We start from the raw sequence: 57,671 nt of genomic DNA on the forward strand, positions 1-57,671 counted from the left end.
GGTATGGAACGCACCCTCGCCAAAGCCGCCGCGTGCTTGGGCATTACACGGCCAAAACTCATCAAGCAGATGCGCATAAAAGGCCTGCTTAATGACCGCAACTTGCCTGCTTTCCCGGTCCGGGACCGTGAGTACTTGCGGGTCAAGGATAGCCACTGGTTCCACGCCGAACTCGGCATGCAATACAGCCAATCAACCCGGGTACGCCAACCCGGCCTTGTGTGGCTGGCCGAACAGTTAGGGCTGGCACTGCCCCCAATCCCGGCTGACCACCGTGACGTGGCCTAGGGAATACGCGCGGCAGATCGTGGCCATGCCCACACGCGAAGAGCGCAATGCTGCGCTACTTGAAGTGCCCGAGCATTTACGCGAACTGACCAAGCGCCATTGCCTGAATGCGTGGAATCACCCCAAACGTCAGCAATCACAACAGAGCAGGCCTACAAATGAGTGAAGCCCATCAAAACCCGCTACGGCTAATGCCAGCACCGGACGCGGCCACCGTCGAGTTGCTGTACCGCAACTTCGGCGACGTGCTGATCCCCCTCGCCAAGCTGCGGGAGCAGTACTTCCGCTACCTCAATGAGCAAACCTTTGTCGCAGAGATCATCAGCGGCCGGATTCAGCTGCCCATCACCACACTGGACAACAGCCGTAAAGCGACCAAATTCGCCCACATCCGCCACGTCGCTGCACTGATCGACATTCGCGCGTACAAGGCGGACGAGGAACTGGCCCGACCCAACAGCGAAGCGACCGACAACGACAACTAACCCAGCGCTGCCACCACCAGCGCTGCACCAGGAGCACACCACATGACTGCAATCCAGATCTGCGCATTGATCAGCATCATCACCTCAACCGCCCTGCTCTATTGGATCGGCTACCGAGGAGGCTTAATCGATGGCCGTATCGAAGGCACAGACATCGAACATGCCATCAGTGCAAAGACCATCCGCGAACTAGAGGCGTCATTGAGCCTCATCCGTGCCGATCACAAACAGTTAGCCCAACACTTCAAGCAGCTACTGGACAGCCAAAAACTGGGCCCAGATAACTATCAAAACCTGATGACCATTGCCGAAAAGCTCAAACTGGCTGCCGAGACTTTCCGCGCCAAAAACTCCCCCACTCAGGCCACACAGGCACTTGCCCTGCGCAACAACGCCTTGAGCATGGCAGACCGACTGGAACCCATCGTGCTGGGGGATGCAGCATGAGCAACTTTGACCAGCACTCAGCCGCTGCCGAAGCACCTACACCCCACGTTAAGCCGCGTCAGGCAGAAACACTTGAAGCTACTCTAACCGCTAAAAACCACCCCTCAGCGCAGCCTGATGTTGGGTATAAGCACCTGACGCTGGATTTTAAAACCCAGTACGGTCTTGGCTTGAGCAGACAAGATAACGAAATTATTGTCGACTACTTTTGTGGAGGTGGGGGCGCCGGTACAGGGCTGGAAATAGGCCTTGGTCGCGCAGTAACAGTCGCCAAAAATCACAGCCCAGCCGCGATCAGCATGCACTCGATCAACCACCCGCATGCTAAACACTTCACCACCGACGTCTTCGAAGGCGACCCAGACACTGAGTGCAATGGCCGCGCTGTGGGCTGGTTTCATATGTCACCGGACTGTACACACCACAGTCAGGCAGCCGGTGGTCAGCCGCGCAAGCGAGAGATTCGTAATTTGTCGTGGATCGGCCTCAAGTGGGCAGGCAAGAAGCAACCCCGGGTGATAAGTCTCGAAAACGTAAAACAGATCCTGCAATGGGGCCCGCTAGTGGCTAAACGCTGCAAGTCAACTGGGCGCGTCGTCAAACTGGACGGCGAAGTTGCAGAGCGGGGTGAAGTTATTCCGGTCGGCGAGCAGTTCCTCATACCCAACTCAAAACGTCGCGGTCAGACTTGGAAGGTCTTTGTAGCTGAGTTGCAGCGCCTGGGCTATGTCGTCGAATGGCGCGTGATCAAAGCTTGCGACTTCGGTGCTCCAACCAGCCGGGAGCGGCTGTTTATGATTGCTCGTTGCGATGGTCAGCCCATCGTGTGGCCCGAGCCAACCCACGTAAAGAAGCCTGCTAAAGGGCAACAGAAGTGGCGTACCGCCGCCGAGTGCATTGACTGGTCGCTCCCTAGCAATAGCATCTTTGGTCGCAAAAAAAGCCTGGCCCCGGCCACCCTGCGCCGAGTGGCCAAGGGCATACATAAGTTTGTACTCAATACCGCGAGCCCTTTTATCGTGCCAATTGCGAACTGGTCAGGCGAAAGCGTTCAGTCTGCTGATGAGCCGCTGCGCACCGTGACCTCTTGGCCTCGCGGAGGCTCGTTTGCAATGGCCTGCCCGCAGATTGCGCCCGTTAATGGTGGTGAGCACTCCAAACTCCCTGCCGGTACTGCGCACGCCATCGGCATTTCTTCTGTGCTCATGGAAAAGATGAATGGAGAATTCAACCTTCAACTGTCACCTGAGGTTGAAGCCGGTGCGTTGCGAGTAGCGGCATTCCTGATCAGTTACTACGGCAGCAGTGATGCGGGCGACCTTGCAGCACCTGCACCGACCATCACCACCCGTGACCGCTTGGCCCTGGTAACAGTGACCATCAAGGGCTTGCCTTACGTAATTGTCGACATCTGCCTGCGAATGCTGCAACCGGCCGAACTGTACAAGGCTCAAGGCTTCCCGCCCGACTACAACATCAGCCAAGGATCTGACGGCAAAACCTTCACCAAAACCCAGCAGGTACACATGTGTGGAAACAGCGTGAGCCCACCACCGATGGCGGCGCTGGCTCGGGCAAATGATCCATGGCGAACAATCGAAAGTCTGGCAGATGCCGCATAACCTACTCTAAACCTAACGCCTTAGAGCGGTATGGAGACAAGCATGCCCCCCACAGTACGCAAAGAACTCATCAAAATAAGCGAATACCAACGTCACCGCTGGGGCGAAAACGGGACACCACTCTGCTCACAAGCCATCCGCAATTACATCCGCAACGGAAAGCTACCGGGTGAGCAGATAGGCTCGCTCTGGTATGTAGACTGGAACGCACTGAACATAGCTGACGGCAACGACCTGGTCGCTATGGTGTTGAAAGGAGTTGCCTGATGGCTCCACGGCCGCGCAATAGTACGAACAAGCACCTGCCGCAGAACCTGTACTTTGATCCACGACGCTCGACCTACCGTTACCGTCGCCCCAGCGACGGTAAGTGGTTTCAATTCGGCACCGATCGAATTAGGGCAATAGATGCCGCAAAACAGCTCAATCTGGCCTTTATGCAAGGTGCCGATCTGGTCCGCTCAGTCATGGGCAATGCATCAGGCTCATTTGCAGGTTTTCTGGACAAATACGAAGCCGAGATATTGCCTCCCCGCGAGCTGGCCAAGGGTACGCTCGGACTGTACGCCGTGCACTTCAGACGCTTCCGAAGGCATTTTGAAGGCAAAGCCGTCGATCAAATAACCATTCGCATGGTTGCCGAGTTACTGGACACACTGACCCCAAGGAGCGCCAATCAAAGTCGCGCTCTGCTGGTGGACATTTTCAATCATGCCGCGTCCAAGGGCTTATGCCCGGACAACCCGGCATCGAGCACCATCAACCGTATCGAGAAGAAGCAACGCAAACGCCATACCGTGGAAGGCCTAAAGGCGATCAGGGAGGTGGCACCGCCCTGGCTGCGCAATGCCATCGACTTGGCGCTGATTACCGCTCAACGCCGCTCCGATATTCTGGACATGCGCTTTGATGGCGTTCGGGATGGGTTCCTGTACCTGGTACAAAAGAAGACGGCCAAGGCCAGCGATACAGCATGGATTCGTTTCAAAGTAACTGACGAATTACAGGCCGTCATAACCCGGTGCAGAGACAACGTCGCCTCACCCTTCCTGATTCATCGCAAGCCGCAACGACTGCTGCAGAAGCAGGCGCAGACCAAAGAGCACTGGACCAAGGTTGAAGAACGCTTTCTAACGCGCTCTTTTAAAGAGGCGCGGGAACTTGCTGGCTGTTATGCGGATTGGAAAGAAGAGGAAATGCCGGGCTTCCACGAAGTGCGAGCGCTGTCGCTGCACCTGTACAAAAGAGCCGGTAAAGATGGCCAAACCATTGCGGGCCATGCCAGCGAGACCATGACCAAAAACTACCAGAAAGACCACGCCGATGTGATCTGGTCGGATGCGATACCAGACCTGAATATCAGCGAAATTACCGGTTAGTTTTGCGCGCATTTTGCGCCAGTTTTGCGCAAGGCAAAAACGAGAAAGGGAATCAAAGGCCTAAACCCTTGATTCCCTTACAGAATATGGTCGGGACGGAGTGATTCGAACACTCGACCCCTAGCACCCCATAAAGGTAACTTATAATCCAGCAACGTCCGGCAAGATCCAAGCCCCCCCATAACACCCTGAAAATATTGATTTTACCCGCTACCACTGTCCATTAGCATCCGCTAACATCCCCCTAAAGCTCATCTCAATTCACTACCAATTAACTACCAAGAGCAAGCGCATGGCCAACATTACAGATAAGGCAATGAAGGCCAAGCCTGGCCAAACTCATAAATGGATGAGTGAAGTCGCGATTTGGGGCCATGGATCACTTCTGGCCCGCATCACGCCATCGGGTGACCGCCTTTTCTACTTCCAATACACCAATGAGACAGGCAAGAGATACGCTCTCCCAATCGGAACTTATGGTGCCGGGGATGATTCCGCCACAATGACTCTTTCGGATGCACGACAGAGAGCAATGGAATTGGCCAGCCTTCATAAAACAGGCATCAAAAACATCCGTGAGCACCTTGAGTCCGAAGAGGCTGCACGTATCGCTGCCCGCAATGCCGAGCTAGCACGGTTACACGCGGAGAGAGCCACTGCAGAAACCGAGCTAGCCCGCCAGGCCTCCCGCAAGAGCGTTGTCGAACTGTTTGAACACTGGGCCAAGGTCGATTTGATCAATCGAAAGGATGGCGGCGCAGAAGTTCGTCGAATGTTTGAAAAAGACGTATTGCCCTTTCTAGGCCAATACGCTGTAGCGGACGTGAAAAAAGGCCACATAACAGAAGTGACCGATACCATGCTTGCCAGAGGCGTCAACCGCGCTGCAAAAATAGCCTTCTCCTTGATGCGCCAGATGTTCAGATTCGCAGTGGACCGTGACCTCATAGAGCACGATCCCAGTGCCAGTATCCGAAAAGCAAAAATTGGCGGTAAAGACGTCGAACGCGACCGCGTATTGACTGATGATGAAATTCGTAGCCTCGCGAAGAAAGCCCCAGAGGCAGGGCTTCTGATGACGACAGAAGCTGCAATCTGGATTGCACTTTCTACCTGCTGCCGCATCGGTGAACTACTAAATAGTCGTTGGGAGCATGTAGATCTCAAGCAGCGCACTTGGCTAATTCCTGCTGAGCACAGCAAGAATGGAAAACCGCATATGGTTTTCCTGTCAAACTTTGCTGTAAGTCAGTTCGAACGGGTTCAGAACATCAATAGCAGCTCGGTTTGGTGCTACCCAAATACCGATAACAGCGGTCCAGTCTGCTCCAAGACCGTTACCAAACAGCTGGGCGACCGTCAACGCCAACCTGAGCAAGGAACAATGAGCCGACGTAGTGCTAAAGCTCAAAACCTGCTGCTTCCTGGTGGCAAATGGACCCCTCATGACCTTCGTCGCACAGGTGCAACGCTAATGACCGCACTGGGAGTGATACCTGAAGTGGCTGAGCGCTGCCTGAATCACACTGAAGACAATAAAGTGAAGCGGATCTACCAGCGCCACAGCTATACAGCCGAAATGACTACCGCATGGCGCCTACTAGGCGAATACCTTGAGACACTTACTAATCCAAGGGTTACAGACTAAATCCACCAACTGCTTAATTGAAAAGGTTTCAGTCATCACTGCAATGAGCATCCCATCATCGATGACCAAACCATCTCACTGCAGTGTCGAGGGCATGAACTCATCACCCTGCTCCTCACTAGACCCTTTTCCGTTAAACATGGCGATGCGTGCGAACCCTGCGGGTGACTGAATGCGGTGATCCTCGACGATCACGGTGGTCAGCATCGTCTTCCGCACCACCAGCTTCTACAGCATCCGAGCATTCCACCGAAAGCCCGGAACAATGCCCAACACTCAAATCAACCCACCATTGACGAAGAAGTTATCGTCGGCGACTACTGATACTTAAACCTAAATTATTATTGTGTTCCATCATATGCTCAATAATAGATTTCGGCTTTAATTTAATTTTATCCAAAAGCAACCCAGGATTCCGCAGCAAAGCCTGCCTAACTCCGTAATCGCCGCCTTCCATCAGAACCTCCTGAATTTCTTTTGTCAAACCAGGGTTGTTGGCCAGATTAATTCTTACACTCTGCTCCGGATCGTTGGCGAGCCTCACCTGCACCTCCTTCGAAAGTTTTTGATGTACGGTAAGGATTATTTTCAACGCCGTATCAGCATTTTCCAAAAGCAGTAACTGCTCGCTCTCTGTCAACTCTGGACGCCTGGCGAATGCCTGCTTGATGCTGCTTGCGCCATTCTCAAGGATTTGAGATTTTACACTGCTTGCAAGCGAGGGGTTTGAGATCAGAGCGGCACCAACCGAAACCTCTTTATCCAAGACCAGTTTGAGCAGCAGGGTTTCACTCAGTATCGGGTTGCCAGCCAGCGCGGCTCTTACTTCGGCGTGCTTATCCTCTACCAACTGCTCAGCGGCACCGTCGGATAGTGTTCTGTTGTTTGCCAGGTTCTGTCGCACAACCACATCACTGTCGTTAGCGAGTGTCGTTTGGAGCGCTTCGTTCAAATCCTTCCTTATGGAAAGAGTTCGACGGACCGCTGCCTCGCTATCCGTTGCCAGCTTCTGCTGCAGCGTCACGCCTTTCGCCTGAGTTGCAAGCTTGGTGCGTAGCTTCGAGTCAATGGTGCCATCATCAATCTGGCGAACTAGCAAATCTTCTGGCGCGTTCCCATTCAGGCAGGCCAATTCGAGCAGTTCGAGATCGTACTGAGGGCTGTCCTTGGGTACGTTGATACGAATGGACAGTAGGCGTTCCGGGCAGCGCGGGTTTTCGTAAACCGCTTTGATGACGCTACGCTGGGGATCCATGGCGAGCTTTTCCAATTGATCGTCCGGGCAATCAGGATTGCTCGCGACCTCCTCACGCTTCACATGGTTAGGGTCGGCAGCCAACTTGATCATCTGTGCCACACTGAGTCCCTGATACTCAGAAGCCGGACGCAACTTGAGTTTTTCGAATAACTCTTCGTACTTGCCGACCTGATCGCGCAGGGTTTCGCGCAGTGGGATGGTGGACTGGATCGCGTCTTCCAGCAGTTTCTGAGTCAATGCGCTGCCGTTAATGAAGGCATTAGCCAAGGCTTCATTGACCGCATTCTCGATGTCAGCACCGCAGTAATCACGACACAGCTTTACGAGCTTCAACATCTCCAGTTCAGCAACCGTCTGGCGCGACTTGCCCAGGTGAATACTCAGGATTTTTTCCCGCTCCACGGCGTTGGGAAAGCCAACATAGAAGATTTCGTCGAAACGACCCTTGCGCAGCAGCTCCGGCGGCAGTGCGCTGATGTCGTTGGCGGTGGCTATGACAAAAACCGCACCGGTCTTTTCCTGCATCCAGGTCAGGAAATAGCCCAGCAGGCGCGCGGTCACTTCCGAGGCATTACCACCACCCATGCCGACAAAAGCCTTTTCCAGCTCATCCACCCAGAGAATGCAGGGGCTAACGGTCTCAGCCATGCTCAGTGCGCGGCGCATGTTGTGCTCGCTTTCGCCAACATACTTGCCAAGTAGCGAGCCGATATCCAGACGTAACAGGGGAAGCTGAAACAGACTCGCGGCGACCTTGGCTGTCAGTGATTTCCCGCAGCCAGGCATACCGGCGATCAGCACACCCTTGGGCGCCTTAACGCCCTGTTGGGTCGCCTCATCCAGTCGACGGATAATGGTAGAGCGCTGTTCCAGCCAATGTTTCAGGTTCTCCAGGCCACCAATATCGCTCAACTCTACGTCGACGCTGACCATCTCCAGCACACCACTCTTGGCAATGATTTGCTCCTTCTCGTGGAGAATGGTTTGCAACGTCTTTTTATCCAACGTTCTAGTCTGCCGGCCCACCATCCTCAGCAACTGCCCGATTTCGCTAGCGGTCAAGCCACTCAATCCAGAAATTGCCAGATCGTTCAAATTGTCGGGCACGGTCAATTGCCCATTGTTCTCTGTCTGAACCAACATGGCCTTGATTTCCTTGCGGTCGGGCAGCGGCAAGGAAAGCAAGGTAACCTGGGCTTCGATCGAGGCGGGGATACACACCGCCTCAGAAACCAGAATGACCGAGCACTCGCCAGCGTGATGACGTTCGATCAGGTTCAGCAACTGCTTGAGGCGGGCGATGGCGAGCGTGTTGTGTTCCAAGGCGAGCCGAGCGCCCTTGATCAAGATCAGTGACTGTTCCAGATCCGCGTCCAACAGTGCTAACAGCGCATGTTCCAGCTCGGTTTTGCCGGACTCGAGGTTGCTCAATGGTTGTTTGTTATCGAAGTCGACCCAGCCATGCCCAAGGTTCCACTCATGGATACGCTTGAGTCCGAGTTTATCCTGAAGTCGGACCAGCAACTGATCGACACGGGTCTCTTCTGCGGACTGGATATAGATGGCGGGAGCTCCAGCCAGGAAATGCTCTTCCAGCTTTACTTCGAAATTCTTTTTGCTTTTCATTGCGAGCTCTCAGCTAAACAGACCACTAACGAAACTTTTGAAGCCATCCACTACAGCGACGGTGGCCTCTTTTATGCTCTCAGTCACTTTGCGGACCACCTTGCTGGCAACCTCGACAATCTTCCTGCCCCCCTTTTCGATGAGCGTGCCCACCGCCTTTCCTGCTAGACGACCCGCAAAGCCGCCAACAAGGCCACCAACAGCCGTACCTCCAGGCCCAAAAACTGAACCTAACGCAGCTCCCCATCTGGCGCCAAGCTGGGTACCTTTCTGTTCTACTGCTTGCGCCAGCGAGCGAGCGGCCACCATGGTTGTCTGCTCGATGGCATTGATTGCGGTGTCGGCAAGGATGTCGCCCTGCCCCAGTTTATACAGCGCCTTGGCACGCTCCAGGCCGGTATAGGTAGTAGTCGCGATCACCTCGGCTGGCGTATCGCGGAAACAGCTTAGCCAACCGCTTTTGGCTGCAACCACCACGCCACCGGAAACGGCAACCTGCGCACCGATATGCTGGGCCGACTTTAGCGAACTGTTGAAAAATTCCTGTAGGGCCACACTGGTCGGTGCGTTTTCATGACCACGCATCCAGTTCCAAGTGCGCTGCCCAAGGATGCGGGCTCCGTGGCAGGAAGCATTCAAGGCCGCATTGAGTAACGCCTGGTTGTTGATATCCTTGGCAATGGCCAGACGGGAGTTTTCGTCCCAGATAGTCGGTTGTTTTTCCGTAGCGCCTGTCATACCGCCAATGGCGACATCGGTAGGTACCGTAGTGTGGCGCATATCCGGCTTGAGTGTCTGCGTCAGCGATATGTTGGCCGACTCCAGCATGCCCTGTACTTGTCCGGCGTACTTGTCCAAATTCAGATCGGGATTGTCCTGAGCGTCCTGCTCCAGCTCCTTGGCTAGCCAGTTAGCCGTACTTTTCCCCTTATCGAGGTGTCGTTGCAACGACTCTTTATGCCGATTGGTACGCGTGATCGAGTCGATGAGCGTGCGCGCGACACTTTTGACTTCGGCGTTGTTTTCCCACAAATGAGGATACTTGTTGAATTCATGCGTGAGCCACTGATCCAGTGGCATCTCATGGCGATGCTGGTCGTAGGAACGAATGAAGTTCCAGATGACCTCGACAGCCTTGGGCGCACTACCCGAGTCAGCGAATGCGACTTGACTCAACAGATCTGCTTGACGCTCGTGCTCGTTTTCGTTGTTAAGCAGTGGCTCGGAGAGGTTCGACATAGAAAATCCGTTTGATTGGCTCATGGCAGAGTGTCCTTGGGGGGTCAGCAAGGGTGACAAAAAGAAAGGAATGATACCCGGCAAAGTGCCTATGGTCTCGCGCCAAAATGGCCTTCTGCCATAGTGCGAACTCACCCAGACTTCACTGGAAAATGCACTTAGCGATGCAGAAGCAACTCTGCCAACGTCCGCTCAACCCACCCTGCATCGCGCATCTTCAACGACTCGTTCCCGCACTTCGAGCACTGCTTGAACCACTCCCCCGGTCCCAGCGCATCACTCCGGGGTGCCACCGTTTTCTTCCAACCACATTCACCACACATAAGCGTAAATGGCTTGGGCTTTTAGGCATCGCAGCTCTCCTGAAAATTTATCCTTAGTCGTCTCCAACCGGCCGACATCTCGTGCCAGACAGCGTATAGCACTCAGATCAGGGCTGGCGACGATACAGGCCAAGAACTTCGCCCGGCTGACGGCCACATTTAAGCGATTTTTCGAATACAGGAAGCCAATTGTTGGCGCCTACGCCGAATTGACCCAGTTGCCGAAATATCACTGACCCAGCCTGACTCCTCGCGAACCATTACCTTTGCTGGATTTGTGCCGATTTGGAGGCGGGTCAGTCTTGCGTCAGCACGTAGGTCAATTCGGCATAGGCGTCTACACTCCCAAGATACGGTAGCCCGACTTAAGTGAATACTGGCAGTTTACTGCCAGTCGTGCCCGTTCAATTTTGGTAGAAGCCAGGGGCGATTCAATACATGGAAGAATCATCTAAGCAAAGTACCCTGCAATTCCATTCCGGTGTTCCCGATCTGACCTTCTCGAAAAACGACGCGCCCTGATGTGTGACTGGTCGAACTTCGCGAACACGAAACAGACTGAGAGTATTAAAAACTACCCAGCATTCTGCCCACAGGCCTAGGCGTAGCCACCACATATTACGCACAGTTATTCTTAGGCGGTTTAATTAGCCGCTTAAATTTCATAACATCCCACTTCTCTACAAAAGAAAGCTTTGCAAAAAGCGCCGTCCTCTTTTCCTTAAAAAGCTCCTCAATCTCTTGTTGCTGCGGCTCCACTGGCTCAGCGCCGAGTTTTTTCATTTGATCTAGCTGGATGGTACATTTACTTAATTCCGCAAGGGTCGCACCCAAGAGCGTGCCTAAAGTTACAGCCGCCAGATGACTAAAGTCTGACCCCCTCATTAACTGTTCGCTATCAATGATTTTTTCAGGCTGAATTTTAGTTTTTTTCTGAAGATTCTTTTTTTTAAAAATTAACCTTTCCAACGCCTCAGTTACACTTAAGGACTGCTCCTTAGCCAACTCATCAAGTTTCTTCTTTGCAGACGCTGCCAGTACAAAGTTGTAGGCTTTTTTTTCATCAAGATTATCCCTATAACTTTTCTGACGCCACGCTCCTCTCATCTTATTAATGAACTCACGATAGTCACTGGTATCTGGTTGCACCGCGGCCCATGAGATCAAATCGTCGTATAACCCCGCGACCCTATAAAAAGTTTTTTCCCTTCCGCGAAGGTAACGCACCGCCCACTCGTGCTGCTTCGTGTCGGTGCGCTCCATCCATTCAAATCCATTCTTTAGCTTTGGCATCATAAATCCCCATGTGCGGCTTAGCTCACGATGATACCTCATCATCACTGCGTACCGTTACGGAGTGATGTGACGGAGTGATTGACGCAAAATTTAAAATCTATTAACAGGGTGTTTTTCTGCGATATAATCACCCTTTAGACCAGGATCAACCGGAGCTTTTGTTGCTATGCATCGCACTCTACTGAGCTTTGATTTGCACTCAATCAGCGCTGAAACTAAGTTTTTCCTCATTAGGTTTGTGCAGTTGTATGGGGTAATTCAGCCTATGCGAATGGGCGTCAAGGAGCTTGCAAAAGCGACAGGTGCTACCGATCGAGTGGTGTCCCGATCACTAGATGATCTGGTGGAGCTGGAGCTGCTGGATCGCAGGAGGATTGATAATGGTGCGAGAGGTCGCAACAAAAGGGAGCATCAATGTTCATCACGACTGATCAAGCTACTTGAGGACATGAGAAAGAATACCTCCTTGACGCATGAACATAGGATTGACCATGTGCTAAATGGCGCGAGTCAGCCAGAAGGATCTGAGTTGAATATCACCAATCGATTGTTACTTGTCGTGCTGCTTAGCCAAGCAGATCAGTTCGGGATAGTAAGAAGCCTGGGGTTATCTGATTTATCGAAGCGAACGGGTCTTAACCGAGAAAGAGTGAAAGCACAGCTTCACAAACTACATTCATTAGGGGTCATCCGAACATCAGTAGCGGGGATGTCGAGCGCCGAGATATTTAGACCTGCAAAATCTATCTACTTCCTAAATCTTCATGCCTGCACATTAAAGCTAGGCGACCAGACAGCAATAATTTTAGTGCTCCCATCTGACACAGGACACTACTTGAACGACATGAATGAAGCCATGAGAATCGTTCACCTGGCGAGCATTGGCCGTGGGCGCGAATTCCCATCAATGACGGGCATTCTTCGACTTCTGCCAGACAACACTCACTTCAAAACGCTCGCAGCTTTATTCTATCCAAAAATTAAAGGCTTGCAGCTAATTCCTTTCCTACAGGCAAAACTGGATGAGTACGCATCTTTTCTAATATCTAAATATCGACATACGATTTTTTTCGACAGCCCTTTCTTGGATCATGAGCTTTTAGAGATTATAAGGGCCGATTTCAAACCTCCAACTAGCGAAGGAGCGCGACGCTTGTCAAGCGCTGCACAGGATTATGAAAATCCTATTTTAGTTGATTTTTTATATAAAGTTTCTTTTAGATTAGCTTCCGAGCTCAAGGAGGTATTTTCTATTGAAAAGATGCCATTCGAAAAAATTGACTTTCAGATCCTGCCGAACTCAGATACAGCATATCGACTGGGCAAGCATTCTAGACCTAGGACTTTACTAGCCATCCCACACAATGCAACAAGTAAGGGGGCATGTTACGTTTTGAAAAAAATCGAAGGAGGGGCTTTGGGCTATATACGCTTTGAGAATGAAGAGAATATCCAACGTGAAGATAGATACAAGTATGGTCTGCTCACAAAAACAAATGCGCCAAAACGCTATGGCCTTCGAAGCTGAACTCAAGCCTAAACACCGCCAATAAAACCACGAAAAAGTTTTTAGTTATCGGTCTCCCCAATCCTGTGAACAGATATGAGGAGCCAATAATGAAATCCATTCGAATAATTCGCATAGAAAGTTTATACAACGCAACTGGCTTGGGTCGATCAACAATCTACAAGTATATTGCCGAAGGTCATTTCCCAAAATCAGTCTCGCTGGGTGGTAGAGCTGTTGGCTGGATCGAAAGCGAAGTTCAGGACTGGATCATGGCTAGAATAAAGGAGCGCGACGAGCATTGAATGCCAGACTGCTGACGCTCAGAGGATCGGGTTTGGTTTAACCAGTACACTCAACCCACACAACGACAATGATAGCCAAAAAACCACCTCTGATGCTTTTTCTCCAGAGTTACAATCAAACCAGAATAATGCCTGTAAAAAACCCATACATCACGACGAACAAATGATCGTTCTCGGTAGTCGCACCGCCTTTTAGTAACAAGTTCTCGAAGCCTACAAGGCTTCCAGCGCTAGCTCAATCAGACACCTGCCCGTCATTGCGCACCTATATTTCCAGCCAACAACCCATCAACCAAACTCGGTATTAGTATTATATACAACCAGCACACTAACACCTCCAACACAAAAACAGCATCAACACAAGATAACCAACAGAAAACGCAGTAAACAAGTACGTACCAGGCCAAGTGTATGAGAAACACTCATACACGGAATAGCCAAATGAATACCACCATCAAAGCACAACGCCTTCAAACCAACACCAACCTCAGCTTACACTTCGAAAACCACTATCAGGGCTTACCTGTCATGGTACAAAAAGGCCCGTTGATTCGCGAGTACCTAGAGATGCTCTACCACACAACCCAACGTGCTCTGGAGGAGCACGCAAGGGTCTTTGCGGTTCGATTCGACTTAAGGCTACCGGATGGAAAGCCACTGCCTCAGGACGCTTTTACTAACCGAGTAATCCAACGCTTCATTGACTCATTAAAGGCGAAAATCAAGCATGCTCGCGAGAGATCCAGGCAGGTTCATGGATCAGCTCACAGCACCAGCATCCACTATGCTTGGGCTAGGGAGATTGGCCAGACCGGCAAGCCACATCATCACTTTGTGTTGCTACTCAACAAAGATGCTTACTGCACCTTAGGGAGTTTCAATCTTTCTTCTGACAACATGTACAGCCGCCTACACGGAGCTTGGGCTAGCGCTTTGGGTTTATCTTTGGTGGAGTCTTACGGGCTGGTCCATATCCCTCCGAACCCCCAATACAGGTTAGATAGAGTAAATGCAGCTGAATTCGCCAAGTTCTTTGAGCGGGCAAGCTATCTTTGCAAGGCGGCAACAAAAGTATTCCGTGATGGCAATCATGCTTTTGGTTGTAGTAGAGGGTAAGTACTGAGCACATGACTCATGGGGGATGAACAGGCAGTGCGTGCAACCAACGGTCCATTCACTGCTTCGGTTTGACGCTGGTAAAATTGCGGTCGCGGTTGTTGACCGCTTTAAGTTTGCTACCGTCGATCGCGACTAGGTTCTCTCCGAATAATCCACCTGCTGACACGGCACAACAAATTGGCGGCAGGCGCCTCGGATGGCCTTACTTTTGCCTATTCGGAAATTGGCGACGAGTCTCGAAATCCAGCATCGAACGTCCGGTCAGCCGCATCCGCTTGTCGTTGCATTGGGCTTCTCGTTCCATTCGCCGGCAACCGACAGAATACGGCCCCAAATAGGACATCTGCGGTTGAATACACAACCAAGAGCAACCGCTCGGGGCCATCTACCTAATCAGGGGCGATTCAGCCTGTAGATCAGTTCCAGCAGAATGATCGACCTGCTTTGAGGCGCTGATTGCCTTCCAACCCCATTGGCTGCGCTTTTTGTTGAAATTCAGTATTGCCACTCCAGATACCCAATCACCGTCCGAAATTGCAGCAGCCTTCATCAGATTTGGCGGAATGAAGATATCGTCCGGCGTAAAGCCCATTTCGCGCTCCGCCCGCACGTTGCAGGCAAAACCTTTCCTCACAGAGGAGCTAGGCACCTCGCCGGTGCTTTCTGCCACAAGAACTCGATACCGTGCCCCATCCCTGGTTTGGTATCTGGCTATTTTTACAGCCACCACATCACCCATACGCAATGTGGAGGAAAACTCGGAGAGCTGGATCAGGCCATCTACACCGCGTTCAACAATGAAATGGGCAACCTGCTTGGCTTCATTAACATGATCAACAACACCAATTTTAGTCGGAGCGATATCCCATGTCGCACCCGCTGAACGCTGCTCAATTAGGTACAGCTGAAACCTGTTGTCAGCATGAAACTCACCCTTGAGCCTGATCGGATCACCGGGAGACGCCCCACTAAGCGGAAACTCTGATTCCCGGATATTGACCTCTTTGGGCATTGTCCCAGCTTCAATAAACAACCTGCGTCTTTTCTTTGGCTTGCCATCTTGGCCGGTGACAGTGAACCGCTCACCGACCGAGGCCGAAATCCAGGGCATATTGCTGAACAGCAATGCCTCGGTGCCCACGGCATTGACCTGATAGTAATCCAGATTCGAGCTTGCAGCCTCGACATCCGCATACCATTGCTGTGCGACGATCTGCGCCGCAGCCTCAGGTATTTTTTGCTCTGCCTTAACCTTAAAAGCAACAACGCGCTCGACCTCGAATTTAGCTCTAGAAAAGTCACCTGCCGCGATAAGAATGTTGGCAAGTTTGAGGCGGAGCTTGCCAATGAAGGCGTCATCTCTGGAACACATCAAGCCCTTGCAGTAGCAGCTCCGAGTAGCCTCTTGATCAGAGGCCTCGCAGATATCTCCCAGCAGGTCCCAGGCCCAGTATTCTCCTGGCTTGGCTTTGGCAACATCCACGCCAAACAGCATGGCCTCTTCATAGCGGCCAACTGCCACAAACACCTTAGCTTTGGAGTGTTTAATCCAGATGTTATCCGGGTAGCGCTGAATGGCTCCGTCAAGGTAAGGCAGGATAAAGGCCAAGTCGGTGGCATTTTGGGATGCGATGACATCTTTGCACGCCTGCCGAATAACTTTCTCTGCCAGTGCGGGATAGGTTTTCCCGTCCTCACCCTGAAAGCGCTCAAAATCTTCCGGGCGCAAAAACTCGAGATTCCAAAGTCTGGAAAAGCCGAGCATGTTCAAACTGCCTTGCCCTCCCAGCTTGGCCGCCTGCTGTAGAAAACAGCTATGCAGGATTGAGGGCTTGTCAACGCTCAACTTCAAGTACTCGTTGAGATTGCGCTTGATCAGACCGACATTGACACTCTCGTGTTCCAGCAACAACTTGCCGTACCTGTAAAGTTCCCATGCCAGAGAGGCTTGAAGTCCGGGATCGGCCGGCTGTGCAGCTAGAGCCTCTCGGTAAACTGCTGCGGCCTGCGCATGCTCCCCTCGCATACTCAAGGCTTTCCCTTCCTCTCTGAGTCGCCCATCCGGCCTGCATAACGACAGCGCGTAATCTCGCTGTTTAGCAAAAACCTCATCGACGGCTGACACCACAACATCGTCGAGCTGCAATCGGTAGTATTCAATGTGCTGTGAATTTCCGGCTCTTGAATCCCGCTTGATCAGATCAATCAGGCACCAGCCTAAGGCCTTGTGATCCCACTCTCCGGCACCGGGAGCGTTCATCAGCTGCAAAGCCAGTTGATAGGCGTCATCAAGCTGACCCTGCTTGCGCTTGGCGAATACATCGCTGCTACTGGTCATTGGCTCATACCATCAGTGATCAAAATACCCACTTCAGCCACTAAAGTCCCCGGGGTGCAGGCGCTGACGACTGGCTGACATTTTTTGAACTGATCTTTGCCGTTGTACCAGATGTCATAAACCGCCAATTCTCCATCCCTGACGAACTTGTACCGCTGGCACCAATTCATCGCCTCAACATGCTGAATGCCTATCCCCAACCCATCTGAAAGACCAACAAGACGCTGGTGAAATTCGTTCAGAAAGGGCTTGTCGAACTGAACCTCCTCAGTGGATGGCGGCTGATTGATGACAACGGGCTGACTCTTCAGCGGTGCCAGTACATGCATTAGCCACGCACTGAATTCGGTCAGCGACTGTGCGCTCAAAGCTGTCACTTTCCCTTTGCTGCCATATCCGATATTGATCCGGGCAAACTCATTGTCACGCTTGATGAAATACGCTTCTTGATACTGGTTGTGGTGAATTTGATCTATTTCTACAACACTGCCAGCCAGCAATGCCCGAACCTTGCTCAACACCGCCAACAAAAAAAGTTCGCTAGGCGGTATGCCGAACGTTTCCGAATCCGGCTCCACGACTTGCCTAATCGGACTCGCTGTTGCGCTACCACCCTCCGGCTGCGTTAGGTGGAGAATGCCCGGTCCATTGACAATTTTGATACCTGCACCCAGTTTCAGAGCCGGCGGGTCTAGCAAATACAGCATGGAGGCAGTTCGAGTGATAGCGGTGTAGAACCAGCGGAAGTATTCAGCACACAACTGACTCTGATGCGCTTTGCATTTGACGAACACATGATTCCACTCACTGCCCTGAGCCTTGTGACAGGTAATTGCATAACCGAACTTCAGGCGCAACGCATTGAAATAGGGGTCAGCCATCAGAGTCAACTTGAACTCGAGAGTCCCTCGCGGAAGGCGCGGATGGCGGAGGCAGAAGTCCAGATACAGCGCCTTGCTCTCGTCGGAGCTCAACGTGGGGTCCTCGCTATACAACAGACCCTCAAAAATTTTGGCAGCAAAGAAACGCGGTCGATCATCAAGATCACGAAAGCCAACCAGCACATCCCGGAAGCGCATGCTAACGTCTATCGTTTCCACCTGTTTCGTGTCTGGATTTTTGCGTTTCAGCGTGGCGCAACGGTACTCGGGCTCACCACGCACCTCACGGATAAGCCCAAAATCGCCATTGGAAATAAAAAAACCGAATGCATTACTGTTGCTGACGGCCATCACCTTGTCGCCAGGCACGACCTGCGGGCAGCCCGGAAAAAAGTGCTCTCTGATCCTGCGGTTGAAGGCGGCCACATCGGCATTCGACCAGGCGATTACAATGGATTCGCCGTTGATCTTGCCGCCACAGGAAGCCAGATAAGCCTCCATCAGGTCCGTAGGCTCGACCTTGCTGATATCCGGGTAATCCAGGTCTACATCCAGCTGATTGAATACCCCGGCCTTCAGACTCGCACGCAACTTCAGCGAGTTGTGCATGACCCCGCTGTCGGCCTTTTGCCGCACCACTTCGGTCAGCTCATAGCTGGTAGAACACACATGGTGCTTTCGATACAGATAATCCGCGTTGAGCGCAGGCGAAAAGTTCATGTCCACCGGCGGCAGCTGGGCATCATCGCCGATGAAGATCACCTTTTTGTGGTGATGGTTGTGATCCAGATTGACGAACTTGAAGAAATCTCGCAGCAGATAACCGCTACCGAAACGGAAAAACTCAGCCTCCTGATAGGTGTCGGCAAACATCGAGGTTTCATCGACGATGAAGACGGTATCCGCCGACATCGCGTTGACGTTTAGCTGCGCGTAGAACTTGTAGGTCTCGCTGCCATCGACATCGTCTTCGCGATATTCCTTGATGTCCTTGAAGGAGTAGATGGTCTTGTGAACAGTGTACGCTGGGGAGCCGGTCTTTTTGGCGATCACTTTCGAGGCCTTACCCGTCGGTGCAGCCAACACGTAATTGCGCCCAATGGCGCGGAAGTACTCCGTCAACCCCTTGGTAATGAAGGTCTTGCCTGTACCGGCATAGCCCTTGAGCAGGAACACACTGTCGCCACGCCCGCTGAGAAAGGCATCCAGCCGCGTGACCAGTTCGGCCTGTCCCCCGTTCAGGGCGTATCCGACAAAGGCATCTTGAAGACTAATCAACTGCCGGGTTTTCTCAAGCTCGAAATCGATACTGCTCGCAGCCTTCAAGGAGGAACGCTTGAAAGACGCCAGCCTCAGTTCATCCAACGTCTGGTGCAGCACCGAAATTTCAGCCAATGCGGTCTTCTCGGATTGCTCAAGCTCGGCCAGTTCGGCCTTGGCTTCAGCCAACTGTACCGCCAGGGTCTCCGCCGAACGGAGCCACTCCTCCGCTTGCCGATCAGGGTCTATAGGCTGCACAAAGTCCGGGTAACCCGTGGCCTCGCCACCATCAGTGCGCAGCGTCTTGTGCAGCCATTGCCCAACCAGATAGGCCTCCTTGAGCAACAACAGAGCCTCCTGGCTGGAGACAGCCCGGCCATGGGCGGCCTTGTTGCCCAACATGCGGATGGCATGCAGCTTGTGGACGACAGCGTCTTCGACGACAGCCCGATAGGACTCGCTATTGAGCCGGTCGAAGAAGCTGTCCGTGGGTTCACTTGGCAGTTGCAATTCGCGATACAAAATCCCGACTAGGATCTCGGCAAAGCAGCGCAACTTGACGATGGCCGTATGCGGGTCGGAATGGACATACCGTTCGGCAAAACTGGCGTATTCATAGAGCTGCGGCCATTGCGCCTTGAGCGGGGAAAAGTTAGTAGACTGCATACTACGATCCTTGTCTTTCATACCACTCGATTGTTTCCTGAGCGATTGATCCTCCAGCATGCTGCATGGTGAAGCAAGCCCCGAACAACTTCGACTGCTGAAGTTCACCGTTTAAAGCTGCCAGTAAGAGCCGCGCGGCGAGTCTGCGTAGCCAAAGCTGGCTGCGGACTCATACCAGGCTAGTCTTAGCGATCAGCAGTTCCGCCGCTATCCCCTGTTCGAGTCGGCGAGTTTATGGCTAGCAGCCTTTGAAGTTCGCCGCCCTCCGAGTGGGTGCTCATCTTTTCGCTTGGCTATCGATCCGCGAATGCTCGGCCACGGTTAGAGGCCTGGCGGTGCCAAGTCACTGTAACCAACCTGCCAACGCACCTTCTTGATCCCCACCGCTGGGGCGATGGTGTCCACCCATTTTGATTTGCCCCCCAAAGGTTGGACATAACCGTTGGGGTGTCTCATGGGTAAATACACAGTGCAGACAAAGGTGTCCGCCGTCGACGACTACTCCGGTTCTTGCACCAAAACGGGGACCAAAGGCAGGGCGATACTCAGTTTTGACTTAAACACGGTAAACACTCACCAAGCCCTCTCTAAAATTCAAAACAAAAAAATCTCAGACCTATATCACTCAAATGAACGCTCCGATGTGAGCGCGTCGTTAAGCATTTCTGCGTGATACGTGGACTCAGCAAATAGAGAGGAACCCTTGTATGTATACCCCATGCCCAAGCTGCAACTCAGGACAAGTGGTCACTAAAAATGTTGGTAAACAAGCAGGTGGATTGATTGGTGCCGCAGGCGGTGCGGCTAGTGGTGCCGCCGGTGCTCTGTCGGGTGCAGAAGTCGGTGCAGTGCTGGGCGTGGTCGGCGGGCCAGTCGGGATCGCCATTGGCAGTATTGCCGGGGCTCTTCTCGGTGGACTGTTTGGCGGAGTGGCTGGCGGCATTGCCGGGGCCACGCTGGGCGAGCAGATCGATGAAAAAGTCCTTCACAACTATCAGTGCCTGGCGTGCGGCTACAGCTTCAGCGTTAACCGTTAAGTCGTTGTGAACAGGCCTCGTTTGTCGCTGACAACGACGCTCTTTTCCATTCATTCACAAGGAATCATTCCCATGGCTCATCTCGTTGAACAAATGGCATACACTGGAACCACTCCCTGGCATGGCTTGGGCAGTCGCCTCTCCCCAAAACAACCGCTCGAAGTCTGGCAGCGTGAAGCGGGCATGGATTGGAAGATTCAAGAAAGCCCTGTTCACTTCAAGGCCGACAGCATCGGCCCACTGGGAACCATCCACTCGTTCCCGGAACAAAAAGTGCTGTACCGCTCCGATACCAAGGCACCACTCTCCGTCGTGTCCAACCGGTACCAAATCGTACAACCCCGTGAGGTCTTGGAATTCTACAGGGATCTCACTGAAGTCTCGGGCTACGAGCTGGAAACCGCTGGCGTGCTGAAGGGTGGTCGCAAGTTTTGGGCCTTGGCTCGCACCGGCCAAACGACCGAGTTGAAGGGCAACGATCAGGTCAATGGTTATCTGTTACTGGCCACATCCTGTGACGGCACCTTGGCCACCACGGCGACCCCCACCACCGTGCGGGTAGTCTGTAATAACACGCTGACAATTGCCCTAGATAGTACGGCCAAGGCGATCAAAGTGCCGCATAACACCCGCTTTGATCCGCAAGTGGTGAAGAAGCAGTTAGGTATAGCCGTCTCGCAATGGGACGCCTTCATGCACCGAATGCGCATGCTGTCTGAACGCAAGGTTCAGTGGCATGAAGCCATGGGCTTCTTCATGAGCGTGCTGTGTGATGCCAGTCCGAACAGCCCGCTGCCGGCAGTACTTCCCAACGAACGGGCGCTACGCAAGGTGCAGAGTTTGTATGAAGGTCAGGGGCGCGGATCAACACTGGAGTCAGCTCAAGGAACCGCCTGGGGTTTACTCAACGCCGTGACGGAATACGTCGACCACGAACGCCGTGCTAGAAGCACCGAATACCGCATGGACTCTGCTTGGTTCGGTCAAGGTGCACAGATCAAGCAACGAGCGCTGGAGGCGGCGCTACAACTTGCAGCTTAGCCCCTGCTTTCGCTGTCTTCATCCCCCCCAATTCTCGTTCTTCCACTTATACAAACGCCTGCTCAGCCTCGTGCTGGTCGGGCGTTTTTTATGCCCCAGGAAATGATCATGAGCACTCAATCGCTGCAACATCTCAGTACTAAACCCCGCCAGGCGTTACGCCTGGTGGGCACCAAACAACTGCCGCGTGAGGACTGGCTGGCAGTGCGCAAGCTGGGTATCGGCAGTTCGGATGCGGCCGCTGCCGTCGGGCTTAACCCGTACAAATCTCAGCTGGAACTGTGGCTGGAGAAAACCGGGCGTGATACCTCACTGCCCAAGATCGATCCACAGGATGAAGAAAACCCTGCTTACTGGGGAAACATCCTGGAGCCGATTGTCGCAACACATTACACCCGGCGCAGTGGTCATCGGGTCCGCCGGGTCAATGCGGTGCTACAGCATCCTGATCCCAAACTTGCCTGGATGCTGGCCAATATAGACCGTGAGGTGATCGGCGCATCAGAAGTGCAGATTCTCGAATGTAAAACCGCCGGCATAAACGGCGCACGCCTCTGGAAGGAGGGTGTGCCCGAGTATGTGCAGTTGCAAGTCATGCACCAGCTCGCCGTCACCGGCAAGCAGGCCGCTGATGTGGCGGTACTGCTCGGTGGTCAGCACCTGGAAATCCATCGTATCGAACGCGAAGACTCACTGATTGCTCGGCTGATCGACCTGGAGCGGTTGTTCTGGGATTACGTCGTCAGTGACACCCCACCTCCGGCCGATGGTACGGCCTCAGCAGAAGCGGCGTTGCGCTGCCTCTACCCCGAGGACAACGGTCGGACCCTGGACTTCAGTCAGCACACGGAGCTGGCCACCACCTACTTGGAGCTCAAGGCTGCTCGCCAGAGCATTGCCCAGCAGGAGACGCGTGAGGCGCAGCTCAAGCAGGTTCTGCAGCAGGCCATGGGTGAAGCCACCCGTGCAGAGTTTTCTGAAGGCTATATCAGCTGGAAGAAGTCCAAGGACAGCATTGGTCTAGATGTAGAACGGATGCTGAAGGACAAACCCTACCTGCAGGCCCGCTACCCCAAGATCAAAACTGGCAGTCGCCGCTTTCTGATCATCTGAACCATTCCCCCGTCACCCAAGCCACCTGGATCGTTTACGTCCCGGTGGCTTTTTTATTTCCAGATCAAGGATAACCGCCATGCTCAAAGGTTTAGCCATCACCCCTCCGGTACTCGGGCGCATTTCCATCGGAAAAATCGTCGAGAGGAACGGTAAACGCCTGCCCGAGAAAGACGATCAATTCACCATCACCTCGCAGGTACAAAGCCGCGACGGCTGGTTGCTGCATCCACTCAATGAGGCGCTCCGCAATGGCCAGGACGGCAAGCTGCGCAACATTCCGATCCGTTTGCTGTTCAACGAGCCGGACCTGAACTTCCGGGCCGATTACAGCTTGTTCGACCGCACTACCGGACGACCGGTCTGTGTAGGCAACGGCGAGACCTGCAAGCGTCTGACCAAGGATGGCATTCAGTCACTGCCCTGCCCTTCACCTGATGGCTGCTCACTGGCTCAAGGCAATGCCTGCAAACCTTACGGCCGCTTGAACGTGGTGATTGGTGACGATGATCCGCTGGGCAGTTTTGTCTTCCGTACTACTGGGTTCAACAGCATCCGCACTCTGGCGGCACGTCTGCAGTACTTCAGCGCAATCTCCGGCAATCGCCTGGCCTATCTGCCGCTGGAGTTGCGTCTGCGTGGTAAGTCCACTCGGCAGAGCCACGGTACACCGATCTTCTACGTCGATATCACGGTGCGCAGTGGCCTGAGCCTAGAAGACGCCTTGCTGGAAGCCAAGCAATTGGACGAAGCCCGACAAGCCTCCGGCTTTGACCAAGGAGCACTGGATCACGCGGCCCGTCAGGGCTTTAACAATGGGGCCTTTGAAGACAGCGAGGAGGACACCGGTGCCATCGTCGAGGAATTCTTCCCCGCCATTGAAGACCAGCCCAGTCCTATAGAGCCCCAAGCCCAACTGGCAGCGCCTGCCAAACCCTCACTCGCCCAAAAACTGGAATCCCAGGCCACGCGGCACAACGGCAAGCCCACCGTCCAGTAACCGCGCTCCTCCCCCTTTAGTTTTCACGCATTCGCACAGGAATATCCGCATGAAATATCACAAACTCCAAGCCGGTGAAACGACCGGCACCTATGTCATGGAATCCCCGGTCACCGAAGCTGACATCCTTCGCATGGCTCAACAACTGGCAATGAGTCGTCTGTCTAAAGGCCGGGCACTGACTGAGCCCAAGCAGGTCTTTAGCCACCTGCAAACATTGCTGCAGTACCACGAGTACGAAGTCTTTGCTCTGCTGCTGCTCGATACCAAACACCGGATTATCGGCTTTAGAGAGCTATTCAGAGGCACGCTGGATGGAGCCAACGTGTACCCTCGGGAAGTGGTCAAGATAGCCCTAAAGAACAATGCGGCAGCCGTGATTTTGGTCCACAACCATCCTTCCGGTGACCCAGAACCCAGCCAAGCCGATCGCACGCTAACCACGACCCTCAAGAACGCCCTGAACATGGTTGGTACCCGAATACTGGATCATGTGGTAGTAGGTCATGAAGGCTGCGTGTCGTTGGCTGAACGAGGTTACCTGTAAATTTTAGGCTCCCACCGTCCGCTTGACTGCCCTTGGCTGATGCTAGGGCGGTCATCCCCCCCTCCCAGCCACTTATTTTTTGTTTGCATTGAGCGCTATTACTCAGCTTCGGTTGCTGCCAATACCATCGCCGCCATCACCAAAGTCCTTGATGGTCGACTTCCACAGATAGTGCAGCCTCACTCTTTCCAAACCTCAGCCGCCAGCGGCAACTCATTCAACTCGGCGCGGGCCTCGCGCCAGGTTGGGAAATGCTCCCCGAGGATGGAGATAAAGCGCTCATTGTGGGTGGGTTCAAGCAGGTGAACCATCTCGTGGACGATCACGTACTCAAGCAGGTCTTTCGGCTTCTTCACCAACTCGGTGTTCAGTCGAATGTTCCCTGCTTGATGGTTACAGCTGCCCCATTTGGTTTTCATTCGCTGCAGGTAATAACCAGCCACCTTCACCTTCAACTTGCGCTCCCACTTCTTGATCAACACCGGCACCACGGCGTGCAGTTGCAGCTTCTGCCATTCGTGCATCACTTCGGCGCGCTTATGCGCATTGCTGCATGGGCGAACAGTTAAGGTGATGCGTTTATGGTCGAGCACCACCGATGGCTTGGCGTCTTGGTGGTTAACCACCATCAGGTAACGTCGGCCCCAAACATAGTGGCTTTCTCTTTCCACAAACTGACGCGGTGCCTCACGCGCCTGCGCTTCGAGTTTACTCTTCTGCTCACGTATCCAGCCTAGCCTGGAAATAGCGTAAGCCCGTGCGACCTCAAGCCGCGTGCCTGTTGGAGCGACCAACGTTACCCGCCCCTCTGGCGGATGCACACTCAGGTGGACATGCTTGATGTCTTTTCTGGTCACCGATATTGAAATATCGCCCAACTCAATAATCTCGTTCATCAATAGCCCGGTTGGTTCTTAATGATCTCGAAAATTGCCAGGGTCGCTTCACGGTCACGCCCCATCAGAGGAAACAGCGCATTAAGAACCCGAGCTTCGCGTGCAGGGTCTCCTCGCCAGGAGGAAGGGGCCTCACCACGCATAGCTTGATCAATATTCAGGGCCAACCTCACCTTCTCACCCTCGTCTTGCGGGCACTGAAAGGTCGTCGCAGCAATGCTGTCGAGGTTGTTGAACAGAATGGTAGCCTCCCGATGGCCGTTGAGTGCTGCTGGGGAGTTTCCTGGTCCCTTCTGCCCAAGTTGTCTGACCAGCGCCTCGGCCTTGCGCAAAAACTCCTCGTAAGCGGCTGCATCATCACGACTCTGTTTGATCAGATCTTCAAGCAACCTTGACATACCCTCGTAGAACTTCGGGTCAGTCAGTTGCTCACGAATGATGGTCTTACGTACGTTGTTGATAATGCCTTCGGCAATCGCACCTTTGGAGAGCTTCCCCTTGGCGTTGAGCTTTTTGGCGATGGCATCGTGAACGCCAGTCTGAATGATCAGTTCAACCAGCGAGAAATTATCGACAGTGCTCATCGGGTCAGCAGGATCTGCCTGTATATATGTGTTGAGCAGATGCCGCATATCCGCTTCGAATGGCTTGATATCCAGCTCTTCGCCGGAATGTTTCTTGATCGCCTCACGAAGGTCAGCATAGAACTGCACTTCTGTCTGCAACCTGCCGGCTTCAGCTGCCGAGTAACCGGCTTCAGTCAGGTTCTGCGCCAAGTCGGCAAACGCCCGCACAAATGAAGCCACCGCCTTATAGAAAGACACCCGCAGTGCTTCGGTCTCATCCAGCGCATTGGCATTAGCGGCAGCACCGCAGAAGTAGTGGATAAACTGCTCAACCTCACGCGGCGGTGCCACGGGGGCGCACAAGTAACTCAATGCCTCGCGGGCAGCATCCAGCTGCTTCTTGCCCTCAACCAACCAGTTTTTCAGCTCAACGTTGTTGCTGCCACCGCCGCCCGTGTCGATGTCCAGCTCGTCGGAGGTATAAACCGAAATGGCGTCTTGGACATCGCCGAACAGCTCTTTGAAATCGACGATATAGCCAAAGTCCTTGTCATCACCGTCAAGTCGATTGGTGCGGCAAATTGCCTGGAACAGGTTGTGGTCACGCAGCTCGTTGTCCAGATAGATGTACGAGCAACTGGGCGCGTCGAAACCGGTCAGCAGCTTACTCACCACGATGAGTAGCTTCAGGTTGGCCGGTTCCTCAATAAAGCGGCGCTTGGTCTCTTCTTCATAAGCGGTAGTGGTCTGGCCTGGCTTCAGCACGTACTGCGTGTAGGTATCAAATTTATAGCGCTCATCGCTTTGCGCAGGCTCACGGGAGATCGCGTTGTGGTTCGGCTCATAGGACGTAATGATGCCGCAGTAAGGGCCAAACAAAGTGCCATCAAACAAACGAAAATACTGGCAGGCGTCGTAGATGCTGGCTGCCACCAGGATGGCGGTCCCCCGGTCGTTATTCAGCCGTGGCTTTAGGCTGAAGTCCTCGATGATGCTGGCGATAATGCGCTGCTTGCGCTCACTGGCGCTCATCAGCGCTTCCATGGTCGCCCAGCGCTTACGCAGGATCGACTTCTGGTAGTTGTTTAGCCCTTTGGTTGCACGCTCGAACCAGGCATCGATAGCCTTACGCGAAGTCAAACGCTGCGGCACATCACGCGCTTCATACTTAAGGTCCAGCACCACCTTATCCGCAACGGCTTCGTGGAATTTGTAGGTGTGGATGTAGGTACCGAACACATCGCGCGTAGTCTGTTTGTCCTTACGCAACAGCGGTGTTCCGGTAAAGCCAATAAACAGGGCATTGGCCAGCCACTGCTTCATTTGCCTGTTCATGTCACCGCCTTGGGTGCGGTGGCATTCATCTACGAATACATAGAAGCGCCCATGCATGGGCGGCGGCGGTACGCTCAGATCAGGCTCAAACTTGTGCAGCAACGCGCAAAGCAGACGTGGTGTACTGGCAGAGAGCTTCTGCACAAGATCGGCACGGGAGGTAATGCGTGGTGAGGGTGAGTCGTTGCCGATTACCCCGGCATTGCGCATGACTCCGGATATTTGCTTGTCCAACTCATCGCGATCCGTGATGACCAGAATGCGCGCATCAGGGTCATGCTCCAGCAACCACTTGGCGATCAGCACCATGAGGATGCTCTTGCCACTACCCTGGGTGTGCCAGATAACCCCGCCCTCTTTACGCCGAACCCGCTCCTGCGCGGCCTTCACTGCGGCGTATTGATGAGGGCGCGGCACCTTTTTGATTCCCGCATCGAAGATGATGAAGTTGCGGATCAGGTCAAGCAGGCGCGACTTCTCGCACACCTGCGCCAAGGGGCCATCCAGCAGATAACCCGACTGCGCCACTTCTGCGCCAGGTAGCACTTGATAGCGGGCAGGCATCTCGCGCTGAATATTCAGCTCTTCTGACTCAGAGTTTGCCGCAATCGCCTTCCACTCGACAAAGAACTCAGCGCGAGTGGTCGCCGTGCCATAGCGCAGGCCCTGGGAGTCACTGCCGGCGAAAACCAACTGCACCGTACTGAAGAAGCCCAGGTTGAAGATTTCCTCCTGGTTGGTGATCAGCTGGTTAATACCATCGGCCACCTCAACCGAACTGCGCTTCAGCTCAATCACCCCAATGGCGATACCGTTCAGGTAAATCACCAGATCTGGGCGGCGCTCATGGCCACCGCGCAAGGTCACTTCCTCAGCAATGGCGAAGTCATTGCGCTCTGGGTGCTCCCAATCAACCAGATGCACCGTTTCGTGGGCCTGCCCAACGGCTACCTGTACCGGCACGCCGTAACGCAGCAGCTGGTAGGTACGCAAGTTGGCCTGATAAAGCGTGATGCCAGTGGCATCAGCCGCGGCAATCAGCCTTTGCAATGCCGCCGATATCTGCGCATCGGAGTAGCCGCGCTGCTTCAGGTTTGCCTGCATCAGCTCGACTTCAATGTTGCGGTTTTGCCCACGCTTGCTCCACTCGCCCAGGTAGTCGTAGTCGAGACAATCAGGCCGCGTCTTGTCCGTAAACAAAGCCAGAACACGATTCTGGGTGCGGCGTTCGGAGCGAGGTTGTTGAGTCATCAGGTGCATCCTGCAGGGTTACTCGGTTTCGTGTTTGCTGGCGAGGCTCTTGAGCAACACATTATTCATTTGCTCGTAATGCGTGCGTATGGCGCTGGCATCCCAAGGCTCGGTCTTCATCATCAAGTGCTGCTTAACGCTATCGATGACGTTGTTCTGATAAAACTCTTTCTTCGCGGCAGGCATGAAGTTGCTCAGGCGAGAGTTCTTGTCGTGGCTGATCAGGCATAGATTGCCGAACGAGTTAAGCGTGTCAGCGTCGAGCTGAGCTTGTCCGTCTAATGGATGCTGCGGGTAATAATGTTCCACCGAACTACGGAAGGTGAATTCGTAGGATTTAACCGGCTCGCTTGCCCCGTACTCAAGCCAAAGCAGATAGTCCAGGAGGTTGAAGACCAGGTTGTTTTCGATATTGCCGAACTTCAATCGGGACTCAAACGTCTCTGCCCCAATGCTATCGCGGCGTGTCTGACATACACCCTTGTTGTGGTAGATGATCGCAAAGTAATCCAAGCCTGCCTCTGGAGAAAGAAAGCGGTCAAAGACAAACGCCTTTGCTACCGACTCCATGTGCTGCAGATAAACCTGAGCGTCAACCTGCTCAGCGTGAAACAGGTGATGCAGTGCCGCATTCAGCCAGTGCTTGTAAACCAGCGTTGGCGTAGAAACATGAAACGCCGACAACAGCATCAGGATGCGACGGTTGATACCTTCGCTGCCGTCCTCCTCGCCGAAGGTATTCACATAACTGCCTCGACCAGTGCGGCTGCGCTCTCCGCCGTCATTCCATTTGAAGCGTTTGAGGCTCCAGCCATCAGCGCCCTTGATGAACTCGCGCTTGATTACATACTGGTCAAACAGATACTTGCAGCGCAGCAGGCTAAAGGTAAAACGCTTCACAGCTGCAACAGGGTCGAGTTTCTTAAGCACATGGGTTTCAAAGGTATCGAGCAGGCGTTTGTCATCCAAAGGGATGTCCACTTGCGTATCGACACGCAGTACATGCAACAGGAAATTTGGGAAATTAATAACCGTGTTGAAGCGCTCTGGCGCCTCATAACCTGACTCAGCTTGCTCCGCACCAGCCGGTGCCTTGGCTATGATCTCATCAAGGGTTAAGTGAGTGTCCTGCTGGGCAGTCACCTCTTGCGTTTTGTGCAGCGCAGCCCGAAGCGCATCGAAGTCAGCCAGCTCAAACTGTCCCCAGTCCTTGTCTCCAAAAATACTGCTGCGTTGGCCCGGCGTGAAGCCCATTTGCACATAGCGCTCCATGTTGGCGCAGGCTTCCCATACCGCATGCAGGCAGTTTTGGCTCTGCTTGCAGCCGTGCAACTGCTCCATCATTCGCGCCTTGAGCACCTCGTGCTTCTCCAGCTGCTCACCGCGGTTATTCATAATCTCGAAGTAATGGTTCAGGTCCGTATCAGCCGGTACCTTCACCCGCATGATTTGCACGTAGCTAAACAAGTAATCGGCGAACTTTTGAGGCGAAACTCCGCTCTCTTTCAGCTTTTGCGGCAAGACTTTCTGGATGAGCCGGTAGCCATTGAGGATGCCGGTATTGATCTGCTTCTCAACCAACACCTCGGCAGGGTCGTCGTTAAATTTCCCCTCAAAGATGGCCGCAAAGGTCGCGCGCGAATGCTCGCGGCTGTCAAAGTGAATGCTCAGAGTCGAATACCAGGCGAGATCGACCAACTGGGTGTTTTTCAGATACGACGTCAGCAACGATAGGGTCGTCAGCCGCTGTTGGCCGTCAATGGTTTCAAACACCGGTGTTTTGCTATCTGGGCGCTCATACACCACCAAGGTACCAATGTAGTAGTTGCGCGCTTTATCGTCATCCTTCGGCAGGTAATCGATCACGTCCTGAATCAGCTGCGTGATCTCACCCTCCTCCCAGGCGTAATTGCGCTGATACATCGGGATAACGTACTCAACGCCACCGCTGAGCAGCGCCTTGATGGAAAGCTGGCTGATCTCGCTACTCATAATATTTCATCGCCTTGAACAGAGCCTCGATCTCACCGGTCTTGGTTGATTTCTTGCCGCTCAATACCGGCAGGCTGCAGTTTATAAAGTCAGCAGGACGGGTGGCCTCTTTGATAAGCCTGAACAGATTGTTTTCCAGCACGTGGTTATCCATGCTGGCCAGCTGCACCACCTGCATCTGCAGGCGCAGGCTATAGGCCCAGATGAAAATCTTCTCGATGGCGCGGGAGATATCCGCGTGGCCGAACTTGTCGATGTAATAGATCAACAGGCAATCAAACATCGCCCGCACGTAACAATCACCAGTGCGGGTTCTTGCCGGGTAGCTGTTAAGGGTGTCCATGATGATTTGCGCATAGCCATCCAGCCCTACAGCACCCACCAGCTCATGCCCGTTCCAGGACTCGGCGCTGATCCGCGCCACTTTGCCCTGATAGTGGCTGATCAGCTCAAAGAAGCGCCGACCATTGATGATTATTTGGTCCAGATGGAAGGGAAAACCAAGCTCGCGCGAGTCGATCTTGCGCTCGTACTGTCCGTTGTAATTATCGACAAAATGGTGGGCGATGCGCAGTTGCTCCACGTAGGGGTAGCTGGCCACCGTATCGATGTTTACGCCCTTGAATAAGTCACTGTCATCCTTGCTGAAGTAACGGGCCGAAACCCCTTTCGACCAATTGCGGATGCGGTACAGGTACTGCGAGAACAGCGTGGCCAACTCCTTGGTATCACTGCTTTCCCAACGCGCCACCGTGGCCGCCTTCAACTGCTCGTCACGCGGGCTGAACTCACGCAAATGATAAGCCTTGAGCAGATCATGGGGCTCCAGGTCCCGGCCCCGCGCATTCTGCGAGTCGAAGAACTGGAAGGCTTCCGACACATCATTCAAGGCCACCGCCACGACCTGGCACTTGTTCAGGAAGAAGTCGATATGCGCCTCGGTAAAGTTCGCACGGGAGACGATGCGAGCTACCTCAAGGTAATTGCTATGGATGTTCTTCTGCGAGATCTCGCTGCTAAAACTGGGGTTCATCATCGCTTGCTCAAGCTTGAGCAAGCGCTCCTGCAGGTCTTTGCGTTCGAGCTTTTTTTCCTTGCTCCGCTGGATCAACGCACGGGCCGCCAGCAGCAGGCTGATGGTCCGCTGCTGGCCATCGACGATGTTCTTTGTCTCTCCTTCCTGGTGAAACACGATAGTGCCCAACCGGTAGGCGGACTTGTCCTTATGGATGGCAATATCGGAGAACAGTTGGTTGATATTCTTGCCGGTCCACTTGTATGGGCGCTGGTACTGAGGAATATCCAGCGCGGGGTCCGCGAGCAAGTCATAGACGCTGATGATCTTGCTAGATAGTTCAGTATGCTGCACTTGAGCCGCTTCCATGCCCAGGCTTGTCATAGCAAACGCGTCCTTCCGGTAAGCAATTCCTGCATCATGCCTTGCTTAAGGGCGCGGGTTTTAGTCAAACGCTGCTCCAGCGCGGCCAGCTCTGCGTCCATATCGGTCAGCACGGCGGCGATTGCGGTTTGTTCGCTGGAAGATGGAAGCTTCAGACGAAGCGCCTTCATATCCTTGTTCGTGATCTGGTTGATTGTTGCGCCGATATTGTCGCGAATCTGCCGTTGAATACTTTCAGATTGAAATGCATGTGAAATGAATCGCCAATGCACCGTGCGATACACCGTCATGAAAGCTCCAAATGTTGTCCCCGCAGCGCATTCGTCGATCACGGCGCTCTTACCTATGAGCGTTCGGCTGCCATTTCGCACACAAATAAGGATGTCACCTAGCGTCGTGATGAGGCGCTCATTAACTTCAATATCGACATAAACGTTGTTATCGTAAGCCAGTCGTCCGCCTTGAACATTCGACGATCGCAAAACCAGAAGTCCATGCTCGACAACATTATCCGGGTGGTAGGTTAAACCGATGATGCACTCACCAATCGCCCCCAAAGTTGTGTCCTCCCACTCCCCGCTAAAACCGGGGAGACGAGTTTGGCCGGTGAGAAGTTGTTGCATGGCTGCCTGTTTGAGGTCGCGCTTCTTGGCGATAAGCCGCTCCAGCGCACCTAGCAGGGCATCCACATCACTCAAAACCGTCGCGATGGCGGATTGTTCGGGGAGGGGAGGAAGTCCCAATGCGAACTCTGCCAATTCGGTGCGGTTAATCTTAGGCATTCCGCTGCGAACGGAAACGGACTCGGCGTACTTTGAGAAGCGATAGCCCAGTACAATCGCCAACATGAATCCCGATGAGACATCGTCTGCGGGCTTAAGCGGATACATGTCTGCACTGCACAGCCCCGCAAAGTTGGCGCGAATTGCTTTGCGCAGGTAAGGACGAATTTTGCTGTAAACGATGTCACCGCTTTCGAAGACATATTTGCCGCTGATCGCTCGTTGTTCCAATGCGGTTTTCTTGGCGAGCAATCTCCCCGTCGAACTTTCAATGTGGTCCGGCGCTACCAAAACCATAGACCTGTAGGGCTCAACCTTCGGGCTCACTTGGCCACTTGCAATGCGTACTGTAGTTAGAAGTGGACGGACACACCACTCCTCCGGAATAACCCCCACCTCCGTTTGCTTATAGCCTGGCTTCACTGCCATACCGCCCCCATCTTTTTCAGATGCTCTTCCACGCGACTGGCAAACATTGCGACCTCATCGGTGAGCAGGGGTAACGGGGTGGCATAGCGCTCACTCAGCTCACGGATGCGCCCGGTCAGAGTTTGGGAAACGCGATCCAGCTCGCCTTGTACTGCAACAGCCAGGGTAGGCAGCCATTTATCGTCCACCACCAGGGTTTTGATCTCGGCTACGCTCAGTTGTGGGTATTTAGCGTGGATCTTGTCGTCGAGGTCTTCTTCTGCCTTTTTGAGCTTGGCCTTTAGGCTGCTTTGCTGGTCGAGCAAGGTGGTGTACTCAGCCAATACCTTGAGTTCATCCTCATAATCCGGATCTTTGCCAATCTCGCGTCGGCGTGCCTTGATGGCTTTGGCTGTGACCTTCTGCTTGTCAGCCTCTCCCTCGATCACCTCGCTAAGCGAGCCATCCTCACCGCTGTGCTCTTCAAACATTTCGCTCATGCTTTGCTCGACGCTGGCAAGTTGGGCTTCCAGCCCTTCAATGGCGCTGCGCTCGGCCATGAAATAGCAGGCAATCAGAATCTCGACCGGAATCAAGTCGGACTTGAAACGGCGCTTGCCTTGGCAGTAGTCATGCTTCTCGCCCCAGACCAGCTTGTTGTTCTTGTCCTTTACCTTGAGGATTTCACGCACGTGAGCGCCGGCCTTCCAGCCGTCAGCGCTAATCAGGTAGCAGTCGTCCTGCATGGTCTCGGCCCAGTAATCCATCAGGTGCTGGTAGATGTCGTAATAGTCGAGCAAGGGCGCTTTGGCAAAGGAGCTGAGCAGCCCTTCGGACAGTATGGCGATCAACTCCTTGGGGTGGCTGCTGGCTACATCGGAGGCAAAACCTTTCAGCTGCGGGGTGCTGCTGGCCAGCCACTGGTTAAAGAGCTTGTCCACACCGGCCTTGAAGGCGCTGAACTGCGGATGAGCGAAGATGAGGGGCTTCACCTCGTGGCTGACAAGCTCAAAGTAACCGGGATGGCTAGCCGGCTTGAACAGGGCCGCGCGCAGGGCAGGCATGACCTGCCAGTAGCTATCGAACGCATCGATATCACGCTTGGGAATGCCACCGCGCAAATGACCGTCGATATCCTGAATGTCCTCAGGCTCGGTACTGTCGATATAGCGCGGCAGGTTAAGGTTGAAGTCGTTCTTCGGGTCGCTGATTTCGTCGAAGGAGACCATACGCGCGTAACGCGGCACATCTGCCATTCGGGTAAAAATATCTACAATCTTGTGTACGTCTTGATCGCGCAAGCGATTCTTCGAGCCGTCCTTGATAAAGCCCTTGGAAGCATCGATCATGAAAATGCCTTTGCGGGCGCTGGCGTTTTCCTTGTCCAACACCAGAATGCAGGCGGGAATACCAGTGCCGTAAAACAGGTTGGCCGGCAGGCCGATAATGGCCTTGAGGTAGCCAGAGCGCACCAGCTGCTCACGGATCACCGCCTCGGCATTGCCGCGAAACAGCACGCCGTGGGGCAGAATGCAGGCACCTTTGCCGGTGCTTTTCAGCGAGCGAATGATGTGCAGCAGGTAGGCGTAGTCGCCCTGTTTGCTGGGTGGTTCCCCCCAGGAAAAACGCTGGTAGGGATCGTTAGACGGAGTGAGACCAGTGATCCACTTCTTGTCAGAAAACGGTGGGTTGGCCACCACGTAGTCGTAGGTGCGCAGCTGCTCGCCGTCCTTAAACTTGGGCGACGAAAGCGTATTCCCGGCCATGATATTTGCGGTCGGAAAGTCGTGCAAAATCATATTCATGCGGGCCAAGCCCGCCGTGGTCACATCTTTCTCCTGTCCTTCCAAGGTGATGTGCTTGCCAGCCTGGTCGGCAACTTTCAGCAACAGCGAGCCTGAACCGCAGGTAGGGTCATACACAGTCGTGGCTGCCACGGCATTGGCCGGGCTGATGCCGATGACCTTGGCGATGATGCGGCTGACCTCAGACGGAGTGTAGAACTGCCCCTTGCTCTTGCCGCTTTCGCTGGCGAAATGGCGCATCAGGTATTCATAGGCGTCACCGAGGATATCGTCGTTGTCAGCACGGTTCTTCGAGAAATCCAGTTCGGGCTTCTCGAAGATCGCTACTAGGTTGGTCAGCCTTTCCACCCTGTCATTCCCCTCGCCGAGCTTGTTCGGGTCGTTGAAGTCAGGAAAGTCACTACGTGCAAGCCGGGTGTTGGCGTCGATTAGCGGCTGGATGATCTCAGTATTGATCTTGTTGCCAATGTCGGCGTTGCCTTTTAAGGCGACCATGTCCTTAAAGCTGGCTCCCGGCGGGATGGTCACCGGTGGCGCGAAGTCATCCGAGTTGCCGTACTTGTCGGAGATGTACTTAATAAACAGCATGAACAGGACGTAGTCCTTGTACTGGCTGGCATCCATCCCACCGCGCAGCTCGTCACACGAGGCCCAGAGGGAGGAGTAAAGATCGGATTTCTTGATAGCCATTGGCAATCCTAGCTGGGGTAAAGAGTAAGTGCGCAGGCGTCTCCTGTTGCGCGCTTGGGAAATGCCCTTAGCGCCAGCGCCAAACAGGGGGTCGACAGATATTTGTAGCGAAGCGGTAGCTTTACCTGCGGTTAACTAGCGAACCTTATCTACTTCGGTTTCATCGGGCCAGCATATCGTCCCTATTTTTGGTCCTATCCAATATCACAAGTGATATCACCCATGATGTCGTAGTCGGTGGACGGTCACCTTGGATGCCGCGCACAGTAAGCCGCTGAGCTTTCGGCGCCAATACTGGACGTGCGAACAGGTAATTAATCCACTCGGATTTTGCTGACGCTACTGCGCCAGGCAAGAGTCAGCTCGCTGCTTCTACCGTATTTGCAGGCTCAGGGATGAACAACCTGTACCCATAATTGACATATCGCCGAGCATTAACTTCTACCAAATCGGTCCTCACCGTGCTTCCAGCAACGCCTCAAAATCCGAAGCATGGATGTCCGAAGCCCCACTCAACATATCCCGCGCCAACGCTCGTCGCTTACTCAGCAACTCATCCAGCGTCGCCTCAAACGTCGGCATCGCCGCATCCCGAACCGTTGGGTAGTACACATACACATCCTTCTCCTGCCCAATCCGATAAGCCCGATCCGTAGCTTGATCTTCCTTGGCCGGGTTCCAGCAACGAGTAAAGTGAATAACGTGGTTAGCCGCCTGCACGTTAACTCCAAACCCGACTGCGATCGTCGACAGAATGATGACTGCGAAACCGGGTTGCTCCTGAAATTGGTCAATCAGCTTTTGTCTGCTATTGGCACTCTGGCTGCTGGTACTGGTATCGCCGTTGATGACAGTCGCCCGAAACCCGAAATGCTCCTGGATCGAGTGCTGCAATTCCCGCTGGATATCACGCAACTCGGTAAAGACGATGACCTTGTCGCCGTTCCCGGCTCTTTTGATCGACTCAAGCGTCTGCATCAACCATTGCAGCTTCGGCGAGTTGTCGCGCAGTCGCGTGTCTGGCTGAACGCTGTAAGGATGAGCACAAATGAGCTTGAGCTTGTGCAACAACCCGAGCATGCCGGAGGTCTTTTGATCGAGCTGTTCTTCGATCTGCTGTTTCTGGCTGTACGCGGATATTTCGGACAGGTACAGATTGCGCTGCAAGGCGTGCATGCTCAATGAACGGCATGCCGTATCTTCAATTTTGGCAGGCAGGTCTTTGGCAATGTCTTGCTTGGTACGCCGCAGCGTCTGAGGATCGATAAGACCTCGGAGGCGCTCCAGTGCAACCGTATCGCGCTCCAATGCGGCTTCGATGGGGCGCTGATATTCGCGACCGAACTGGTTCAAACCGCCCAAAAAACCTGGCTGAATGAAGTCGAAGAGGCACCAGAGATCAATTAGGGTGTTCTCGACAGGCGTACCGGTACACGCCACTCGAAATCTCGCAGGAATGGCTTTGATCGCCTGAGTAACCAACGCCGCAGGATTCTTCAGCTTTTGTGCTTCGTCACAAACAACTATCGACCACTGCTGGCGTGCCAGGGAAAACTCCTGATCGCGAAGTGTCTCGTAAGTAGTCAGGACGATTCGGGCACCGCCCATCCAACCTGGGCGCAGAAGATTCTTGATGCCCTTTGCTTTCAAGTCGACAGGGATTTCTTCCTTCTTGAACTTCACTGCACTCAAGGCTGAGCCATACAGTTTCAGCACTGACAGCGCGTCAGCGAAGAAGAACCGGTGAAGCTCACGCTCCCAGTTATCAAGCAACGAAACTGGGGCGACGATCAGTGTCGGCTTGTCTTGTGGATACTTTTCCAGGTACCAGACAAGGAAGGTGAGCAACTGGATCGTTTTTCCAAGCCCCATGTCATCTGCGAGCAAGCAACCTGACACGTCCGAGGGGGACAAGCGGAACAAATGCTGCAACCACGCGACGCCTTGAAGCTGGTGCTCACGCAAGACGACTTCAGGCTTGAGCAAGTTGGGCAACTCTGGCGTTGCGTCCAAAGCTGCGCGCAAGGCTGCCTGACGAATCTGGACGTAGGTGGGTTCGTCGATGTTGTGCCCAATTTGCAGTACGGCGCGGCCAACCTTTTCGATCGGTTTGACCAAGCCGGTCTCGACGGGGGCGATCTTCTTCGACCATGCATCGAAAAGTTGCTCGGCAGCAGCAATGGAGAGCGGTGTTTCGGACTCCGGCAAGCAAACCGTTTCATCACCGGCTGCGCGGGCTTCGTCCAGTCGCTGCTCAAAAGCTTCGAACTGACCGCGGTTGGAAGGATCCCAGCGCCCAAGGATCTCTGCGTCAATGCCAAGCGCCGCAACATCCTTCGGCAACCAGTTCTCGGTCGCCTCTTTGACGAGGAAAGGTGAGGTAATACGCTCCGCTTCCCCGATACCAGTCACTCGGTCGCCGTAGAGTGAGAGGTCCAGGACCGAGTCGAACTCAGCACCGGCTGCTTCGTTTTGCCAACGCTTAAGCAAGTCGCTGATTCCCGCCAGTTGGCGTAAATCAAAATCGCTGAGTTCCAGTTCGTAGCCCTGCCAGAAGCCGGCTGACATGCCAGCCGCCAATTTCAGCTGCAATTCATGCACGAACGGCGCGAGTTCATAGGCCGCTTTGAATTCAACTTCGATGGGCACTTGCGGGGTTGGCGAAATCGGTTCGAGCGTCAGGTTTACCCGCTCGATGCGATGGCCCGCTTCATCCAGTTTGGGTTCCAGATGAAAGCGGTGAAAGAAAATCCCAGCCTCGGCGAGTTCGTCTTCATAGGTCTCGGCATCCAGCACTTGCGCAGCACTGTCGCCGAGTGCGCTGTAGGGATTGCGGACGAATGAAAGAGCATCGTCGCCAGCGACCCGACGCCCGGGCAACGAGCGCACATAGTCCAATACTGATTTGACTTCAGGCTCAATCAGGACGTGGGTCAACGATCCATCATCACCGGTCACCCGGTATCGATCCTGAACCTGATTGGCACCGTCGAAACTCTCAAGCCAGTTTGCCGGCTGGCCTTCGAAGGTTGGTTGCAGTTCGATAACCGGTGTATTACCTACCGTCGATTTTCGCGGGTTGAGCCGCAGGCTTTCGGGTTTGATGACGACGGTCTTATCCAAAAAACCATCCATACCTGCACCAGCCTTGCGCGCCAACTTCCTGATGCTGGCCCAGCCGATCTGGTTAGTCACTTCACCCGGCTCATTTTGTTGAACCAGATAAAGTTGCCGTACCGCACCGGTCAGTTTCCAGGACGACTCAGGCAAAATTTCCATTGTTCCGTGGTACTGGACGATGGCCCCCGTACGCTGCACCTGCACATTTGCGTTGGACTGCGGGTCGCGCCATCCACTGACAGCGACCTTGAAGTCGTCAGAGGCAATACTGCCTTGGCTGCTCAATTGAGGGATGATGGCTGTCTGTGGCGGCAACCCCAATAGCGGCAGACTTGTTAAGTGCTCTGACTCATCAAGAAGCCGATAAAGCTCGTCCCACGTCAGCAACCAACGATCGCTGAGCTGAGAGACGAACTCTTCCTCTTCCAACTGAGCCAAATAGCTTGCCAGCGGCCAGGACTGCGCATTCTCCGCCAAGCTCAGGGGATAACAAATGCCCTGCTCCTCAATGGAAAAAACAGGCTCAGTATTTTCTACCGCCGAATTCGGCTGCCGGCCGATGCCTTTCAGCAAACGCTTGAGCATTACTGTCTCCAAAACCTGAGTGGCTGGTGATTGACGGGCTTGAAGCCCAGGCGTTGGAGCGCTGCAACGGCAGCCTGATCATTGTCATCAAGCTGGACCTGAAACGCGCCACCGCGCGCGCGTTGGTCATAAACTTTGTGCTTGACCGACTTCAGGGCATCACGGACTTGGTCTTCAAAAGCCATGGTCTTGGATGACCCGGGCGTGCCGGCCTGACTCTGCACGCGAATGCCCAATTTCCCTAGAGAGTCATCGAATTTGCTCAGCCAACCCTCTATACGGTTCGGGCGGCTAGGTGCAGGTGAATGCCGCATTCGATCCAGCGCACGATTTGCCTGCTTCAGCTCGGCAGTAAGCTCAAGCTGGGATTTGTCTGGGTTAAACGGCGAATCATCTGCTTTGTACACATAGCAGGCATTACCTGTTCCGGAGAACTCCACGAAAAAGTAGTCCCCAATCTGCATGACTACAGCATTGTTGTGCCCAGGGCCGCCTACCAGCTTGCTCAAGCGCCCTTTGTTTTTCTCACGGAAATGAACGAAGTCCCGCCCGCGGTCATTCCACGCATCCGACCCCATAACAATTCGGGTGTAGCTCATTTGGTTGGCAAATCGCAGCCAATAGTGCAGACGCGATTGATCAACCTCGGAGTCTCCCTTCAACAGGTTGAAGAAGTGTTCAAGATCTTCTTTCGCGAACCATGCAACGACCATTGCACAGACATCCTTTTCAACATACTGCAGCCAGCTGTTTTGCCTGGAACGGATCTGAGGGCTGCCCCAATTGTCGAGTGCAACCTGTTTGAGCAGCGACGACGGGGTTTCTCGATAGGCCGCCAAGTGATAACGCGACAGGCATGCACTCAGAATGTCGTTCATGTACCGCGAATGCTGCCGGCCGATGTCGACAAGGTCGGCTAGGCGCTGAGAAAACTCGGCATCATCCAACAGAAAAATACGAGAGATCAGTACGTTAAAGATCCTCCGCCACAGCCAACTGCTGTCAGGGATCTGCGCGATCGTCTGCAATGCCGAAAGGTCGCTGATTTCACCCTTGAACATCTGGTCACCCAGCCTGGCACCTGCCTGCTCGGAAAAAAGCTCCTGATGCTGCTGGACGATATGCACCCATTCCTTCTCGCGTTTTTGCTGGCCTCTGACGCAATCGAAGCCAAGCTGAACGTCTGCCCGCAACAGACACCAATTGGCGTTCTTATCAGGCGTGGCGGCCTCGTACCCAAAGTAGCTAAAGCACAGCGCCAACCAATCTCGACGGCTTAGCCTCCGTTTTTCGATACGGTGATGGATTTCTTTGTGTACTCGGTCAAAGAGCTGGTCATCGTCCAATATCGGCCCGACTCGCTCACTCTTGTCCGAGAGGCCGGAGAAAACCAAGCGCCATTCTGAGGCGTTGAGTGGGAGTACATTGCGGAATTTACTTATCGCAGCGCGGCGCTTTTCCTGAGGTGGCGGCAAAGCCTTTTCAGCGCGTTCAAATCTTTCGTAAAGATCAATTCCCGCAGCACCCAGACGGGGGAATCGCGCCAACGGTTCAGGCGCCGGCCCCACTCGATGCGTGGAAAGACTCAGGTTAATAGCGGCGGAAAGCCTCGCGATTGGGCTGGTCATCGACTCATCGCCAACTGACACTTTTCCATATCAGTGTTATTGAATACTGGGATCTCTGGCTTGAGGTTGTCTTCCTTTTCCTTTAAGCCAAAGAACTGCATGCGCAATTCCACTCGCCGACTTTCTTCCTTGGTGTCCTTTGCATTGTTGAACGACACGCCGCCCGCCAGGAACATCGATCTGATTTGTTGCTGGTGCTCCGGCGACAATCCGACTTGGAGCGGGCTGCGGCTATCGAGCAGGCTGCACATTACCCACTCTGAACGCTGCAGTGAAAGGTGCAGGTTATAAAGATAAGAGCCGTCGGTGTCTGTCGATCCCTCGATCACAACCTGTTTGAACCATTTGCGGCCTTCTTCACTGTTAGCCGCGTCCAGAATCATCGGCACAACCTCCTGAAGTGCCGACTGGCCATCGTTGCTCAGCGCATACTGGTTATGCCCAAATCGGCCAGCATCGCCGAAGCTAATCCGGTTGTCCTTGCAGTCCACAACGATGGTTTTACTGGCAGTCTTAGCCTTAAGGCTCAGGTGCTCGCAGATCTGACTGATGTCCCTATTACGCAGCTTCTCTCCTTGCTCCGCTTGGTTAATACGCTGCGTCACAGAACTCAAAGCCGCCACCATGACCACGAGAAATAGAATCATCATCGCGGTCATCAAATCAGCGAAGGAGATCCAGAAAGGCTTCTCTCCCTCGTCTTTTGAACGGGCAGCCGAAGGCATTTGCTTACCAAACATCGACTAGCCTCCGTTACTGCCTGATTCGTTCCATGATGTCGCCGAAGTCTTCGAGACTTTCCTTGACCCCTTCTACACCGCCAGCGAGGCTCTTGACTGCTTTATCGAGCTCGGCATCCAGGCTACCTAGGGTTTGTCTCAAAACCCGATCCATGCCATCACCGAACTCTTTGAAGCCGTTACCAAGCACACCACTGATGTTTTCCAGGTATTCATACACTTCACGGTTAAGCGCCTGCATCCGCTCGCTTTGAACCTTCAGGTCCTGGAGATACTGGCTGCGGCCGCTGGCCTCCCCTTGAGCACTCGCGACAACCCCTTCGATCACTGCCAGTGTTTTCGCCAGCGCTTCTCGATTGTTTCGATAGTCCGCGACCACGGTGTTCAACTCACGTGATGCCTGTGCAAGCTCAGTACCTGCGCCCTGGACTGTTCCCATCAGACCCGCTGTCGACTCACTGGCTCGCGCAACGTTTTGTCCGGCCGTTTCGAACCGCTCAGCCGCCGCCCGCATCTTGTCTGCGCCCTGCTGCATGCTCTGCAAATGCTGCTCTGTTTGGGCACTCAATGCATTAACGGTGTCTTGTGCAGACTTCTGTTGTTCAGACACTGTTTGCAACAACGCCTTGACCTGCTCGTCAAGACCGCCCACCAGGTCGCGGGTGCCTTGATGCAGGTCAGCCTGTGCGGCACGGGTGGATTGATCCATCTGCTGCTGGCCATGCTCCAGTTGCTTAAAGACTGCCGAAAGTTGCTCACCCAGCACCTCAACGGAGCCCGCAATTTTCGCCATGGTGTCCTGTTGACCTTGGCCGATGTTCTGCTTGATCGACTCAACAAAAGCCTGGAGATTCTCAGCCATTGCCTGTTGGCGAGCCTCGCTTTGAGCAAACAACTTCTCCAACTGCTCGGCCATTCGAGCACCCGCCCCCTCCCCTTCGTTGCCTATACGGGCAACCGAAGCTTGGAGATTGGCGAGCATCTCGTTCATCCCCGCTTGCATGGCGTTCTGTCCGGCCTGCATATCGGAGAGTAACTGGGCGATCATGGTTGAGCTGTTTTGGTTCGAGGACTCGCTAGCCGAACGCATATCTTGGATAAGCGTCGAAAAGCCTTGCTGCATCGACTGCATGGCGGAAACGGACTGCCCCATCAGTTCGTGTAGACCGTTGAACTGTTGGCCGAACGTACCTTCCAGCTTGTTCATGAAGGCGACTAGAACATCCTGAAGCAGGTTCTGTACTTGCCCAGACTGATCGCCACTGGCAGCCTGAACCGCACCCGCGATAGCTTCAAGGGGGGATTTGAGACTGTTCTCAATCGCACTGCTTACCTGATCGGCCAACAACTGCCCAGAGTCACGGTAAGTGGTTGACAAGGTATCCGCTAATTTGAGGCTTTCGCGGACCTGGGTATCAACGAGGTTCTGCAGCATTTCCCGTAGATCGGTTACCAGGCTGTCCTTGAGCTGACGGGTTTGCACGGAGCTTTCAGCACTCGAGCGTACAAGCTCCGCCAGGTATTCCTCACCGACACCGCTGTCGAAAAGCCCGTCGATGGTCTCGTTGAACGCCTCAAGGAGTTTATAGCATTGGCCTAGACGCCACTTCTCAGTAATCGTGACGGCTATAGAAGCCATGATTGAAATAAAGGAGCCTATGAACGCAAACAACACGTCCTTGAGCAGCTTATCAACGCTGGCATTTACCTGCTCAGGGGTGCTTGGATCAAAATGCTGTAGGCCTAGCATCAAGCCGAAGAAGGTTCCGACAATACCAATGCCGGTCAAAATACCAGGCAGGTGTTTATAGAACTCGGTTCCCAGCGGGGTATCAACCACGCTTTGAGGTGAGAAAAAATGCGCCGCTCCGGCGGTGGCGCGCGACCGGACAAGGACCTGCTCACCTTCCTGAAACTCTAACTGGTCATGCAGCGTTTCAGCGTACTCGTGCCAGGAGTGCTCCAGCTTGCTTCCATTGAACAGTCGCTCCAATTCAGAGCGCCGTTGAGACGGGGCGAGCGCTTTCACACCCTGCACGCGTTTAGTCAGACTTTTCAGCTGACTGCTAAGTTTGAAGGATCTACAAAAATAACGGACAAAGTACCAAGCGCATAAAATGAAAACGAAGCCAACTACCATTTTTGGTGCGATCAGCTGCTCGGAGCTTGCTGCACCCCAAAGATGCAACAGCGTCGAAAAATCCATACTTTACGCCTTCAATTAAGCAATTTTTGATGTTCGGGACACCCGCTACACCCACATTGATGCGCCAATCGCCAAACCCGCTGGCAAACGATGACCACACCTTGTTTGGCAAATATTTTTCGGTGCACAACGATTTCGGAATGGAAGGATGGCAGTTTCACTTCGGCCAATCAGGGATCTTCCGTAGACAAAGGTTAGAGAATCATGTCCTTATGCCAGCACCTTAGCCTGAGCCTTGACCGTCGTAAAGCTGGACGCGATCAATGGATCCCTGATCTGCGAGATCCGCCAGGCTTTTCGGATGCGCTCTTCGACCACCGTGCAGAAACACCAAATCCATCCACCCCCCTCTGTGATTTGGTCAGCGTCGAAAGCTTTGATTCTGCGCAGCCAAATTGCGAACCATCAGCTCACGAGCTCAAGTCTTGGAGCTTCTGATAACGACGGAGTCTGAGGTTGGCGTGTACCTCACAGGTAGGCTGAAAGGTAGTCAAGGAAACTACCTTAGGTGATGGAACCAGCCAGACACCTGCCTTTCTCTGCATAGCTTTTTTCGATGTCTGTCGCCCACCGACCGCAGCTCAGGCATGGAGCCTAGCAACTCGACACTGCCTCATAGACTATGATGAGCATAGACCCTTGGTAAACCCTATGACTTGGCAGACGCAACTTCTTGAGAAATCCCGGAAGCCAAGCTGACAGTCGCTCTCAAGAGGCAATAGGCTTGCAATCATCGCGATATTGGCTCAGAGGCGTACAGCGAACTCGCCAACCGTCAGGCACGCCCCACTACACAAGACAATCTCAATTCACTACCAATTCACTACCAGAACAGCCAAATCGCAACCATGAAAAAGCCCGGACGTTTCCGAACCGGGCTAAGCCATTGAAAAATATGGTCGGGACGGAGTGATTCGAACACTCGACCCCTAGCACCCCATGCTAGTGCGCTACCGGACTGCGCTACGCCCCGACTAGGCGTTACATCTGTGTTGCGTGTTGCTAGAACGTCGAGAAATATACCTTAAGCTTTTGAAATACGAAAGTATTTTAAATGCAGGTTTATTTGCGAAGTACCAGTAAAACGTCCTCCAATTCGGAGATCGTTTGGCGGATCAGTTGTTTGTATTGCGTGATGTCGTCTTTGGCTTCATCGCCTGACAGACGCAAGCGAGCGCCGCCGATGGTGAAGCCTTGGTCGTACAGCAGCGCGCGAATTTGCCGGATCATCAGCACGTCCTGGCGCTGATAATACCGGCGGTTTCCGCGACGCTTTACGGGGTTGAGTTGAGGAAACTCTTGCTCCCAATAGCGCAGCACATGCGGTTTTACCGCACAGAGCTCGCTAACTTCGCCAATGGCGAAGTAGCGTTTGCCTGGGATCGGCGGGAGCTCGTCGTTATGACTTGGTTCCAGCATAGGCCTCTACTCGGGCTTTCAACTTCTGCCCTGGACGAAAGGTGACCACACGGCGAGCCGTGATCGGGATTTCCTCTCCCGTTTTCGGATTGCGGCCAGGCCGCTGTCGCTTGTCACGCAAGTCAAAATTGCCAAAACCTGACAACTTGACCTGTTCATTGTCTTCAAGAGCGTGCCTGATTTCTTCGAAAAACAGCTCAACCAGTTCTTTGGCTTCGCGTTTATTCAGGCCCAGCTCTTCATAAAGACGTTCCGCCATTTCAGCTTTCGTCAGAGCCCCCATACGTCACTTCCTTAACGTGGCGTTCAACCTGTTTTCGAGCGAGGTGAGGATATTTTGTGTCGTGGTGTTCACCTCATCGTCATTAAGAGTGCGCGATGGATGCTGCCAGGTCAAGCCAACTGCAAGGCTTTTTCTAAGCGGATCAATACCTTTACCCTGGTAAACGTCAAATAGCCTTAGGTCTGTGAGCCATTCGCCTGCATTTTCACGGATTACATTCAGCACGTCGCTGGCTGCAACGTCCCGATCGGCCAACAACGCCAGGTCACGACGGACTTCCGGGAAACGCGACAGTTCGTGGAATTTAGGCATTTTGCCCGAAGCCACTTCTGCCAATACCAGCTCAAACAGGAACACTGGACGATCCAGACCCAAGGTTTTTGCCAGCTCAGGGTGGATTGCACCGACGTAGCCCACTTCACGACCATCGCGCTCAATGCGAGCGGTTTGACCAGGGTGCAGAGCAGGATGGCTACCCACCACGAAGGTGAAGTCATCAAGCGCGCCAGCAAAACCCAGCACAGCCTCAACGTCAGCCTTGACGTCAAAGAAGTCGACTACATCGCGACCTTGCGCCCAGCCTTCCGGCAGACGGGTACCGCATACAACGCCAGCCAGCATCGGCTCTTGTTTCAAGCCTTCCAGTTGCCCTACAAACCGCAGGCCACTTTCGAAAAGACGAACGCGGTCTTGCTGACGATTGAGGTTGTGCTGCAAGGACTTAACCAGGCCCGGCCACAGGGAAGCGCGCATGGCCGCCATGTCGTTGGAGATCGGATTGGCCAGCAACAGAGGCTCAACACCCGGGCTGAACAATTCGAACTGCTTCGGATCGATAAAACTGTAAGTAATTGCTTCCTGATAGCCGCGCGCGACCAACAGACGACGCAATTCCGGCAGTTCGCTACGCGCTTCAGCTTTCGCTTGTGGCGCAAGGCGAGCTTGCGGGTAACGAACCGGAAGACGGTTGTAACCATAAAGACGGGCCAGCTCTTCGATCAAATCAACTTCAAGGCTGATATCGAAACGATGGCTTGGCACTTCTACGCGCCACTGCCCTGCCCCGTCGGCGGAGATGGTCAGGCCCAAAGCGCTGAGCAAACGCTCAACTTCGGCAGGGTCCATTTCCAGACCCAACATTTGGGTGATACGCGCAGCACGCAGGGTGATCGGAGCAATGGATGGCAGGTATTGCTCGTTGACGGTTTCAACGATTGGACCCGCTTCACCGCCGGTGATGTCCAGCAGCAAGCCTGTGGCCCGCTCCATCGCTTCACGTGCCAGTTTCCAGTCCACGCCACGCTCGTAACGATGCGAAGCATCAGTGTGCAAACCGTAAGAACGCGCTTTGCCTGCAACAGCAATTTGATCGAAAAATGCGCTTTCGAGGAACACGTCGCGGGTCGTTGCCGAGACACCACTGTGTTCACCGCCCATGACACCGGCAATTGCCAATGCGCGGGAGTGATCGGCGATCACCAGCGTGTCGCTACGCAGGGCGACTTCCTGACCATCAAGCAGAACCAGCTTCTCGCCTTCTTCTGCCATGCGCACGCGAATACCGCCATTGATCTCGGCGAGATCGAATGCGTGCAACGGTTGACCCAGCTCCAGCATCACGTAGTTGGTGATATCGACAGCAGCGTCGATACTACGCACGTCTGCACGACGCAGGCGCTCAACCATCCACAGCGGCGTAGGACGGGACAGATCTACGTTACGGATGACACGCCCCAGATAACGCGGGCACGCAGCAGGCGCAAGCACTTCAACAGGGCGGACTTCATCGTGCACGGCTGCAACAGCAGCGACCACAGGACGCTTCACCTCGGCTGCGTACAGCGCACCCACTTCCCGAGCCAGGCCCGCCAGCGACAGGCAGTCACCGCGATTAGGGGTCAGGTCAACTTCAATGCTGGCGTCTTCCAGGTCCAGATAGACGCGGAAATCTTCGCCTACCGGCGCATCGACCGGCAATTCCATCAAGCCGTCATTGCCTTCGCCAACCTGCAGCTCAGCCTGCGAGCACAGCATGCCGTTGGACTCAACGCCCCGCAGCTTGGCTTTCTTGATTTTGAAATCGCCTGGCAGTTCGGCACCGATCATGGCGAACGGGATCTTCAGGCCAGGGCGCACATTGGGTGCACCGCACACAACCTGAAACGTCTCGGCGCCATTGCTGACCTGGCACACGCGCAATTTATCAGCGTCCGGGTGCTGTTCGGTGCTGAGCACCTCACCCACGACAACGCCACTGAAAACACCGGCGGCCGGCGTAACGCTATCGACCTCAAGACCGGCCATCGACAAACGAGCAACCAGCTCATCGCGACCTACCTGCGGGTTAACCCAACCACGCAGCCATTGTTCACTGAATTTCATCCTGCTCTCCTAAGAATTCGTTACGACTAGCGAAATTGCGCGAGGAACCGCAAGTCGTTATCGAAGAACAGACGCAAGTCGTTCACGCCGTAACGCAGCATGGCCAGACGCTCAACGCCCATGCCGAAAGCAAAGCCCGAGAACTCTTCCGGGTCGATTCCAGACATGCGCAACACGTTTGGATGCACCATGCCGCAGCCCATGACTTCAAGCCAGCCGGTCTGTTTGCAGACACGGCAGCCCTTGCCGCTGCACATCACACATTCCATATCCACTTCGGCCGAAGGCTCAGTGAACGGGAAGTACGACGGACGGAAGCGCACGGCCAATTCTTTTTCGAAGAACACCCGCAGGAACTCTTCGATGGTCCCTTTCAGGTCCGCAAAGTTGATATCGCGATCAACCAGCAGGCCTTCGACCTGGTGGAACATCGGCGAGTGAGTGATATCGGAGTCGCTACGGTACACACGGCCTGGGCAGACGATGCGAATCGGCGGCTGCTGCGATTCCATGGTGCGGACCTGTACCGGCGAGGTATGGGTGCGCAACAACATGTTCGCATTGAAATAGAAGGTGTCATGCATCGACCGGGCCGGGTGATGGCCTGGGATGTTGAGCGCCTCGAAGTTGTGATAGTCGTCTTCGACCTCAGGGCCCTCGGCAATGCCGTAGCCAATGTGGGTGAAGAACTGTTCGATACGTTCCAGAGTCCGGGTAACCGGATGCAGACCGCCGGAGGTCTGGCCACGGCCAGGCAGGGTCACATCAATAGACTCGGCAGACAGTTTGGCGGCCAGTTCAGCCTCCTCAAACAGTGCCTTGCGCGTATTGAGAACCTCTGTGACACGTTCCTTGGCAACGTTGATCAGGGCCCCCACTTGCGGGCGCTCTTCTGCCGGCAAATTCCCCAGGGTCTTCATCACCTGAGTCAATTCACCTTTTTTGCCAAGGTATTGAACCCGGATTTGCTCCAGGGCATTGATATCTTCAGCGCTTTGCACAGCCTCTAGTGCTTGAGAGACCAGCGCATCCAGGTTTTCCATGTACAGACTCCAGATACAAAATAGGGGAAGAGCTTGAAGGCTCTTCCCCTATTTAAGACGTTTAGCGCTTACGCCCACACAGTGAGCGCAAGAACTGTCGGGGGTACTTAAGCCAAGGTGGCTTTAGCTTTCTCGACAATCGCAGCAAACGCCGCTTTTTCGTTCACTGCCAGATCAGACAGAACCTTACGGTCGATCTCGATGGAAGCTTTTTTCAGGCCAGCGATCAGACGGCTGTAAGACAGACCGTTGATACGAGCACCAGCGTTGATACGAGCGATCCACAGAGCGCGGAACTGACGTTTTTTCTGACGACGGTCACGGTAGGCGTATTGGCCTGCCTTGATTACCGCTTGCTTGGCAACACGGAATACGCGCGAACGTGCACCGTAGTAGCCTTTAGCAAGTTTCAGAATTTTTTTGTGACGTTTACGGGCAATGACGCCACGCTTTACACGAGCCATGAGTTACTTCCTCTAGTCTTGATCCAAAAATTAACGAAGGCGCAGCATGCGCTCGACTTTTGCCACGTCAGACGGATGCAGCAAGCTGCTACCGCGCAGTTGACGCTTACGCTTGGTCGACATTTTGGTCAGGATGTGGCTCTTGAAAGCGTGCTTGTGCTTGATACCGTTTGCAGTTTTCAGAAACCGCTTAGCAGCACCACTTTTAGTCTTCATCTTTGGCATGTTCGGATACTCCGCATTCAGTTGATAAACATAACCGCAAGGCCTGCCGTGCCCTGGTGGTTACTTCTTCTTTTTCGGGGCGATGACCATAATCAGCTGGCGTCCTTCCATCTTAGGATGCTGTTCGACGGTCCCGTATTCGGCAAGGTCAGCTTCAACCCGCTTCAACAGTTCCATACCCAGCTCCTGGTGGGCCATCTCACGGCCGCGGAATCGTAATGACACCTTGGCCCTGTCCCCATCACTCAGGAAACGTACCAGGTTGCGCAGTTTTACCTGGTAATCCCCTTCCTCCGTCCCTGGACGAAACTTGATTTCTTTTACTTGAATCTGCTTCTGGTTCTTCTTCGCCGCAGCAATCTGCTTCTTCTTCTCGAAGATCGACTTGCCGTAGTCCATCACCCGGCAAACAGGCGGGACTGCGTCCGCTGAGATTTCTACCAGGTCCAGCTTGGACTCTTCAGCGATACGAAGCGCTTCATCAATCGAGACGATGCCAATCTGCTCGCCGTCAGCGCCAATTAACCGAACCTCGCGTGCCGAGATATTCTCGTTGATCGGGGCTTTCGGTGCAGCTCGTTTATCTTGTCTCATTTCACGCTTAATAATAATTACTCCGAATCTGGGCGACCACGCCGGGAAACCGCTTGCGCGAGGAACTCAGCGAACTGGGCGACGGGCATCGAGCCCAGGTCAGCACCTTCACGAGTACGCACAGCGACAGTCTGCATCTCGACTTCCCGATCTCCGATAACCAAAAGATAGGGAACCTTGAGCAAAGTATGCTCGCGGATTTTAAAGCCGATCTTTTCATTTCTCAAGTCAGACTTGGCACGAAATCCGCTCTGATTGAGAGTTTTTTCAACTTCGGCGGCAAATTCTGCCTGTTTATCAGTGATATTCATGATCACTGCCTGAGTTGGCGCCAGCCACGCAGGGAACGCACCTTCGTAATGCTCGATCAAAATACCGACAAAGCGTTCGAACGATCCGAGGATCGCGCGGTGCAGCATAACGGGATGCTTGCGACTGTTGTCTTCGGACACATATTCAGCGCCAAGACGGATCGGCAGGTTGAAATCGAGCTGTAAGGTACCACACTGCCAGACACGACCGAGACAATCTTTTAGCGAGAACTCGATCTTCGGACCGTAGAAGGCACCCTCACCCGGCTGCAGATCATACGCCAGACCCGCACTATCAAGCGCTGAAGCCAATGCACTTTCAGCACGATCCCACAGTTCGTCGGAACCTACGCGCTTCTCAGGGCGAGTCGACAGCTTGAGCTCGATGTCTTTAAAGCCGAAGTCTGCGTACACATCCAGAGTCAGCTTGATAAAAGCGGCGGACTCGGCCTGCATCTGCTCTTCAGTGCAGAAAATATGCGCATCATCCTGAGTAAACGCACGAACACGCATGATGCCGTGCAAGGCACCCGACGGCTCGTTACGGTGGCAAGCACCGAACTCAGCCAGACGCAGTGGCAACTCACGGTAGCTCTTCAGCCCCTGGTTGAACACTTGCACGTGGCAAGGGCAGTTCATCGGCTTGATCGCGTAGTCGCGGCTTTCCGACTCAGTGGTGAACATGTTTTCAGCGTAGTTAGCCCAGTGACCGGACTTTTCCCACAGACTGCGATCTACCACCTGAGGAGTCTTGATCTCAAGGTAGCCATTGTCGCGCTGTACTTTGCGCATGTACTGCTCAAGCACTTGATACAGCGTCCAGCCATTCGGGTGCCAGAACACCATGCCCGGCGCTTCTTCTTGAGTGTGGAACAAGCCCAGACGCTTACCGATTTTGCGGTGATCGCGTTTTTCGGCTTCTTCAATACGCAGAACGTAAGCAGCCAACTGCTTTTTGTCGGCCCAGGCGGTGCCATAAATACGCTGCAGTTGCTCGTTTTTGGCATCGCCACGCCAGTAGGCGCCTGACAGCTTGGTCAATTTGAACGATTTCAGAAAACGCGTATTCGGGACGTGAGGTCCGCGGCACATATCAACGTATTCTTCATGGAAGTACAGACCCATGGCCTGCTCGTTCGGCATGTCTTCGATCAGACGCAGCTTGTAGTCTTCGCCGCGCTCGGCAAACAACTCGATCACTTCAGCACGCGGCGTCACTTTTTTGATGACGTCGTAATCTTTTTCGATCAACTGCTGCATGCGCTGCTCGATAGCCGCCATGTCATCCGGAGTGAACGGACGCTCAAAGGCGATATCGTAGTAAAAACCTTCGTCAATGACAGGACCAATCACCATTTTGGCGGTCGGGTACAACTGCTTGACTGCGTGACCGACCAAGTGAGCGCAAGAGTGACGAATGATCTCCAGCCCCTCTTCATCCTTGGGCGTAATGATTTGCAAGGTGGAGTCATGTTCGATCAGGTCGCAGGCATCAACCAGCTTGCCGTTGACTTTGCCGGCCACGGTGGCCTTGGCCAAGCCTGCACCAATGGAAGCAGCGACCTCGGCCACAGAGACCGGATGATCGAATGAACGTTGACTGCCGTCGGGAAGAGTAATAGTTGGCATGGCGCCTCCTCTCCTAGTGGTGACCCCTACCAAAGGTCACGTGGGTTGGGATGAGCCAGTACGCGATTCGGTGGTGTACCTGCCTCACAGTGGCAGGAGCCTTGCGGCCAACCGGAAACCGAACCAGAGTGACTGGAATTCAAATCAAAAGTTTATGGCGTTGTTAGGCGGCCCAAGAGCTCACCCTCACACAAATCAGCCAAGGGCGGCATGCTAACACAGATGCCTTAGCCTCGCCCCTCCCTCTTTTTTTTACGTAAAAAACAGCCAGCGGATTTTGCGAAATGATGAACTTGAGCTTAATTAGTGCCTCAGATAGTGAGCGACATCATTTCAGATTCAACGATCTCAAGGAGCATCACATGCGCATGACTCATCTTTTGGCTTTCGCCGCACCACTGGCACTGTTGCTGCCGTTGAGCGCCCAGGCAGCCTGGCCCAAGGACTTGAAAGCTCAGTACACGGCCCAATGCGTGCCCGCAGCTGCAAAAACCATCGGCGAAGAAGCTGCCAAAGCTCACTGCGCATGTGGTGCCGATAAAATCGAAAAGAACTTCACCACGGCTCAAATCAAAGAACTGATGGGCCCGGCAGGCGCTAAAAATCCTCAGCTCCAACAAGACGCGCTGAATGCAATCGCAGAGTGCAAAGCAAGCCCTCAACCCAAGAAATAGGGTTTTGTAAGGCAATAAACAAGACTAAAACGGCAAAAATGCAGTTTTGAACTAAAAAATACGCCTCATTAGTTGCTTTTTTTTACGGCCGTTTTCGCCCTAAAAGCCCCATAAAACGGGGCCCCAAGGCTTTTTAAGCGCCAGACAAAAGCTAACAATGCTGCAAACTACAGCTCAGGGGGGGTCCCAAAGCGCACATTTCGACTATGATAGCCAAGTGTGCCCAGTTGGCCTGAGCAGCACAGTACTACTGAAAATATAAGTTTCTTGGAGATACACCATGTCTAATCGCCAAACCGGCACCGTAAAATGGTTCAACGATGAAAAAGGCTTCGGCTTCATCACTCCTCAAGGTGGCGGTGACGACCTGTTCGTACACTTCAAAGCTATCGAAAGCGACGGTTTCAAAAGCCTGAAAGAAGGCCAAACCGTTTCCTTCGTGGCTGAGAAAGGCCAAAAGGGTATGCAAGCTGCACAAGTTCGTCCGGAGTAATTCTCCCGCGAACTAAAAAACCCCGTCCATGTGACGGGGTTTTTTATGCCTGAAACTCGGCTACATGCCGTTAGCCGCAGTTAACGCGGGTAATGACGGCATTGTCATCGGCATTCAGGTTCAAACGATCAGAACGATACTCAAGGGTGATCATGTCGTGCGGCGACAAGATCCGTGCAGTCTGCGCGCCAGCCTTGATACGGGCTTGCTCCAGCAGGGCTGCAGAGGCTTTTTGGCCAATCGCAAAATCGGCAGCTTTGGCATCGCAACGCGTATGCCCAGTGTCAGCAACAGGCTCCTTCACAGCATCGTGCGTGCTGCTGCACCCAGACAGCACTGCGACTGCCAACAATGAACCCAATGATGCTAGCTTCCAGGACATGAAGCCTCCTTAAGATAAATAGTCAGAACCCTTGCGACAGCGTTTGCGCATATAGGTTGCATGTGGACTGATAACATTTTCGGATCAGGCCTACAGTCGCAAGAGTTTGCCCGACTGAATAACGACTGCGCACGCCTAATCGTGACGAAATATGTACAAACCATAAACCGTCATCAATTCAGGCATCTCCGCCGTGGCTACGGGCAAAGACGGATACGCCGGCAGCGAGCACATGAATAATTTCACCATTCTGATCGCCTCAAGATGACATTTTGCTAAAATCGCGTTTTTGAAACCCCTCATGAGATACCCATGACTACAGTCAGCATCGATGCAGATATCAAAGCCAAGTGGCCGCAAGGGCAATGCTCTTATAGCCCAGGTAGCCCGGAAGAGCTGGCCATCATCAGCATTGATCTTCTGGTCAAAGAGCTGGGTACAGAGGCTGCAAGAGCGTTTGTCAGCCAGGTGTTTGAAAAATACAAACCTGCCGACAGCCCAAAATCAGTCTGAGCACCCCCTCCTCGCGCTCCCTCCAAAAGCATCGCCAAACCCCATTTGGTAGATCGCCACTCTGCATTTCAACACACTGTAAGCAGTCGAATCCCCGAACAGACAACACCTCGAATGTTCGGGATTCCGTCCCTGCGCATAAAACCAAATAAAAAATTCAAAATATCTCCTTACAAAACAACAAGTTACAAAAAATACAAATTGGCACTGATAGTGGCATGGAGTGTGCTGCCCTTCCTTCGGCTCATGCCTTTGCAATGACGTGCGCCGCGCCAATCTGCGCGCCTACTAATAAGAGAGAGAACAATGAAAACAGCAGTCTTGAAATCAATTATTCCGGGCGCCCTGGCCCTCCTTCTGGCTATGCCGGCAGCTCAGGCCCAAGAAGCCGCCGCCAAACCTAACGTGGTCATTCTGGCAACCGGCGGCACCATTGCAGGCGCAGGCGCCAGCGCAGCCAACAGCGCAACTTACACCGCAGCCAAAGTGGGCATCGACCAACTGATTGCGGGTGTTCCTGAGTTGAGCCAATTGGCAAACGTGCATGGCGAGCAAGTCATGCAAATTGCCTCCGAAAGCATCACCAACGACAACTTGCTGCAATTGGGGCGCCGGGTTGCCGAGCTGGCAGACAGCAAAGATGTCGACGGAATTGTGATCACCCACGGCACCGACACCCTGGAAGAGACTGCCTACTTCCTCAACCTGGTTGAAAAAACCGACAAGCCAATTATCGTTGTTGGTTCCATGCGCCCAGGCACTGCAATGTCCGCTGACGGGATGCTCAACCTGTACAACGCGGTAGCGGTAGCCGGCAGCAAAGAAGCTCGCGGCAAAGGCGTACTGGTGACCATGAACGATGAAATCCAGTCGGGTCGTGATGTCAGCAAAATGATGAACATCAAGACTGAAGCATTCAAAAGCCCTTGGGGCCCGCTGGGCATGGTGGTTGAAGGCAAATCCTACTGGTTCCGCTTGCCGGCCAAGCGTCACACCATGGACTCTGAATTCGACATCAAAAACATCAAGTCCCTGCCTAATGTCGGCATCGCCTACTCCTATGGCAACGTAGACGACACCGCTTACAAAGCACTGGCACAAAACGGCGCCAAAGCGATCATCCACGTGGGCACCGGCAATGGCTCGGTATCGTCTCGCGTCGTCCCGACCCTGCAAGAACTGCGCAAAGATGGCGTGCAAATCATTCGTTCTTCCCACGTAAACAACGGCGGATTCGTACTGCGCAACGCAGAACAGCCAGACGACAAATATGACTGGGTTGTCGCTCACGACCTTAACCCACAAAAAGCCCGCATCCTGGCCATGGTCGCCCTGACCAAAACCCAAGACAGCAAAGAGCTGCAGCGGATGTTCTGGGAATACTAAAAACCCGCGCCAAACGCCTCCCGGCGTTTGGCTTCCTACCACTCATTCGCCCGGATGAGTGGTCTATTTGCTTGATTCTCTTCTTGTTTTCGCACTAAACCGAAAAAACGCAGTCCCATCCCGGCAGCGCGAGCATTGCAAACAGTTGCCAAATCTCTCGCAGTAAAATACTGTATACGCATACAGCTAACCAAGGATTGCATCATGGCTAAAAAAGGGGCGAAAGAGCCTACCCTTCCAAGTCCGTACGAAGTTTTCGGTATGCGCATACAAAAAATCATCAGCTCGCCTAAAGCCCAAAAAGACCGGATGGCGGTGCTTGAACGGCAAGAAGGTGACAACCCGGAGTTCTGGGAACGCTTGCTGGAAGAAATCTCCGAAAACGACAACGTCACCATCGCTCACCGTGATTGTGGCGGCGTGAATGTTTTCTGGACCGTATCTGAGGAAGACTGAGTCAATGAGGGTTCGTTTACTGGCATTTGCCAGCCTCTTTACCGTGTTAAGCGCACACGCCGCAGCCCCGCAAACATTCAACGAAGCCAAAAAGGTCGCTTGGAAACTCTACGCCCCGCAATCAACCGAGTTTTATTGTGGCTGCAAATACACTGGCAACCGCGTCGACCTTAAAGGCTGCGGTTACGTCCCGCGTAAAAATGCCAACCGTGCAGCGCGCATTGAATGGGAACACATTGTTCCCGCCTGGCAAATTGGCCATCAGCGCCAATGCTGGCAAAACGGCGGACGAAAAAACTGCACCCGTAACGACCCGGTCTACAAAGTGGCAGAAGCCGATTTGCACAACCTGGTGCCGAGCATTGGCGAAGTTAACGGTGACCGCAACAACTTCAGTTTTGGTTGGCTGCCCGCACAATCTGGTCAATACGGCTCTTGCCTGACGCAAGTCGATTTCAAAGCCAAAAAAGTCATGCCGCGCCCATCCATACGCGGCATGATCGCGCGCACCTACTTCTATATGAGCAAGCACTACAACTTGCGCCTTTCCAATCAGGATCGGCAGCTGTATGAGGCCTGGAACAAGACCTACCCGGTGCAAGCCTGGGAGCGCCAACGCAACCAGGCAGTAGCCTGCGTAATGGGCCGGGGCAACGAATTTGTCGGTCCGGTCAACCTCAAGGCCTGCGGCTAAAGTCGCTACATGCCCTTCAGACGCTGCAGGGCATGTAAAACGAACCGTTGTCCACTTTATGCCGATACGGCACCGGGTACTTGCAGCACAGCGGGTTGCCGAGTGCCGTCAATGGTTTCGACCCAAAGGAACCCTTCGGCTTCGGTTGGTGGCTCAATCAGGCTGAAAACGCTTTTCAACGCCTCTTCCGGCACCCTTTTGTCAGGCGCGCGACTGGCGTTGCGCAAGAGCGCTTGCTCAAGCGCGGCTTTAACGAAAATCGCAATCACCGGCGCCCCGTGTTCACGGGCGATCGATAGCAATTTTTCTCGATGACGCCGAGCGGGCAATGCGGCGTCAAAGGCAATCGCACGATGGCCCAAGCGCCCCAGGTTTTGGGACATCCAATGGGATTTGCCCGAGCCCTGCACACCCATCACCAAATACACAAACACCCCCGCAGGCGCCTGCGCCAACTGCTTCGAGAGCCGTTCATAGGCATGCGCCCATGCTTCTTTATTACGTTCGGGGGTAAATTCACGCCCGGACGCGGTTTCGAGGTAGTCATCCGGGTTGATGACCTGGCTGGCGCCGGATACTTTAACCTTGGCGTGTTTTTGCAACTTGCGAACCGTTGGGTCATCGTCACGTGGGCCCAAATCTTCCCAGCCGTTACGCTGATAAAACAGCCAGGCGGGCGTGTTGGTAGGGCTGGCCGACAAGCGCAACGAGGTGCACCCCAAAGCGCCCAGATACTGCCAGGCGTACGCTTCGAGCAGGGCGCCGAGCCCTCGCCCGCGGTATTGCGGTGTCAGATAGAACAAATTGACGTAGCCCACCGACTCAATGTTCGGCACCAGGCCCATCTCTATTTGCCCAATGATCTGCTCGCCATCCCACACATGGACGACTGATC

General features: G+C 53.8%; 47 protein-coding genes, 1 tRNA gene and 1 pseudogene (1 of these 49 running past the window's edge). 21 read left to right on the plus strand and 28 right to left on the minus strand.

The window, feature by feature from the left end; genetic code table 11:
* The first annotated feature begins 3 nt into the window (after positions 1 to 3).
* The 7 genes from AAEZ03_RS04225 to AAEZ03_RS04255 all read left to right on the plus strand — a co-directional run bounded on the left by AAEZ03_RS04225 (position 4) and on the right by AAEZ03_RS04255 (position 5,869).
* Entirely contained in the window at positions 4 to 288 is a 285-nt protein-coding gene (locus tag AAEZ03_RS04225) for a phage antirepressor KilAC domain-containing protein (RefSeq protein ID WP_350576340.1), read from the plus strand.
* Between the two features lie 158 nt (positions 289 to 446).
* Complete coding sequence (locus tag AAEZ03_RS04230; RefSeq protein WP_350576342.1) at positions 447 to 773, plus strand: pyocin activator PrtN family protein; 327 nt, start codon at positions 447 to 449, stop codon at positions 771 to 773.
* Between the two features lie 42 nt (positions 774 to 815).
* Entirely contained in the window at positions 816 to 1,220 is a 405-nt protein-coding gene (locus tag AAEZ03_RS04235) for a hypothetical protein (protein ID WP_350576345.1), read from the plus strand.
* On the plus strand, positions 1,217 to 2,842 hold the full coding sequence (locus AAEZ03_RS04240) for a DNA cytosine methyltransferase (protein ID WP_350576347.1): 1,626 nt from the start codon (positions 1,217 to 1,219) through the stop codon (positions 2,840 to 2,842). The genes AAEZ03_RS04235 and AAEZ03_RS04240 overlap by 4 nt, the downstream gene beginning before the upstream one ends.
* A 42-nt stretch (positions 2,843 to 2,884) precedes the next feature.
* Positions 2,885 to 3,109, plus strand: a complete 225-nt coding sequence (locus tag AAEZ03_RS04245) for a hypothetical protein (protein WP_350576350.1) — start codon at positions 2,885 to 2,887, stop codon at positions 3,107 to 3,109.
* Positions 3,109 to 4,221, plus strand: coding sequence for a phage integrase Arm DNA-binding domain-containing protein (locus AAEZ03_RS04250; RefSeq protein ID WP_350576353.1), 1,113 nt, complete (start codon positions 3,109 to 3,111; stop codon positions 4,219 to 4,221). The genes AAEZ03_RS04245 and AAEZ03_RS04250 overlap by 1 nt, the downstream gene beginning before the upstream one ends.
* A gap of 292 nt (positions 4,222 to 4,513) precedes the next feature.
* Entirely contained in the window at positions 4,514 to 5,869 is a 1,356-nt protein-coding gene (locus AAEZ03_RS04255) for a tyrosine-type recombinase/integrase (RefSeq protein WP_350576356.1), read from the plus strand.
* Positions 5,870 to 5,944: 75 nt separating this feature from the next.
* Here the strand turns inward: AAEZ03_RS04255 and AAEZ03_RS04260 are convergent, their stop codons facing one another.
* The 4 genes from AAEZ03_RS04260 to AAEZ03_RS04275 all read right to left on the minus strand — a co-directional run bounded on the left by AAEZ03_RS04260 (position 5,945) and on the right by AAEZ03_RS04275 (position 11,578).
* Positions 5,945 to 6,076: a hypothetical protein gene (locus AAEZ03_RS04260; protein WP_350576359.1), complete on the minus strand. Its 132-nt coding sequence runs from the start codon at positions 6,074 to 6,076 to the stop codon at positions 5,945 to 5,947.
* A 97-nt stretch (positions 6,077 to 6,173) separates the two neighbouring features.
* Complete coding sequence (locus AAEZ03_RS04265; RefSeq protein WP_350576362.1) at positions 6,174 to 8,753, minus strand: AAA family ATPase; 2,580 nt, start codon at positions 8,751 to 8,753, stop codon at positions 6,174 to 6,176.
* Between the two features lie 9 nt (positions 8,754 to 8,762).
* Positions 8,763 to 10,016, minus strand: coding sequence for a glycine zipper family protein (locus AAEZ03_RS04270; RefSeq protein WP_350576365.1), 1,254 nt, complete (start codon positions 10,014 to 10,016; stop codon positions 8,763 to 8,765).
* A 917-nt stretch (positions 10,017 to 10,933) separates the two neighbouring features.
* The gene (locus AAEZ03_RS04275) at positions 10,934 to 11,578 is read right to left on the minus strand and encodes a hypothetical protein (RefSeq protein WP_350576368.1); all 645 of its coding nucleotides are present in this window, start codon (positions 11,576 to 11,578) and stop codon (positions 10,934 to 10,936) included.
* Between the two features lie 199 nt (positions 11,579 to 11,777).
* On the opposite strand from AAEZ03_RS04275, the gene AAEZ03_RS04280 reads away from it, so the two are divergent.
* From AAEZ03_RS04280 to AAEZ03_RS04290, 3 genes are all read left to right on the plus strand, one after another.
* Positions 11,778 to 13,139, plus strand: a complete 1,362-nt coding sequence (locus tag AAEZ03_RS04280; protein ID WP_350576371.1) for a hypothetical protein — start codon at positions 11,778 to 11,780, stop codon at positions 13,137 to 13,139.
* An 89-nt stretch (positions 13,140 to 13,228) separates the two neighbouring features.
* Entirely contained in the window at positions 13,229 to 13,423 is a 195-nt protein-coding gene (locus AAEZ03_RS04285; protein WP_502947891.1) for a helix-turn-helix transcriptional regulator, read from the plus strand.
* A gap of 441 nt (positions 13,424 to 13,864) precedes the next feature.
* On the plus strand, positions 13,865 to 14,539 hold the full coding sequence (locus tag AAEZ03_RS04290; protein WP_350576374.1) for an inovirus Gp2 family protein: 675 nt from the start codon (positions 13,865 to 13,867) through the stop codon (positions 14,537 to 14,539).
* Positions 14,540 to 14,603: 64 nt separating this feature from the next.
* On the opposite strand, the pseudogene AAEZ03_RS04295 reads toward AAEZ03_RS04290, so the two are convergent.
* The 3 genes and pseudogenes from AAEZ03_RS04295 to AAEZ03_RS04305 form a co-directional block, all read right to left on the minus strand.
* Positions 14,604 to 14,852, minus strand: a pseudogene (locus tag AAEZ03_RS04295) (transposase); the annotation flags it as partial.
* A 75-nt stretch (positions 14,853 to 14,927) separates the two neighbouring features.
* Positions 14,928 to 16,880 carry a tetratricopeptide repeat protein gene (locus tag AAEZ03_RS04300; protein ID WP_350576376.1) on the minus strand — a complete coding sequence of 651 codons (1,953 nt, stop codon included), beginning with the start codon at positions 16,878 to 16,880 and terminating at the stop codon, positions 14,928 to 14,930.
* Complete coding sequence (locus AAEZ03_RS04305) at positions 16,877 to 19,687, minus strand: ATP-dependent DNA helicase (protein ID WP_350576379.1); 2,811 nt, start codon at positions 19,685 to 19,687, stop codon at positions 16,877 to 16,879. The genes AAEZ03_RS04300 and AAEZ03_RS04305 overlap by 4 nt, the downstream gene beginning before the upstream one ends.
* A gap of 707 nt (positions 19,688 to 20,394) precedes the next feature.
* Here AAEZ03_RS04305 and AAEZ03_RS04310 point away from each other — a divergent pair.
* From AAEZ03_RS04310 to radC, 5 genes are all read left to right on the plus strand, one after another.
* Entirely contained in the window at positions 20,395 to 20,724 is a 330-nt protein-coding gene (locus tag AAEZ03_RS04310) for a hypothetical protein (RefSeq protein ID WP_350576381.1), read from the plus strand.
* Positions 20,725 to 20,796: 72 nt separating this feature from the next.
* Positions 20,797 to 21,765 (plus strand): DUF932 domain-containing protein, encoded by a 969-nt coding sequence (locus AAEZ03_RS04315; protein ID WP_350576383.1) that lies wholly within the window; start codon positions 20,797 to 20,799, stop codon positions 21,763 to 21,765.
* A 108-nt stretch (positions 21,766 to 21,873) separates the two neighbouring features.
* Complete coding sequence (locus tag AAEZ03_RS04320) at positions 21,874 to 22,878, plus strand: YqaJ viral recombinase family nuclease (protein WP_350576385.1); 1,005 nt, start codon at positions 21,874 to 21,876, stop codon at positions 22,876 to 22,878.
* Positions 22,879 to 22,957: 79 nt separating this feature from the next.
* Positions 22,958 to 23,878, plus strand: coding sequence for a recombination directionality factor (locus AAEZ03_RS04325; RefSeq protein WP_350576388.1), 921 nt, complete (start codon positions 22,958 to 22,960; stop codon positions 23,876 to 23,878).
* Positions 23,879 to 23,927: 49 nt separating this feature from the next.
* Positions 23,928 to 24,425, plus strand: a complete 498-nt coding sequence (radC, locus tag AAEZ03_RS04330; RefSeq protein WP_350576390.1) for a RadC family protein — start codon at positions 23,928 to 23,930, stop codon at positions 24,423 to 24,425.
* 179 nt (positions 24,426 to 24,604) lie between these two features.
* Here the strand turns inward: radC and AAEZ03_RS04335 are convergent, their stop codons facing one another.
* From AAEZ03_RS04335 to thrS, 19 genes are all read right to left on the minus strand, one after another.
* Complete coding sequence (locus AAEZ03_RS04335; RefSeq protein WP_350576392.1) at positions 24,605 to 25,321, minus strand: M48 family metallopeptidase; 717 nt, start codon at positions 25,319 to 25,321, stop codon at positions 24,605 to 24,607.
* Positions 25,321 to 28,473: a type I restriction endonuclease subunit R gene (locus AAEZ03_RS04340; protein ID WP_350576395.1), complete on the minus strand. Its 3,153-nt coding sequence runs from the start codon at positions 28,471 to 28,473 to the stop codon at positions 25,321 to 25,323. The genes AAEZ03_RS04335 and AAEZ03_RS04340 overlap by 1 nt, the downstream gene beginning before the upstream one ends.
* A gap of 18 nt (positions 28,474 to 28,491) precedes the next feature.
* Positions 28,492 to 30,465: a DUF262 domain-containing protein gene (locus tag AAEZ03_RS04345; RefSeq protein ID WP_350576398.1), complete on the minus strand. Its 1,974-nt coding sequence runs from the start codon at positions 30,463 to 30,465 to the stop codon at positions 28,492 to 28,494.
* Complete coding sequence (locus tag AAEZ03_RS04350) at positions 30,458 to 31,864, minus strand: DUF262 domain-containing protein (RefSeq protein ID WP_350576401.1); 1,407 nt, start codon at positions 31,862 to 31,864, stop codon at positions 30,458 to 30,460. The genes AAEZ03_RS04345 and AAEZ03_RS04350 overlap by 8 nt, the downstream gene beginning before the upstream one ends.
* Positions 31,861 to 33,075, minus strand: coding sequence for a restriction endonuclease subunit S (locus tag AAEZ03_RS04355; protein WP_350576404.1), 1,215 nt, complete (start codon positions 33,073 to 33,075; stop codon positions 31,861 to 31,863). Before AAEZ03_RS04355 ends, AAEZ03_RS04350 begins: the two co-directional genes overlap by 4 nt.
* A complete protein-coding gene (locus AAEZ03_RS04360) occupies positions 33,066 to 35,549 on the minus strand; it encodes a type I restriction-modification system subunit M (RefSeq protein ID WP_350576407.1) in 2,484 nt (827 codons plus the stop codon). The genes AAEZ03_RS04355 and AAEZ03_RS04360 overlap by 10 nt, the downstream gene beginning before the upstream one ends.
* A 456-nt stretch (positions 35,550 to 36,005) precedes the next feature.
* Positions 36,006 to 39,254: a type I Zorya anti-phage system protein ZorD gene (gene zorD, locus AAEZ03_RS04365; RefSeq protein WP_350576410.1), complete on the minus strand. Its 3,249-nt coding sequence runs from the start codon at positions 39,252 to 39,254 to the stop codon at positions 36,006 to 36,008.
* Positions 39,254 to 40,882 carry a type I Zorya anti-phage system protein ZorC gene (zorC, locus tag AAEZ03_RS04370; protein ID WP_350576413.1) on the minus strand — a complete coding sequence of 543 codons (1,629 nt, stop codon included), beginning with the start codon at positions 40,880 to 40,882 and terminating at the stop codon, positions 39,254 to 39,256. The genes zorD and zorC overlap by 1 nt, the downstream gene beginning before the upstream one ends.
* Positions 40,879 to 41,622 carry a type I Zorya anti-phage system protein ZorB1 gene (gene zorB1, locus AAEZ03_RS04375; protein ID WP_350576416.1) on the minus strand — a complete coding sequence of 248 codons (744 nt, stop codon included), beginning with the start codon at positions 41,620 to 41,622 and terminating at the stop codon, positions 40,879 to 40,881. The genes zorC and zorB1 overlap by 4 nt, the downstream gene beginning before the upstream one ends.
* A 13-nt stretch (positions 41,623 to 41,635) precedes the next feature.
* A complete protein-coding gene (gene zorA1 / locus AAEZ03_RS04380) occupies positions 41,636 to 43,828 on the minus strand; it encodes a type I Zorya anti-phage system protein ZorA1 (protein ID WP_350576419.1) in 2,193 nt (730 codons plus the stop codon).
* A gap of 896 nt (positions 43,829 to 44,724) precedes the next feature.
* Positions 44,725 to 44,801 (minus strand) — tRNA-Pro (locus tag AAEZ03_RS04385).
* A gap of 89 nt (positions 44,802 to 44,890) precedes the next feature.
* A complete protein-coding gene (locus AAEZ03_RS04390) occupies positions 44,891 to 45,247 on the minus strand; it encodes a MerR family transcriptional regulator (protein ID WP_350576422.1) in 357 nt (118 codons plus the stop codon).
* Positions 45,228 to 45,530, minus strand: coding sequence for an integration host factor subunit alpha (gene ihfA, locus AAEZ03_RS04395; protein ID WP_002553164.1), 303 nt, complete (start codon positions 45,528 to 45,530; stop codon positions 45,228 to 45,230). The genes AAEZ03_RS04390 and ihfA overlap by 20 nt, the downstream gene beginning before the upstream one ends.
* Positions 45,531 to 45,533: 3 nt before the next feature.
* Positions 45,534 to 47,912, minus strand: coding sequence for a phenylalanine--tRNA ligase subunit beta (gene pheT / locus AAEZ03_RS04400; protein WP_350576425.1), 2,379 nt, complete (start codon positions 47,910 to 47,912; stop codon positions 45,534 to 45,536).
* A gap of 26 nt (positions 47,913 to 47,938) precedes the next feature.
* Positions 47,939 to 48,955, minus strand: a complete 1,017-nt coding sequence (gene pheS, locus AAEZ03_RS04405) for a phenylalanine--tRNA ligase subunit alpha (protein ID WP_048369332.1) — start codon at positions 48,953 to 48,955, stop codon at positions 47,939 to 47,941.
* A gap of 107 nt (positions 48,956 to 49,062) precedes the next feature.
* Positions 49,063 to 49,419, minus strand: a complete 357-nt coding sequence (rplT, locus tag AAEZ03_RS04410) for a 50S ribosomal protein L20 (protein ID WP_048369333.1) — start codon at positions 49,417 to 49,419, stop codon at positions 49,063 to 49,065.
* 30 nt (positions 49,420 to 49,449) lie between these two features.
* Entirely contained in the window at positions 49,450 to 49,644 is a 195-nt protein-coding gene (rpmI, locus tag AAEZ03_RS04415; RefSeq protein WP_002553160.1) for a 50S ribosomal protein L35, read from the minus strand.
* 60 nt (positions 49,645 to 49,704) lie between these two features.
* Positions 49,705 to 50,256, minus strand: coding sequence for a translation initiation factor IF-3 (gene infC / locus AAEZ03_RS04420; protein ID WP_173430611.1), 552 nt, complete (start codon positions 50,254 to 50,256; stop codon positions 49,705 to 49,707).
* Positions 50,256 to 52,178, minus strand: coding sequence for a threonine--tRNA ligase (thrS, locus tag AAEZ03_RS04425; protein ID WP_048389574.1), 1,923 nt, complete (start codon positions 52,176 to 52,178; stop codon positions 50,256 to 50,258). Before thrS ends, infC begins: the two co-directional genes overlap by 1 nt.
* Positions 52,179 to 52,540: 362 nt before the next feature.
* Here thrS and AAEZ03_RS04430 point away from each other — a divergent pair, with 362 nt between their 5' ends.
* Together AAEZ03_RS04430 and AAEZ03_RS04435 are read left to right on the plus strand one after the other, a co-directional pair.
* Positions 52,541 to 52,852, plus strand: a complete 312-nt coding sequence (locus AAEZ03_RS04430) for a hypothetical protein (protein WP_153336232.1) — start codon at positions 52,541 to 52,543, stop codon at positions 52,850 to 52,852.
* Between the two features lie 280 nt (positions 52,853 to 53,132).
* Positions 53,133 to 53,345, plus strand: a complete 213-nt coding sequence (locus AAEZ03_RS04435) for a cold-shock protein (RefSeq protein ID WP_003179963.1) — start codon at positions 53,133 to 53,135, stop codon at positions 53,343 to 53,345.
* A 70-nt stretch (positions 53,346 to 53,415) separates the two neighbouring features.
* Here AAEZ03_RS04435 and AAEZ03_RS04440 read toward each other — a convergent pair whose 3' ends face one another.
* Positions 53,416 to 53,727, minus strand: coding sequence for an I78 family peptidase inhibitor (locus AAEZ03_RS04440; protein ID WP_048369337.1), 312 nt, complete (start codon positions 53,725 to 53,727; stop codon positions 53,416 to 53,418).
* A gap of 312 nt (positions 53,728 to 54,039) precedes the next feature.
* Here AAEZ03_RS04440 and AAEZ03_RS04445 point away from each other — a divergent pair, with 312 nt between their 5' ends.
* The 4 genes from AAEZ03_RS04445 (at position 54,040) to AAEZ03_RS04460 (ending at position 56,776) form a co-directional block, all read left to right on the plus strand.
* Entirely contained in the window at positions 54,040 to 54,240 is a 201-nt protein-coding gene (locus AAEZ03_RS04445; RefSeq protein ID WP_153336227.1) for a hypothetical protein, read from the plus strand.
* 306 nt (positions 54,241 to 54,546) lie between these two features.
* Entirely contained in the window at positions 54,547 to 55,626 is a 1,080-nt protein-coding gene (locus tag AAEZ03_RS04450; protein WP_350576431.1) for an asparaginase, read from the plus strand.
* A 204-nt stretch (positions 55,627 to 55,830) separates the two neighbouring features.
* The gene (locus tag AAEZ03_RS04455; RefSeq protein ID WP_048369340.1) at positions 55,831 to 56,082 is read left to right on the plus strand and encodes a DUF1654 domain-containing protein; all 252 of its coding nucleotides are present in this window, start codon (positions 55,831 to 55,833) and stop codon (positions 56,080 to 56,082) included.
* 4 nt (positions 56,083 to 56,086) lie between these two features.
* A complete protein-coding gene (locus tag AAEZ03_RS04460; protein WP_048369341.1) occupies positions 56,087 to 56,776 on the plus strand; it encodes an endonuclease in 690 nt (229 codons plus the stop codon).
* A 56-nt stretch (positions 56,777 to 56,832) separates the two neighbouring features.
* Here the strand turns inward: AAEZ03_RS04460 and AAEZ03_RS04465 are convergent, their stop codons facing one another.
* A protein-coding gene (locus AAEZ03_RS04465; protein WP_350576435.1) for a GNAT family N-acetyltransferase crosses the window boundary here: on the minus strand, positions 56,833 to 57,671 show its 3' portion. It continues 7 nt past the right edge of the window; the window shows 839 of its 846 coding nt (coding positions 8-846); its start codon lies off the right edge, out of view; the stop codon is at positions 56,833 to 56,835.

It is taken from the genome of Pseudomonas sp. HY2-MNA-CIBAN-0224, from assembly GCF_040310285.1.
GTDB lineage: Bacteria > Pseudomonadota > Gammaproteobacteria > Pseudomonadales > Pseudomonadaceae > Aquipseudomonas > Aquipseudomonas helleri.

Coding starts and splice junctions, on each gene's coding strand:
- AAEZ03_RS04225 (WP_350576340.1), top strand. CDS start 4: ATGGAACGCACCCTCGCCAAAGCCGCCGCGTGCTTGGGCATTACACGG.
- AAEZ03_RS04230 (WP_350576342.1), top strand. CDS start 447: ATGAGTGAAGCCCATCAAAACCCGCTACGGCTAATGCCAGCACCGGAC.
- AAEZ03_RS04235 (WP_350576345.1), top strand. CDS start 816: ATGACTGCAATCCAGATCTGCGCATTGATCAGCATCATCACCTCAACC.
- AAEZ03_RS04240 (WP_350576347.1), top strand. CDS start 1,217: ATGAGCAACTTTGACCAGCACTCAGCCGCTGCCGAAGCACCTACACCC.
- AAEZ03_RS04245 (WP_350576350.1), top strand. CDS start 2,885: ATGCCCCCCACAGTACGCAAAGAACTCATCAAAATAAGCGAATACCAA.
- AAEZ03_RS04250 (WP_350576353.1), top strand. CDS start 3,109: ATGGCTCCACGGCCGCGCAATAGTACGAACAAGCACCTGCCGCAGAAC.
- AAEZ03_RS04255 (WP_350576356.1), top strand. CDS start 4,514: ATGGCCAACATTACAGATAAGGCAATGAAGGCCAAGCCTGGCCAAACT.
- AAEZ03_RS04260 (WP_350576359.1), bottom strand. CDS start 6,076: ATGCTGACCACCGTGATCGTCGAGGATCACCGCATTCAGTCACCCGCA.
- AAEZ03_RS04265 (WP_350576362.1), bottom strand. CDS start 8,753: ATGAAAAGCAAAAAGAATTTCGAAGTAAAGCTGGAAGAGCATTTCCTG.
- AAEZ03_RS04270 (WP_350576365.1), bottom strand. CDS start 10,016: ATGAGCCAATCAAACGGATTTTCTATGTCGAACCTCTCCGAGCCACTG.
- AAEZ03_RS04275 (WP_350576368.1), bottom strand. CDS start 11,578: ATGGAGCGCACCGACACGAAGCAGCACGAGTGGGCGGTGCGTTACCTT.
- AAEZ03_RS04280 (WP_350576371.1), top strand. CDS start 11,778: ATGCATCGCACTCTACTGAGCTTTGATTTGCACTCAATCAGCGCTGAA.
- AAEZ03_RS04285 (WP_502947891.1), top strand. CDS start 13,229: ATGAAATCCATTCGAATAATTCGCATAGAAAGTTTATACAACGCAACT.
- AAEZ03_RS04290 (WP_350576374.1), top strand. CDS start 13,865: ATGAATACCACCATCAAAGCACAACGCCTTCAAACCAACACCAACCTC.
- AAEZ03_RS04300 (WP_350576376.1), bottom strand. CDS start 16,880: ATGACCAGTAGCAGCGATGTATTCGCCAAGCGCAAGCAGGGTCAGCTT.
- AAEZ03_RS04305 (WP_350576379.1), bottom strand. CDS start 19,687: ATGCAGTCTACTAACTTTTCCCCGCTCAAGGCGCAATGGCCGCAGCTC.
- AAEZ03_RS04310 (WP_350576381.1), top strand. CDS start 20,395: ATGTATACCCCATGCCCAAGCTGCAACTCAGGACAAGTGGTCACTAAA.
- AAEZ03_RS04315 (WP_350576383.1), top strand. CDS start 20,797: ATGGCTCATCTCGTTGAACAAATGGCATACACTGGAACCACTCCCTGG.
- AAEZ03_RS04320 (WP_350576385.1), top strand. CDS start 21,874: ATGAGCACTCAATCGCTGCAACATCTCAGTACTAAACCCCGCCAGGCG.
- AAEZ03_RS04325 (WP_350576388.1), top strand. CDS start 22,958: ATGCTCAAAGGTTTAGCCATCACCCCTCCGGTACTCGGGCGCATTTCC.
- radC (WP_350576390.1), top strand. CDS start 23,928: ATGAAATATCACAAACTCCAAGCCGGTGAAACGACCGGCACCTATGTC.
- AAEZ03_RS04335 (WP_350576392.1), bottom strand. CDS start 25,321: ATGAACGAGATTATTGAGTTGGGCGATATTTCAATATCGGTGACCAGA.
- AAEZ03_RS04340 (WP_350576395.1), bottom strand. CDS start 28,473: ATGACTCAACAACCTCGCTCCGAACGCCGCACCCAGAATCGTGTTCTG.
- AAEZ03_RS04345 (WP_350576398.1), bottom strand. CDS start 30,465: ATGAGTAGCGAGATCAGCCAGCTTTCCATCAAGGCGCTGCTCAGCGGT.
- AAEZ03_RS04350 (WP_350576401.1), bottom strand. CDS start 31,864: ATGACAAGCCTGGGCATGGAAGCGGCTCAAGTGCAGCATACTGAACTA.
- AAEZ03_RS04355 (WP_350576404.1), bottom strand. CDS start 33,075: ATGGCAGTGAAGCCAGGCTATAAGCAAACGGAGGTGGGGGTTATTCCG.
- AAEZ03_RS04360 (WP_350576407.1), bottom strand. CDS start 35,549: ATGGCTATCAAGAAATCCGATCTTTACTCCTCCCTCTGGGCCTCGTGT.
- zorD (WP_350576410.1), bottom strand. CDS start 39,254: ATGCTCAAGCGTTTGCTGAAAGGCATCGGCCGGCAGCCGAATTCGGCG.
- zorC (WP_350576413.1), bottom strand. CDS start 40,882: ATGACCAGCCCAATCGCGAGGCTTTCCGCCGCTATTAACCTGAGTCTT.
- zorB1 (WP_350576416.1), bottom strand. CDS start 41,622: ATGTTTGGTAAGCAAATGCCTTCGGCTGCCCGTTCAAAAGACGAGGGA.
- zorA1 (WP_350576419.1), bottom strand. CDS start 43,828: ATGGATTTTTCGACGCTGTTGCATCTTTGGGGTGCAGCAAGCTCCGAG.
- AAEZ03_RS04390 (WP_350576422.1), bottom strand. CDS start 45,247: ATGCTGGAACCAAGTCATAACGACGAGCTCCCGCCGATCCCAGGCAAA.
- ihfA (WP_002553164.1), bottom strand. CDS start 45,530: ATGGGGGCTCTGACGAAAGCTGAAATGGCGGAACGTCTTTATGAAGAG.
- pheT (WP_350576425.1), bottom strand. CDS start 47,912: ATGAAATTCAGTGAACAATGGCTGCGTGGTTGGGTTAACCCGCAGGTA.
- pheS (WP_048369332.1), bottom strand. CDS start 48,955: ATGGAAAACCTGGATGCGCTGGTCTCTCAAGCACTAGAGGCTGTGCAA.
- rplT (WP_048369333.1), bottom strand. CDS start 49,419: ATGGCTCGTGTAAAGCGTGGCGTCATTGCCCGTAAACGTCACAAAAAA.
- rpmI (WP_002553160.1), bottom strand. CDS start 49,644: ATGCCAAAGATGAAGACTAAAAGTGGTGCTGCTAAGCGGTTTCTGAAA.
- thrS (WP_048389574.1), bottom strand. CDS start 52,178: ATGCCAACTATTACTCTTCCCGACGGCAGTCAACGTTCATTCGATCAT.
- AAEZ03_RS04430 (WP_153336232.1), top strand. CDS start 52,541: ATGCGCATGACTCATCTTTTGGCTTTCGCCGCACCACTGGCACTGTTG.
- AAEZ03_RS04435 (WP_003179963.1), top strand. CDS start 53,133: ATGTCTAATCGCCAAACCGGCACCGTAAAATGGTTCAACGATGAAAAA.
- AAEZ03_RS04440 (WP_048369337.1), bottom strand. CDS start 53,727: ATGTCCTGGAAGCTAGCATCATTGGGTTCATTGTTGGCAGTCGCAGTG.
- AAEZ03_RS04445 (WP_153336227.1), top strand. CDS start 54,040: ATGACTACAGTCAGCATCGATGCAGATATCAAAGCCAAGTGGCCGCAA.
- AAEZ03_RS04450 (WP_350576431.1), top strand. CDS start 54,547: ATGAAAACAGCAGTCTTGAAATCAATTATTCCGGGCGCCCTGGCCCTC.
- AAEZ03_RS04455 (WP_048369340.1), top strand. CDS start 55,831: ATGGCTAAAAAAGGGGCGAAAGAGCCTACCCTTCCAAGTCCGTACGAA.
- AAEZ03_RS04460 (WP_048369341.1), top strand. CDS start 56,087: ATGAGGGTTCGTTTACTGGCATTTGCCAGCCTCTTTACCGTGTTAAGC.